Raw genomic sequence first — 52564 nt, 5'->3', positions numbered from 1 at the left:
CCGCGAGTCTTGTGTTTGGTGTGTTTGTGCGACTGCGCACAAGTGTAACCAAAGGTGGCCCCGAGGGAAGTCCGGCGAGCCGCACGCGCGTTGCTTGCGCGCGTCGTGTGCTGGGAATCCGCTCAGGCGAGCGCCGCATTGATGCGCGCTTGGGTGCTGCGGCGCGCGCGTTCAAATACCGCCATGTCGCCCATCAGAAACGCCACGTTGGCGTTGGAGCGAAACGATTCGATTTCGAAGACGAGCTGATCGACGTCGACATCGGCGCGCAATTCACCGGCCGCCTGTGCTGCGGTAATCGTCTCGCGAAAACGCGCGCGCACCGACTCGCGATGCCCGCGCACGCGATCCTGGATGGCGCCCGGGCGGGCGCGGTATTCGTAGCTGGCCGCGCAGACAAAGCAGCCGCCCGGCGATGCCCCGCTGGCCACATAGTCGAACCAGCCATCGGTTAGCGCACGCAGGCGGGCAAGCGGGCTTTCCAGCGCTAGCGCCGGTTCAACGACCATCTCGCGGTAGTGCACGACGCCCGCGTCCAGCGTGGCCAGTTGCAGCGTTTCCTTGTCGCCGAAGAGCACCTGAATGTTGCCTTTGCCCACGCCCGCATCCGTGGCCAAGCGACCAATGGTCAGGCCCTCAAGCCCGTCGGTGGAGGCAATGGCGGTGGCGTGCTCCAGTACCTGGGCGCGCGCACGTTCGCCACGCTGGCGGCGCCCGTCGGTTTCGTTCATGGCAATGCCCTATCGGTGAGTGGGGACAACGCAATCGGCGCTTGACGCGGGCCGATCGCCCTCTAGTATACGTACGACCGTATATTAATAAACCGAGATCGACCATGTCAACGGAATCCCTTTCTGCCGCTGGCGTTGCCTCGCCAGCCAAACGGCACTGGCCGGCGCTGGCGGCACTGCTAACCGGCAACTTCGTCACCATTCTCGACCTGTTCATCGTCAATGTGGCGATCCCGGACATTCGTGCCGGTCTGCACACCAGTTTTGCCGAAATCCAGCTCGTGATGGTCGGCTACAGCGCGGCGTATGCGGTGTTCCTGCTCAACGGCGCCCGCCTGGGCGACCTGTTTGGGCGCAAGCGCATGTTTCTGGCGGGCATGGCGTTGTTCACGCTGGCATCCGCGCTTTGCGGTCTGGCGACAACACCATGGATGCTGATCGCAATGCGTGTCGGCCAGGGCTTGGGGGCGGCCATCCTGATGCCGCAGGTGATGGCCTCGCTGCGCGTGCTGTTTGACGGCGATGCGCGGCGGCGCGCGTTCGGCACCATGGGCGCGGTGCAAGGCGTGGCGGCGTCGGTCTCGCAGATCATCGGCGGCTGGCTGATTGCGCATCCGCTGGCAGCCGACGTGTCGGGCTGGCGCGCGGTGTTTTTGGTGAATGTGCCGATCGGCATTGTTGCGCTTTTGGCGGCGCGGGCCTTCGTCGCGGAATCGCGTGCGCCGGTGGCTGCGCGGCTGGACGTGCATGGCGCCGTGGCCGGCGCGGTGGCGCTGGCGATGCTGCTGGTGCCGATCATGCAGGGCCGCGAGTCTGGTTGGCCTTGGTGGTCGTGGGCGGTGCCGCTGGCCTCGTTGCTGGTGTTCCGCCACTTTGTGCGGGTGGAGCAAGCGCTGTCGGCGGCGGGCCGCGTGCCCATCATCGAAATGGCGCTGTTCCGCAACCGCAGCTTTGTGCTGGGCGTGCTGGCCATCTTCCTGTTCTACACGGCCATCAGCTCGTACTTCCTGGCGCTGACGATCCTGCTGCAGTTCGGGCGCGGCTTGTCGGCGCTGGCAGCGGGGTTGGTGTTTACGCCGGCGGCCATCGCGTTCTTTACCGGCTCGCTCACAGCGCCCCGCCTGGCTGAACGCATCGGGCAGCGCGCCCTGCTGCTGGGCGTGGCGATCTTCGCCGTGGGCATGGTGGTGCTGGCGGCAATGGCGCAACTGTGCGCGGGCACCGCTTGGCTAATCCTGCCGCTGATGCTCAACGGCTTTGGACAAGGCATGGTGATTCCGCTGTCGCTCAACACCATCCTAAGCGGCGTGGAAACGGCCCAGGCCGGCATGGGCGCCGGTACCGTCACGACCATGCAAGCCGTTGGCAACGCGGTGGGCGTAACCGTGGTGGGCGTGCTGCTGTTCTCGCTGCTCGGCCAGGTGAATGGGGTGGATGGCGCAGTGGCGATGGACGCGGCCTCCCACGCCGCACACTACGGCCACGCGTTCGCGCTGGCAACGCTCTACAACGTGGGCGCGACGGTGCTGTCGTTCGTGCTGTTCTGGCGCGCTTGGCGCCAGCACGCCTGAGCCAGGCTTATTTGCGCACCCAGCCGCGCCGCACGCACGGTGCCAGCACCACACCATGCAACGCCAGCCCCAAGCGGTGCAGCGGCTCCGACAGCGTATGCGCCACGGGCCCGCTGCACAGCCAAGCGCTCAAGGCCGACACAGCCGCCGCACCCAGCATGTCGAACGGATAGTGCACGCCCAGGTAGATGCGTGCCCACGCCATCGGCACGCCCAATAGCGCCAGCAACACACCCGCGCGCCGCAGGCGTGCGTTCCACATCAGGCTGAACGCCACGGTCCACAGCGCGGTGAGGTGGTCGCTGGGGAACGACGAATCCGGCGCGTGCGGCAGCAGATTGGTCCCCAGGTCAATCGCAAACGGCCTCGGGTGATACCAGGCGAGGCCGAGACCAACATTGATCGACAACGCCAGCGCTGCAGCCACGCCGGTCTGCAATGCCTGCCTACGCGTGGTCGGCTCGCCCCATAGCCAGCCAGCCACGAGCGTCAATGGCACCAGCCAGATCGCGTATTCGGCAAAGGCCATCGCCAGCCAGACGGTCGTGGCTGAAGCGTCGGCCGGCGCGCTGATCCAAAGAAACAGCGTGTGATTGAGTGATTCCATACAGCGTCGGCCAACGGCCCGTGTGATTCAACAACGGCGAGATACCCGGCCCACACTACGGAAGATTCCCTTCAATTCCCTTGGAACGGGCCTGTGGACAAGCCTAGGCCACCCGACTTAGGCCAGCCGTAGCGATGCCCCCGATCCTTGCCTAGGCTTTTCCCGCCGCCAGACGCTGCCTATGATGTAGACACACCGGCACGCAAGCAGGTCGGATACACAATCTCGAACCCCGGGGGGTGGATGGAAAGTTTCCTGATCCAGCGAACCACACGCCGGCAAGCGATGATTGCCGGCGCGATTGCGCTGTTGATCCTGTTGACGCTGGCCGTGGCCGCACCACGTGCGGGCCTGCAATGGCCGGCGATCAACCCATTCATGCCCATGTGCGCCTTGACGGTGTTCACCACGGCCAGCATTGCCGCGTTTTTGCTGGGCGCTCAGTTCATCGTGACGCGGCAGCCGATGCTTGGCGCGCTGGGCGGTGCCTATGCTTTTACCGCCCTGGCGGTGGCGCTGCAGTTGCTGATGTTCCCCGGCGTGTTCTCGCCCACGGGGCTGTTTGGCGCCCGCCCCACCAGTGCAGCATGGATGTGGGTGTTCTGGCATGGCGGTTTTCCGCTGTTCGTGATCCTGGCGGTACTCATGCGCGATCGGCTCTCGCGCGATGCCGTTGCTGACGGGCGCGTCGGCCTGTGGGCCTGGCTGCTGATCGGCGGGCCGGTGCTGGTGGGCGTGCTGCTATGCGGCTTTGCAGTGCTGACCAACCTGCCGCCGCCGCTGCACGCCGGCAATGGCGACAACCCCGTGGCGGTCATCCTGTGGGCCATCAACGCCATTGCCGTGCTCGCCGTGGTGGCCAGCGGCCGCCTCCGTGCGGTGCTTGACGTGTGGCTGGCCATTGCCGCGCTGGCCTGCCTGACCGACACCACCCTCAACCTGCTGAGCACCGACCGCTTTACCGTGGGCTGGTACGTCGCGCGCCTGTTCAGCATGTTCGCGCCTGGGGTGCTGGTCTGCGTGCTGGTGTGGGAGGTGACCGCGCTGTACCGGCGGCTGTTCGAGGCGCATGTCTCGCTGCGGCAGGCGTCCATGCGTGATGCGCTGACCGGCTTGTACAACCGCACCTACTTCAACGGGCAGATCGATAACCAGATCAGCGCTGCGCAGGGCAACGGGCAGCCGTTTTCGCTGGTGATGGTCGATGTCGACCACTTCAAGCGCTACAACGATGCGTTCGGCCACCTCAAGGGCGACGCATGCCTGGCAGCCGTGGCCCATGCACTGGCCGGCGTGGTGCGCCGACCGGCAGATTTCATCGCTCGCTACGGCGGCGAGGAATTCGTCGTCGTTCTGCCCGAAACCGATGCGAACGAAGCGCAGGCCTTCGCAGAGCGCGCGCGCGAAGCCGTGCTGCGTCTGCGCATCGAAGCCGCTGCGCCGTCGCGCTACGTGACCGTCAGCGCCGGTTGCGCCACGTCAGTGCCAGGTAACAGCGTCCTCTCCATCGACACGCTGGTCGAGACTGCCGACGCCGCGCTCTACCGTGCCAAGGCGGCCGGTCGCAATCTGGTGATGACTGCGCAGCCTGCGTCTGCTGCGTTCACGTAGCGTGACGTAAGGCCTGTCAAACGATCAGGCACGTGAGCATTTGGCACGCCTGTCTTTGCTGTCTTCTTTATTTCTTCTGTATATAAAAATAGTAGTAGTAGATAACGGTGGATTGTTTCTGTGGATAGCTGCAGAAAACCCTTTCGCGTCAACTGCTTGCGAAATGCACAACCCATCGGACAGCGTGTGCCGTGGCGTGGATGACTCCTGCAGAGTGCGCCCCACCCTCTCGGCAGACACCAAAGTTATTCCCCCGCTGTGGACAACCTGACCCCGGACAGCCAACACAGTTGTCCCTGAAGTTCTTCACGTGTTTATCCACATATCCACATGTCCACAGCGACAATGGCGACCATGCGCCGGATTACCGCTTCGGTGCCCGTTCAAGACGCCCCGGGAACGCCTCCACCAGCCAGTCAATGAACACTCGCAGCCGATGGGTGACATGGCGCGTTTGCGGATAGACGACGTGAAACGGATAAGGCGCCGGTCGCCACGGCTTCAGGATTTCCACCAGCGCGCCGTCGTTGATCGGCGCTTGCGCCGCATAGCCGAAGGTCTGCACGATGCCCAGGCCAGCAAGGCAGGCGGCCAGATGCGCATTGCTCTCGTTCACGCCGATGCGATGCTCGACCTTGATCTCGGTCTTTTCGCCGTCGCGCTCGAAGCGGAATGGAACCGACCGCCCCGTCTGGCTGAACACGTAGCTCACCAGCCGGTGGCCATTCTTGAGTTCATCGGGGTAAGCCGGCGTGCCGTATTGCTTGAGGTATCCCGGGGTGGCGCAGGTGATCAGCGGCGCATTGCCCAGGTGGCGTGCGACCAGGGACGAGTTGTCCAAGGGGCCACCACGAATGACGCAGTCGACGTTGTCCGCAATCAGATCCACCGAGCGGTCTGACACGCCCAGGTCGATCCTGATCTCGGGATAGCGCGCCACGAATTCCGGCAGCAAAGGAATCAGCACGTCGCGCGCCGTCGAGCCGCCGACATCAATGCGCAAAGACCCGCGCGGCCGCCCGCGTGCGAGGCTGAACGAGGCATCGATGTCTTCCAGGTCGCGCAGGATGCGCGTGCTCTTGGCGTAGTAGTCCTCGCCTTCGGGCGTCACGGTCACGCGCCGTGTCGTCCGCTGCAGCAAGCGCACGCCCAAGTGGGCCTCAAGCTCCTGCACCTGCTTGCTGACGGTCGCGATGGGCATGTCGAGGGAATCAGCCGCCCGCGTAAAGCTGCCCGCTTCCACCACCCGCGCAAAAGAGCGCATTGCCAGGAGCTGATCCATTCGAATGTCCGCGCAAATTATCCACAACCGTGGATAGTAATTCTATTTGCAGACCTTTTTCGAAAAGTTTCCGAGCTCTACATTGCCTCCATGCCCAACGCGACGGGGCCACGCAGAGCAAGGCTGCCCGCCGCGAGGTCATTCATCCAAACCTGAAATCACGACATGGAGCACATCATGAGCAAGCAACTGGAAGGCAAGATCGCCCTGGTCACGGGTGGCAGCAGCGGCATCGGCCTTGGCGCCGCCAAGGAACTCGCAGCCCAAGGCGCGCGCGTGTTTATCACCGGCCGACGTCAGGCGGAACTCGACGCCGCCGTCGCGGAGATCGGCGCCGGCGCCACCGCATTGCGCGCCGATGCGTCGGTGCTGTCCGACCTCGACGCCGTCTATGCCCACATTGCCAAGGTGGCCGGCAAGCTGGACATCTTGTTCGCCAATGCCGGCGGCGGCGACATGATGTCGCTGGGTGCCATCACCGAAGAGCATTTCGACCGGATTTTTGGCACCAACGTGCGCGGCGTGTTGTTCACGGTGCAGAAGGCGCTACCGCTGCTGACCGACGGCGCATCGATCATCCTGACGTCGTCCACGGTCTCGGTTCAAGGCACGGCCAACTTCAGCGTCTACAGCGCCAGCAAGGCGGCGGTGCGCAACTTCGCCCGCTCGTGGGTGATGGATCTGAAGGATCGCGGTATTCGCGTGAATGTCGTGAGCCCGGGCCCGATTCGCACGCCCGGCCTTGGCGGCCTCGCATCGGATGAAACGCGCCAGGGCCTGTTCGACTTCCTCGCCGCTCAGGTGCCGCTGGGCCGCCTGGGAGAGCCGGCCGAAGTGGGCAAGGCCGTCGCGTTTCTTGCCTCGGACGCGGCAAGCTTTATCAATGGCATCGAGTTGTTTGTTGATGGCGGGATGGCTCAGGTTTGAGCGTCGGTAGCCGGAAACGGCTACCAACCTCCAGCGGCGCGGGCCTGACATGACGCACGCCTGAGGATCATCTTGGGCTCAGGCTGAGGGGCTTGCCGCTCGAAGCTGGAACCCTTCGACAAGGCCGGAGAACAGCGACGGATTCGGAGATACGAACCCCATGGGCAGTGCGACGCAGAATGCCCGCGTCGCCCGCATAGCGTGCAATAGCCGTCCATGACAATGACCTTTATCGAGAACCGGGTGCCAACAACCCAAGTATTGGCGGGGCGCCCGACTCTCGCTATCAGAGGACGCCAATTGTCTTGTCCGGGCGTGCCCTTGTTTCTGTAGGCCAATACGCAGGCGCTGTCAGTGCAGGCTGACAGCAGTCGATGCGCCCGATTGTCGTGCCGGTCGAGTTGCGGCCCTCTCGCAGGGACGGCTCAGGTTGAGGGGGCCAACCAGATTTTTTTGCGGTTCAGCAGCAGCGGAATGACGCCGATTGCGATGCCGCCCATCCCCACGACGTTGGTGACCCAGTCGAAGGTCGGGATGCTGTAGAGCGCGATGAAGAAAAGGAAGAGCCCGCTTGCTACCGGCCAGATGACATGGGTGATGGCAACCCACGGCCCTTGCGTCAGCACCTTGCGGTAGTACCAGCCGCAGGCAAGCCCAGTGAGCCCCAGGTAGAAGCAAATCTGGAAACCGATGGCAGTAATTGAATCCTGCAGGATGACGTTGATCGTCGGCAGATAAGACGACACGAACAGCAGCACGAGCCCAGTAATCCAGATGAAGAAGATGGCGATGTGGGGCGTGCGCCAAACCGGATGCAGACGCGCATAGCGCGCGTGGAGTGCGCCGTCGCGGCTTTTGGCAAACAGCGTGCGTGTGAACTGCAGCATCTGGGTTTCGACCGTTCCCACCGTGCTCAGCAATACCGCGACGATCGCAACGTAGCCCCAGGTCGGGCCAAACAACTTCTCCGCAATGGCGAAAATGATGTTCGTGTTGTAGTGCTGGATCTCGGCATCGGACAAGCCAAGCTGCGTAATGACGATGAAGATGAGGAAGAACGCCATCAAGAACACCATCGACCAGAACGCGGCCCGACCGGGGGTGTGGTTTGCGTCACGCGTCTCTTCGCTGAGGTTCATCGTCACGTCCCAGCCGTAAAAGAAGAAGATCGCCACCAACGCGCCGTTGGCGAACATCTTGGGCGTGAACGCGAAAGGCCAGAACCAGATCCACGAGAACGGATGCGCTGGCGTATGCGGGAACACGATGAAACTCGCGACGATGATCACGAGCAGGATGATGCCCTCGACAATCGTCATCAGCACCTGCACGTAACTGGTGAGCTTGATGCCCTTGACGACCACCGCGCTGACAACTGTGAGCCATGCCGCAGCGATCAACGTCACGTAGTGCACGTTGTTCATCATGGGCCGATCAAAGATGAGCAGCGTGGCATTTGCCGCCGGAATCATGGCAGACACCATAAACACGCAGCACAGCACCAGCAGCGCCCAGCCGGCAAGGAAGCCGAGCGCGCGCCCGAATACCATGCTCACCCACGAATATGAGGTACCGGCGCTCGCCAAGGCGCGGTTCATGTTGATGAACGCATACGCGATGCCAAACATGATGAGCCCACACACCAAAATGCTCGCCGGCGACTGCGTGCCAGCCGTCCCGATGATGGTGGAAGTCGTGATCTCGATGCTGTAGGCCGGCGCGGTGCCGGCAATGCCCATGATTACCGATTCGACGACGCCCAGGGAATCTGCATTGAGCTTGGCTGGCTGGTCCATGGGCGCGCGACTCCGGGTCGACAATGGGCGATAGACCGATTTTTACCCTGTGCGGAAGGTGCGGGCAATAGGGGGCGCTCTGCACCCTGCGAGGAGCTTGGGCGGGCGCTCTGGCATGCATCTGCTGTGAATGGTCAAAGCGCACCATCGCTTACACGACAGTCTCTCTAAGGGTTACGCCGACACTCAGTGTCCATAGTCCGTCGACACGGTAATGTCCTTCCATTTGCGCAGTTCCTCTTCCAGCGCAGTCAGATGGGTTCGAACAAGCGTTAGCGCATCACTGCCAAGCAGCAGATGGGCCGGCGGATAGTCGGCCGCAATCACAGCCAACATCGCACGCGCTGCCTTAACCGGGTCGCCGAGTTGCTTGCCGTTTTTTTCTTCCCGGGCGCGTCGCACGGGATCGAAGACATTGTCGTAGTCGGGGATAGAGCGCGACGTGCGCGTCATCGAGCGCCCCGCCCAGTCGGTACGGAATGATCCGGGTGCCACCGCAGTCACGGCAATGCCGAAGCTGCGCACCTCCTTGCCAAGAGTTTCCGAAATGCCCTCCAACGCGAACTTGCTGCCGCAGTAGTAGGCAATGCCCGGCATCGTGATATGTCCGCCCATCGATGTGATGTTCAGGATGTGGCCACGCCGGCGGCGACGCATGAACGGCAGCACCGCTTTCATCATGGCGACGGCACCGAACACGTTCACGTCGAACTGCCTACGCATCTCGGATAACGGCGACTCCTCCAGTACCCCCTCATGCCCGTAGCCGGCATTGTTGACGAGGACATCGACCGGGCCGACGTTGGCTTCGATTTCCGACACGGCACCGTCGATGACGTGGAAATCGGTCACGTCCAACACACGCGCAATTGCATTGAGTGAAAGCGACTCGAAATCGCGCTTGGCCTGCTCGCTTCGGACGGTGCCGACAACCTTGTGGCCCGCGGCCAATGCTTCCTGTGCCAGCGCACGGCCCAGGCCGCTGCTGACTCCCGTGATGAGAAAAATCTTGCTGCTGGTCATAGCTGCCCCTTGCCGAGCGTGATGAAGGGTGCATGCTAGTCTTGGCAGATAGTCGATTTAAGCCGAATTCGGCTGAATTTATTGCCTAAAAGTATGACCAACCGGGCTATCACTCCTCCGGATTCCACCGCGCTTGCGGCAACGCGAGCCCGAACCGTTTCGCTGCTGCGCGCACTTGCGCCGGACGAGGGTTACAACCTTACGGCCATCACAAGCGTGCGCATCCTGCGCTCCGACCGCGCACTATCGCGCACGCCCGTTCTGTATGACCCAGGCATCGTGATCGTTTGCCAAGGCCGCAAGCGCGGGTATTTTGGCGACCAGCTGTACCAGTACGACGAAGATCAGTACCTTGCCGTGTCGGTGCCTGTGCCCTTCAGCATGGAGACCGACGCGACGCCCGAACGGCCGCTGCTCGCGCTCTATCTGCACCTCGATTTTGCGATGGCCGCCGAACTGGCCGCGCAGCTGGATAGCGTTGGAGTGACCCACCGCACCGCCGCGCCCCAAAGCATGATGTCCAGCCCCATGGATGAGGGGATGCAGGCCTCTGTGCTGCGCTTCCTGGAGGCCATGCACCATCCCGTAGAAGCGGCCGTCTTGGGGCCGGGCCTGTTGCGCGAGGTGTATTTCCGGGTGCTTACCGGCGGGCAAGGTGGCGCGATGAGGGAAGCACTGGCGATGCGGGGGCAGTTCGGGCGAATCGGCCACGCGCTACGGCACATCCACGCCGCATACGCACAGTCGCTTGATGTAACGCAGCTTGCCGAAAAAGCAGGAATGAGCGTCCCAAGCTTCCACAGCCATTTCAAGGCGATTACGCAGCTCTCGCCAATGCAATACGTGAAGTCCACACGCCTGCATCAGGCGAGATTGCTGATGGTGCGTGAAGACCTGACGGCCGAAGCGGCGAGCCACGCCGTGGGCTACGCGAGCCCCTCGCAATTCAGCCGAGAGTTCAAGCGGCTTTTTGGTTTGACGCCGGCAGCGGAATCAAAGCGCATGCGTGAGAGCTTCGCGCTCCCGCCGCCCTTCGACGATGCCGCATATGTGTCGTCGCACTGAGCACCCATCGACCAATGGGTGGTCTTGCAAGACCAGCCAGACCGGCCTGCACCAGGCCCACTTCGATGGTCGGATACCTATCTAGGCTTTCCCATCGCGTTCTTCAGCTTGCTCGGCCGAACCTTTCGGGCCGCGTTGCCAGCGCATGACGTTTTCGGCGTCCTAGCTGGCATGCACATCGGGCCCTAGTCAATCATGAGATGGCGCATCAACAATGTCGGGTCTGCGATCTCAAGAATGAGGCGACGCAGCACGCGTTTGCGCATGTGTTCATCGTCCAGCACCCAAGGGGCGCTGACCTCGCTGAGATGCCGTGTGATCGCTTCTCGATGGTCGGTGCCTTCCGGCAGGCCCAGGCGCGCTGCGAGCAGGCCGGCAACGACATCATCGATTTCAACGTCGAGCAGCCTCGCGTCAATGGTGAGTTGTAGCTTCATCGTGACGATCGAACCTGAAAAAGCCGGCGCCGCAACAAGATCGTGCGGCACCGGAATGCAGTTGCACCGGCCGGCGAACCGGCCAGTCGATGGCAGCGCAACTGCGCGGATCAGTAGTCCAGTTCAGGCGCCGGCGCTTGTGCGGGCTTGTCTTCCTTCGGCGCGTCCGCGATGGTTGCATCCGTGGTCAGAATCAACCCTGCGACAGACGCGGCGTTCTGCAGCGCGGTGCGCGTGACCTTGGTCGGGTCAACCACGCCTGCTTCCACGAGGTCGCCGTACTCGCCCGTGGCCGCGTTGTAGCCGTAGTTGCCCTTGCCTTCGGACACCTTCGCGATCACGACGGAAGGCTCTTCACCGGCATTGGCGACGATGGCGCGCAGCGGTGCCTCCAAGGCATGCTGCACGATCCGAATGCCCGCATCCTGATCGCTGTTCGCGCCCTTGAGGTTCACCACCGCAGAACGGGCGCGCAGCAAGGCAACGCCACCACCCGGCACGATGCCCTCTTCCACGGCCGCGCGCGTGGCGTGCAGGGCATCGTCGACACGGTCCTTCTTCTCTTTCATCTCAACTTCGGTGGCAGCACCCACCTTGATGACGGCAACGCCTCCGGCGAGCTTCGCCACGCGCTCTTGCAGCTTCTCGCGGTCGTAATCGCTCGTGGCTTCGTCGATCTGCACGCGGATCGACTTGACGCGCGCGTCGATGCTGGCCTGGTCGCCGGCACCGTCGATGATGATGGTGTCGTCCTTACGGACTTCCACGCGCTTGGCCCGGCCGAGATCCTCCAACGTGGCCTTCTGGAGCTGCTTGCCCGTCTCCTCCGAGATGACCGTCGCCCCGGTAAGGACGGCAATGTCTTCGAGCATGGCCTTGCGGCGATCGCCAAAGCCGGGCGCCTTGACGGCGGCGACCTTCAGGATGCCGCGCATCGCGTTGACGACGAGGGTGGCGAGCGCTTCGCTCTCAACATCCTCCGCCACGATCAACAGCGGCTTGCCGGCCTTCGATGCCGCTTCCAGGATCGGCAGGAGGTCGCGGATATTCGAGATCTTCTTGTCGTGCAGCAGGATCAGCGCATCGTCCAGATATGCGGCCTGCTTCTCCGGGTCGTTGATGAAGTACGGGCTGACGTAGCCGCGGTCGAACTGCATCCCTTCGACAACGTCCAGCTCGTTGTCGAGCGACTTGCCATCCTCGACCGTAATGACGCCTTCCTTGCCGACCTTCTCCATGGCCTCGGCGATGATCTTGCCGATGGCCTCGTCCGAGTTGGCCGAAATGGAGCCCACCTGGGCGATTTCGCGGTTGGTCGAAATCGGCTTGGACAGATTGCGCAGCTCATCGAGCACTGCGGCCACCGCCTTGTCGATACCGCGCTTGAGGTCCATCGGGTTCATGCCGGCGGCCACGTGCTTCATGCCTTCCTGCACGATGGCCTGGGCCAGCACGGTGGCCGTGGTGGTGCCGTCACCGGCAATGTCCGCAGTCTTGGACGCGACCTGCTTGACCATCTGCGCGCCCATGTTTTCGAAGCGGTCCTTCAGCTCGATTTCCTTGGCGACAGACACGCCGTCCTTCGTGATGGTCGGGGCGCCAAAGCTGCGCTCGATGACTACGTTGCGGCCCTTGGGCCCGAGCGTCACCTTCACGGCATCGGCAAGAACATTCACGCCCTTGACGATACGGACGCGCGCGCTGTCGTGGAACTTGACGTCTTTTGCACTCATGTTTGTTGCTCCGGATAAGTCGTTGACTCAACACGTCGCGAACAACCGGCCTCTTTGCGTGTCCGGCGATATCCGGCGGTGTCCGCGAGCGGCTCGAGGCTTCAGGCGGCTTTGGCAACCGCCTCGGCGTGGGTTTCGATGACGCCCATGACGTCTTCTTCACGCATGACGAGGAGTTCCTCGCCATCAACCTTGACGGTCTGACCGGCGTACTTGCCGAACAGCACTTGGTCACCGACTTTCAATTGGAGTTCGCGCTGCGTGCCGTCCTGAAGCAGGCGGCCCGTGCCGACCGCGATGACTTCACCCTGCTCGGGTTTTTCTGCGGCGGAATCAGGAATCACAATGCCCGAGGCCGTCGTCCGCTGCTGTTCGATTCGCTTGACGATAACCCGGTCGTAGAGGGGACGAATCTTCATTTCCATCTCCTGAGCGATAGATCACCAAAAAAGGGAATCCGGCTTGCACACCCTGCAAGCATGGCGCCTGGGCGGGGCTGACAAAGCCGTGCCAAACACTTGGCGGATTGCAAAATAGAAGCGCTCTGCGGCGACTTCAAGAGGCTCGCGAACGGCGTGTTTGTAACAAGATGTATCAGGGCAAAAGAATGCGGTGGACGGCGCCCAACCGATAGACCGTACGGCCGCGTCCGTGCCGCTGGCGCGGTACTGGAAGGACGGGACAGGGTGACGGCCGTCCTCCATCGGGCCCGAGTGTGTCGTCCGACTCTTCGAGCGCCTGCCACACCCCGCCCTTGACCGGACGGAACAACCAGCGCACGTAGCCCTCGTCTGCGGCAATCTGCATCAGCTCGCCGCGATCGGGCGCACCGTCGATCAGGGTTTCGTTTGCTGATGCGCCGTCGTAATCACCGAATGCCTGACGGCAGGCCAGCGCTTCACCCGCCGATGCGCCGATCATGTTGCAACCGCGTCGCTCGACGCGCTCAAGGTCCCATGCGCCCAGCCGCCACGCTGCATCGAGCAGCACTTCATCAATGGTTTCGATGTGGCGCCAGGCGTGGCCCAGCTGAATGGCGGAGCTGGGTACCGAGCGAGGCGGAATATCGATTCCCGGTAACACCAGCGGACTGGCGCGGCGGAATCCGTGCCAATGCAGGATCGCCACAAGCGGCGTATTCGCCCGCCGGGCCGCCGTTACGGTGACGGCGACCAATGGCAGACGCACCGCGTCCATCTGTTCATGCACTGCGCTGAAAAGGTCCATGAAGCCTCCGAATGCTGTGTCCAATGGCCTCTTGAAATTTCTGCCTGCTTCCCTATTTTAGGTTTCGTCAATGCAGTCGCGGTTCTCGCGCTGCGTGTTTCGATTTGTTTGTCAGTGGCCCGCCACGGACCGATGAACTGGAGCGCGTAGTTCGGTTCAGTCTCCGTGCGGGCCCTTCAGGAGCCAGCCATGAGCGATCTGTTTTTTGGCACCGATCTGCTGGGCGAATTCGACCGCCTGCAACGGCAGATGGCCACTCTCTTTGCGGGGGCACCCGCCAGCCTGCGCGCAACGCGCATCGGCACCTTTCCTCCCGTCAACATTGGCAGTACCGATGACTCCGTAGAGATCGTCGCATTCGCCCCGGGGCTCGACCCCGCGCAGATCGATGTCTCGATCGACAAGGGGCTGCTGACGATCAGCGGCGAGCGCAAGCGCCCCGATTTCGAACTCACCGACGAGACGCGCGTGTATGCCGATGAACGCTTCACGGGTGCATTCCGCCGTGTGATTGAGCTGCCACAAGACGTCGATCCCGACAAAGTCAGCGCCCGGTACGTCAACGGCTGCCTGACCATCAGCGTGGGCAAGTCGGAGGCATCGAAGCCGCGTCAGATCACGGTGCAAGGCTGAGCCGCGCCTTGCGCAAGCACGAAGGAGCACATCATGAACGACACCACCCAATTGGCGACCCAAGTGCAGCCTGGTAAGGCGGCGGTTGCAAAGCAGACGGCTGAACAGGCGGCTGCGCGACAGACACACTTGGCGCCACCCGTCGACATCTTCGAAAACCGCCAGGGCATCACGCTGTACGCAGACCTGCCAGGCGTCCCGCGCGAGAAGCTTGATGTTCGCGTGCAGGACGGCACGCTTACTGTCGATGCCGAGTTGATGGTGTCCACACCGCCGGGACTGCGCCTGCAGCACGGCGAAGTTCGACACCCGCATTTCTCGCGCACCTTTGTGCTGAGCCCGGACTTTGATGCCTCGCGCATCGACGCCCAGTTGCGCGACGGAGTGCTCAAGCTGACGATTCCGCGTCGCGATGAAGCCAAGCCGCGGCGTATCGAAGTCCAGGCCGGCTGAGCCGCCGCCTGTTGTTTGCCTTGCAAGCGGGCGCGCGTTGCGCGCCTGCATTTGGCACCGTGCCCCCTGGTTACGGTTGTTTGTCACTAGGAGACAAAGATGCTGAGTGCACACGAATTTGCCACCTTGATGCTGGTCAGTCAGTCGCCAGAGCAGGTGGATATGAATCGCGCTGAATTGGATTCGTTGCTGGAGCGGCAGTTGGTGATGCTGGCGCGTTCTGCCGAGGGGCATCGTCGCCGCGCACGGCTTACCGATGCCGGACGCTCGGTGCTCCAAGCCCTCAACGCCGTTGATCGTCAGTAGCCCGGCAGGTTCGCGGGCAGCAGAACAGCTGGCCCGCTGGGGGCCTGCATTCTTCAGGCCGCCGAGGCCCCTGGCAGAGTCGGCCCGCGCTTGACACCACGGAAGAGAATGAGCGCCACGCCGAGCATGATTCCAATGTCTGCGACGTTGAACACACCCGTTCGCAACTGCCCGATGCCTATGTTCAGAAAATCAAAAACCCGGCCATCGTAGACACAACGATCGAACAGGTTGCTGAGCCCTCCACCCAGAATGCAAGCTGTCGCCATGACTTCGGTACGGCCGAGCCTGGGTGAACGCAGCAGCCACACGAACAGGCCGACCAGAATCGCCAGAACGCCATAGATGAAAACGATATTGCGAGTCGCATCGGACATTCCCGCCCCGAGGCTTAGGAATGCGCCGTGGTTATAGGTGGGTAGAACGAGAAGGCTTCCTGAAAGCAATGACACGACTTCGCCGGGCGTCAATATTTGCTTGAATATGGCCTTCGTGGCCTGGTCGATGATGATCCAGGCGAGCGCGCCAAGCAGCGCAATGGCAACTCTTTGCTTCGTCGTCATTCGAGAGGTCATCTGTAGGCGGGCCCCCATTCTAGTCAGAGTGGGGTGTCGCCAGCTCCGAACGACTTAGATTGGCTACGCGTATTTGTCGCCCACCGTAATGCGAATCGGATGGGTGTCGTAGACGATGATCATCCGCTCGATGAGCCCGTTGTCGTCAAATTCAAAAACATCGACGCACTCAAAGCGCACCGCCATCCCATCTTTGAGCTCCCAGTCATAGATGAAGTAACCGGTCGCACGTCGGGCGCCCATCGTGCTGACGCAGATGTCGATTGACGTGATTTTGCTTCCACCAGATGCCGCATCGACCTTCGCAAAGAACGGCGCGGGGTGCATCCACCCGAGAAACGGCGAGAAGATCTGCGCAGAGATGGCCGCATCGCTTAGATCGCCGGCCGATCTTGCTCATGTGGCATTGCTCCATCCCGGGCAGAGCCATGAGGATTGCAATGCTGGTTGGAAAGCGTTGGGGCACCGCACATTGACGCAGACCGTGGACTCGTTTTCGATACCCTCGCGTTGACGCTCACCGCTGCGGCGGCGAGGCATGGCGTTGCAATAGGTGATCCGCGGATGGCGAGAGACCGCCTACGGGCGGGGACGTTGGTCACGCCTTTTATCGACGTGGCGAAAAACGGCTTGTCGTACTTCGTCGTCCATCCATCCCAACGAGCCGCCCAGCCCAAGATTCGCGCCCTCGCTGACGTCTTGTCGCGGCTTGCGCGGGAAGACTGATTGTTGTCGAGGAAAGCAGTCCTGTACTGCGACGTGCCGTTGCTGCTGCATCGGCATGCCGCCTCACAAAAAAAGGGCCCCGGCCGGGACGGGTGGCCGAGGCGAGCTAGGACTGCATGGACGACTAGGGAGAGGGAGGAGCCTCCCCTTAAGTTTCCAGGGGCGGAGTCTATGGAAGGGGCCCTGCCGAGGCAATTCAACAATTCTCAGCGGCAACGCGCCCCTTGCCGGCCTGCTCAACGCACTTGCCGGCGTGCCTGCAACGCGTGCAGCGCTGCATCAAGCCAGCGAAGAACTGAAGGCGCGGTTGAAGTCATCGGCTGGGCGGGACGTCACCGCCCATGCCTCATTGCAAACGCCGAGGAACAGCGCATAGGCTCGCTCACAGCTCAAGATAGAAGCCCTTCGTTGCGCAATGCTTCCTCGGCCGCCTCGTGGTCCTGAGCAGCGCTGCCACCGGAGATGCCAATGCCGCCCACCAGACGCCCTTCGTAAAAGATCGGCACGCCGCCGCCCACCGGCATCAGGCGCGGATGGTGCGCCAGCGGAGCAACGGCGGGCTCGGCCATGTACTGGTTCCATTGATGCGTCGCCAGGCCGAACGAGGCTGCCGTCCATGCCTTGTTGATGGCGACGTCAGCGGTCAGGAAAGGCGCGGCGTCTGCACGCTCGAACGCGCGCAGGTGCCCTCCTGCATCGGTAATGGCGATGGTCGCGGCAAACCCGCGTGCGGCGCTGGCCCGACGCGCCTGCGCCAGCAAGGCTTGCGCGGCCTCCAGGCTGATCGTTGCCGTTGGGACGATGGGGGATGTCATGGTGAGGCTCCTTGTCAGACGTCAGAAAGGTTCAGGCGTTGGCGACAACGACTTTGCCGATCATGTTTCCGGCTTCGACCAGCGCATGCGCCTTGATCAAGCTCGCGGCGTTGATGCCATCGATGCGCTGCGTCAGGGTGTGCTTGATGTCGCCGCGATCGACCAGTTCGGCCACACGACGCAGCAACGCGTGCTGTCGGGCGATGGTGGCGGTGGTGAACATGGCGCGGGTGAACATCAGTTCCCAGTGAATCGAAATGGATTTCCCCTTGAACGGGCCGATGTCCAGATCCACCGGATCATCGATGAGGGCGAATTGCCCCTCGGGGCGCAGCACAGCGGCGATCTGCGGCACGTGAGCGGCGCTCTGATTCAGCCCGGCCACATGCGTGACGTGATCAAAACCAAGCGCTGCCAATTGCGGCGCCCACGGTTGACGGTGATCGATGACGTGGTGCGCGCCATGCGCCAGCACCCATTCACGGGTTTCCGGCCGCGACGCCGTGCCGATCACGGTCATCCCCGTCAGCGCGCGCGCCAGTTGGGTCAGGATGGAGCCGACCCCGCCCGCAGCTCCGGTCACCAGCAGCACGTTGTTCTCGGTCGGGTCGGCAGCCTGGACGCGCAGGCGATCAAACAGCAGTTCCCACGCGGTGATGGCTGTCAGCGGCAGCGATGCGGCTTGCGCAAAATCCAGCGATGCCGGCATGGGGCCGACGATGCGTTCGTCCACCGCATGCAGTTCGCTGTTGGTGCCAGACCGCGTGATGTCGCCGGCATACCAGACACGGTCACCCGGCTTGAAGCGCGTGGCCAGCGGGCCGGCCGCGCGGACGATGCCCGCTGCGTCCCAGCCAGCAATGCGCGCTTGGCCCTCCGGGATGTCTCCGCCCCGCCGGATCTTGGTATCGACCGGGTTGACGGACACCGCTTTGACTTCCACCAGCAGGTCGTGATCGCGCAGTTCAGGCGTCGGCAGTTCAATGTCTTGCAGCGCCTGCGGGTGGCTGATGGGGTGGTTCTGATAGAAACCGATGGCTTTCATGCACGTTCTCCAAAGAGTGGATGAGGGCCATGCTATCTTTCAGCGATATGCGGATAAACGGGCGGTATGCCCAAACACTTTCGGCATTTCAATGAAAATCATCCGCCTGGACGACGTGCAAATCTTCGTGCACACGGCCGACGCCGGCAGCTTCTCAGAGGCTGCCCGCCAACTGAACATCGCGCCTGCGCAAGCAAGCGCGTCTGTGCAGCGGCTGGAAAAGGCGCTGGACGCCCGTCTGTTCACGCGTTCCACGCGCAGCATGCAGTTGTCAGAGGCTGGAGAGCGCTACCTGCCGCACGCGCGCGTCATGCTGGGTGCGCGGGAGCAAGGCGAACAAGCGCTGGCCGGTGGCCGGGAAGCACTCTCCGGCCCGCTGCGGCTGTCTGCTCCGTCCGATTTCGGGAGAAACCTGCTCCTGCCGTGGCTCGACGATTTTCAGCACCAGCACCCTGGTTTATCGGTGCACTTGAAATTGAGCGACCGGGCGGCCGATCTCATCCGCCAGCCGCTGGACTTTGCCGTGCGCTATGGGGCGCTGCCGGATTCATCCTTGCTGGCCATCAAACTGCTCGACACCAACCGGCGTGCGTTGTGCGCAGCGCCCTCGTACATCGAACAACACGGCGCACCGGCCAAGGTGGATGACCTGCGACGACACAACTGCCTTCGGTATATCTGGAGCGAGCAAGTCCATGAACGCTGGCGCTTTACCCTGCCCGGCGGTGAGCGCACCGTGGCCGTCACAGGAAATCGCGTGAGCGACGATGCCGATGCCGTGCGCCGCTGGGCCGTCGCAGGCGAAGGCCTGATCTATAAATCGCGCTTGGACCTCATCAACGATTTAAAGGCCGGGCGATTGGTCGAGATATTCCCGCAGGAATACGGCGAGCCCGCGCCGCTGCATTTGATTTGCGCCCACCGTGCGCAGCTGACGCCCGCCATCAAGGCGCTGAGTGCCTTTTTGCGGGAACGCTGCATGGCCCTGGTCGCAAGCTACGCGCCGGAAGGTTTGCCATCTGAGTAACACCGTGGCTAACGGCTCAGGCTGCCGTGGCGAGCTTGGGTCAGTTGTTGATGGCCCGTTGTGGGGCTTCACTGCAAGGGGCTTTCGTCAGCGCGCAGCGTCAGGACCTGTACGCCGTTTCGTGTCACGGCCACCGTATGTTCGAACTGCGCCGACAATTTCCCGTCTCTTGTGACCACCGTCCAGCCATCCTCTTCGGTCCGGACGGAGCGGCGGCCTTGATTGATCATCGGTTCGATGGTGAACACCATGCCTTCGCGCAATACCAACCCGGTTTGCGGCGTGCCCCAATGCAGCACTTCTGGAGGTTCGTGCATCTCACGGCCAATGCCGTGTCCGCAATACTCTCGCACGACCGAGTAGCCGCTGCGCCTGGCGTGCCGCTCGATGGCATGGCCCACGTCACCCAGCGTGGCGCCCGGGCGCACGGCTTTGATCCCTCGCCACATGGCCTCATAGGTCACCTGCACGAGCCGCTTGGCCGATGGCGACACGTCTCCGATGAGATAGGTTTTGCTGGAATCTGCGATGAACCCGTTCTTTTCCAACGTGATATCGAAGTTCACGATATCCCCGTCCTGCAAGATGTCCGCGGGGGACGGAACGCCGTGGCAGACGACATGGTTGCGCGAAGCGTTCAACGCGTAGGCATAGCCGTACTGCCCCTTGCTCGCCGGGCGCGCGCTCAGTTCATCCACAATGAAACGGTCGACCATGTCGTTGACCTGCATGGTGGACATGCCAGCCAAGCTCACTTGGTCCAGGTAGCCGAACACACCCGCCAGCAGCCTGCCGGATTCCGCCAGCAACGCGATTTCTTCCGGTCGCTTGGTCATGTGGAAGCAACCCGGACTGCCGGGGCCTCAACGCCAGCGGCCCGGAATTCCCGCGCAACGATCTCATTGAAAGTCAGCGCCGGATTCATCTCGCACAACATGCCGATCTTGATCCAGAAAGCAGCCTGCGCATTGATGGATCGGCACGCCACTGCACTCGCTTTGCGTATTTGATCGTGCAGATCGTCGTCAATGTTCACGATGCCCACGTCACCCTCCAATATATGAAATATATATGGATCGTATAGTGCGTTGACCAGCTATGCAAGGGCCGTCCCTCAGGTGATCGCCCCTGCGACGGCGTCACGTAGCCGCTTTGGCGTTTCCGCCCGCCAGGGGGGGAATGCGCACCCCCATAGGTCTTCGCCAGCCGGCTCCGCGCATGCAACGAAATCTCGTCGGCCACGATCCGCTCGAGCTCCAACCAGGTCACGGGCAACCGTACAAACACACTGTTGTTGTTGTCCGACGAGACGCACAGCTTGATGTGGCTGACGTGGTTGTTCACCCCGCACCCAACATGAAGGATGCGCGTGGTCGTCGACGGGTGCCACACCACGTTGCCGAGGAAGTCACTGATTGTGTAGGCCACCAAGCCTCGCTTGTCGACTGATCGTGCCTGGCCTGAAGCCGTCAATCACGACAGCGTTTCGACAACGAACATCCGCGCTTGCTGGGCTTCCTGACGATCGGCCTTGATCGGCGCATATGTCTCGGAATTGTAGAAAGCTAGCGCTTGGGCCAGCGTCGGGAACTCGAACACACCGGCCATCGGCAATGGGTCTTCATCCCCCTCCAGAACCTGCGCAACAGGGCCGAAATGCAAGATTCGCCCGCCCGCCTCTTGCAGCGCAGCTTGAAATCGCGGAGCAAGCGCCGCCTGCTTGGCAAAGTCGATGATGCGTAGATTGACGTGTACGTATGCTGGCATTGTGCCTCCGAAATAATGCATATACATTATTAAGGGAAGGCAGGATTGTCAAACGGGGTAGACATGAAGGGTTTCGATCCAGAAGCTTTGAAAGACGTTGCAGCGGAGTGTCCGGGCTTCCAGGCACGCGCAACGGCGCGCGCACTCACGCGTTACTACAACGCCAGTTTCAAGCCGCTCGGGCTAACGGCGGAGCAGTTCAGCCTGTTGGTTGGTATCGGTGAAGCCGAGGGGACGACGCTGGTTGAGCTAGCGGATAAGGCCGGGGTCGACCCCACTACCCTCAGCCGATCTGTCCAGAATCTGGAAAGCCGAGATTTGGTCCACGCCACTGGCGGACGCGGCCGAGCTGGAAAGCAGTTGACCCTCACGACATCTGGGCGTCGACTCGTGGCGGATGCGCTCCCGGTGTGGAGTTCAGCCAAAGCCGAACTTGCCAGTCAGATGGGCGATAAATCGCTTCGTTCAGCAACGCAAGCAATGGCGAAATTGGCCAACGCTGCAGAGTCCTCGCGGGCGTAGTGCTTGCGGCCAGTTCACGGCGCAACATCGCGTCGACGCCGCGCTGGGTGCACCTCAGTTTCTAACCCGCCGACGTCGAGCACGCGCCGCAACTCCACAACAAACACAGCTAACCGCTTTGGCTTTCCCAAGTGCAGATTGCTTGGTCAGTCACCATTGGCATATCGGCCCTGGGCTCAGAGCTGGTGAGCGCTTGAACCTCGACGCGAGGTCGGTTACGTCTGAAGCGTGGTCGGAATCGCGGGGGTCAGTTGCAGCGATTCAGCAACGATTGTCTGCCGTGCGGTCTGCGTCGCGTGAAAATTGAAGATGAAGTCTGCGGCCTGATCGCGAATCTCATAAGCCAGGCAGATTGAGTACTGCATTCGAACCATTCGAGCTCCTGACGCCCGGCATGGCTGGGTCGCTTGCGTAGACGGTGGCCTTTGAGAGCGCCACCGGACAGACCTTCGAATTTGACCTCATCGAACGGTCTACTCGCCGACCATCGATTGGCCCGGCACAAGCCCATCGATGATGTCCTCTGCGCCCTGCGTGGCCGCGCGCTTCGCAGCGCCTACGTTGTCCCATGGCTCGCCTCTTAGACGAAAGACGCGGGAGCGCTCATCGTCCATCGTCTCGCCTTCAAGACAGATGACGACCGAGACGCTGTACGCGCGGTCGGGGCGTTTCTCGTGCCACTCGCGTGGTGGGTTGAACGGGTAAATCAGGGGGTAAATCGCGAACCCTTTGTAGAAGGATGTCGGGTAGGTATCCATGGTGGATCTCCCATAGGAAAAGCGAGCGGGCCGGGCTACGCCCTTGGTGCTCTGATGGCAAGGCGAGAATGCCCGGGGGCGGGTGAAGTGCGAGCCGTGCTGGAAAAACGACTCGGAGAGGCAGCTTGGGAGGCTGGATCGAGGTGGAACGTCCGCGACGCGTCGATCAGAGGCGAGGCAAATTTCTCTTGTGCCGGGGCCGACGACGCGCCCCGCTGATATCCGTCCCTCACTCTACTCCGATATCGGGATCGTGGGCCCGGGTATTTCTTGAGGCGCTGCGTGTCAGGCAGCGCACGGAGCTATCGGATAGCGCACCGCAGTTATGCGGGCGAACGCCTTTTATGCCTCTTCAAACAGGCGGATCGCCATCAGGCCATGTCCCATTGTTGCGCCAGCTCGGACCGCTGCTGCAATTGAAATCAATTCTGCAAGTTCTTCAGCCGTAGCCCCGGCCTTTTTGGCGGCCTTCGTATGGACATCAAGGCAGTAGGAACATTGCGTAGTAAGAGCAACGGTGAATCGCCCCGGCCCCAGTAGACACCTGTGAGCCTCAAACTAGAGGTTAGACAGGAGGTGCGATGAGTGCACAGAGATACACCGAAGAATTCAGGGTCGAGGCGGTCAATCAGGTCGTGGATAGAGGCCACAGCGTGGCCGAGGTCGCGCAGCGGTTAGGCGTGAGCCAGCACAGCCTGTACCAGTGGATCAAACAGCGACGCCAGCCCGTGGCAGAGCCGCAAGGGCAGGTATCGCAATCCGAGGAGGTGCGCCGGCTCAAGGCTGAACTCAAGCGGGTGACCGAGGAGCGCGACATCCTAAAAAAGGCCGCAGCGTACTTTGCCAAGCAATCCGGGTGAGGTACGCCTTCATCAAGGCGCACGCGGGTCAATACAGCGTGCGCCGTCTGTGCAAAGCGATGGCGGTGCATCCCAGCGGTTATTACGCCTGGCAGGCGCAGCCCTTGAGCCCGCGTGCGAGGGACGACCAGCGCCTGCTTGGCCTGCTCAAGCAGGCGTGGTTCGAGAGCGGCGGGGTCTATGGCTATCGCAAGCTCACCCTGGACATGCGCGACTTGGGTGAGCGCTGCGGCAAGCACCGCGTGGCGAGGCTGCTCAAGGCCGAGGGGCTGCGTTCGCAATCGGGCTACCGGCGGCGTCCGGCGAGGTGGGCCGGCAAGCCGGCGGTGGTCGCGCCCAACCACTTGCAACGGCGATTCACGGTCGACGGCCCGAATCAGTCCTGGGTGACCGATATCACCTATATCCGCACACACGAAGGCTGGCTGTATCTGAGCGTGGTCATCGATCTCTGGTCGCGCATGGTCGTGGGCTGGTCCATGGGGCAGCGCATCGATACCCAGTTGGCGTTGGATGCCTTGCTGATGGCGCTATGGCGGCGGCGCCCGCACCAGCAGGTTCTGATTCACTCCGATCAGGGGTGCCAGTTCACCGGCCACACCTGGCAAAGCTTCCTGCGCGAGCACAACCTGCTGTGCAGCATGAGCCGGCGCGGCAACTGCCACGACAACGCAGTGGCGGAGAGCTTCTTCCAGTTACTCAAACGCGAGCGGGTGCGCCGGCAGATCTATGCCACCCGGCAGGAGGCCAAGTCCGATGTCTTCAACTACATCGAGATGTTTTACAACCCAACACGGCGCCATTCGAGCGCCAACGGTCTATCACCGGTAGAGTTCGAACAACGCCATTCCCAACGGCTCGCGGGTGTCTAGGAAAGTCGGGGCGATTCACGGCGAGGGATATGAACTCCCTGATTTTTGGCGGAATCAAACCATCAGCGCGCTTTGCGGCATGATCGAAGGCCATAAAAGCGTTGCCTTCTTCCTTCGCAAGGGCAAGAAGCTTTGGAATGTTCTGGAAGTCCTTGGGCGACTGGTATTCACTCATCACTGATGTCTGCTGTTTTAAATTACCGTTCATTTTCAGAATCCATTGCAGAATTCCAATATCCGCTTGCGACAAGTTTCTCGCGGACCATGGAACGGGCACGATGCAGCCGGCTCTTGACTGCTTCAACGGTCAACCCTAGCTCGGCCGCCACTTCCGGCGCTGTGAGTCCATCAACATCCCGCAGAATGAGAACCACGCGATAGTTCTGAGGAAGCGTCTGGATTGCGGTGGTGAGATCCGTTTGCAAATCCCTTGGGATCATGGGTGCCTGAACAGCATCCAAATCTGCCTCGTATAAGGGAATGGACGCTTTTCTCCGGGTAAAGAATCGGTAGCATTCCCTTTCGACGATGCGGAATAGCCAGCTCGCAAACGCCGCCGCCGTTCGTAGCGCGCCAATTTTTCGATACACCCGCCATAAGGCGATCTGCACGGCGTCTTCAGCGTCCTCACTATTTGTGCACGTTCGTCTCGCAAACCGCTTTAGATCGGGCTGACACACTGCCAGCAGTCGAGAGATTGCAGCCTGGTTGCCAGCGCAAGCCGCCTCAATAAGCTCATCAGAGGCACGTATCATTTCAGTTCTTTATTGGCGTTCTTCCAACAAGCGCACAGGCCGGACAAAAGCCGACAATTGCTGTGCCTGCCAGAATCGCTGCAGTCGCGTAGCCGGCAATCATGCCCCAGGGCGTGGGCGCCAGCGTTGCTGTAGCGACGGCTGTGCAGAGCCCCACGGAAGCGCGAATCAATCGCTCGGTGGTGGGCAGATTCCGCTTGAGATAGAACATATGGACACATCCTTCTGTTGTGCTGGTGACGGCTTCATAGAGGCACCGTCAGCGCAAAAGGATTCTTTTTTTTTGGGGTATTTCGGGACTGGGGACCATGGACAGTCCCTGGGCATCTCTCGCGGACTCTCAGCGGCCGCGTTTTGCCCGCGAACAGCGGCCGCCGTGAGGGGCTCCGTCGCACAAAGCCACTACAATAGCGCCCCTCTCGCTGGTGGCGCCCGCTCCTGACACCCCGTGCAGGCGCATGCCTCCTGCTGCACTCCAGAAGCCACAATCCTATGATGTCAAACGCCTGCGGCGTCGATTTCGGCACGTCCAACTCCACCGTCGGCTGGCTGAGACCGGACGCACCCACCCTGCTGCCGCTCGAAGACGGCAAGGCTACGCTGCCTTCCGTCATCTTCTTTCACGCCGAAGACCCGACGGTCAGCTACGGCCGTGCCGCGCTGGCAGACTATCTTGCCGGCTACGAGGGCCGCCTGATGCGCTCGCTCAAGAGCCTGCTCGGCACCTCGATGATGGACGACAGCACCGAGGTCATGGGCCAGGCCATGCCCTTCCGCAAGCTGCTGGCGCATTTCATCGGCGAACTCAAGCGGCGCGCCGAGCATGCCGCCGGCCATGAATTCCGCCGCGCCGTGCTGGGCCGCCCGGTGTTCTTCATCGACGAAGATTCCAAGGCCGATCAGCTCGCCGAAGACACGCTGGCGGACATCGCGCGCGACGCCGGCTTCGACGAGATCGCCTTCCAGTACGAGCCCATCGCCGCCGCGTTCGACTACGAGGCCGGCATCAGCGGTGAAGAACTTGTGCTGGTGGCCGACATTGGCGGCGGTACGTCGGACTTCTCGCTCGTGCGCCTGTCGCCCGAACGCGCGAAACGCCTTGACCGCCGCGAGGACATCCTCGCCAACGGCGGCGTTCACATCGGCGGTACCGACTTCGACCGCGCCCTGAGCCTGGCCAGCGTGATGCCGCTACTTGGCCTGAACAGCACGCTGCGCAACGGCAAGGCAATGCCGTCTGGCCAGTATTTCGACCTGGCGAGCTGGCACACCATCAACCACGTGTACACGCGCAAGGCGTGGGCGGTAGTGATGGACAATTACCGGGATGCCGCCGACACCGAAAAACTCGACCGCCTCATCCGCCTGATCCGCGAGCGCGCCGGCCACTGGCTGGCCATCCAGGTGGAAGCCGCGAAGATCGCGCTGTCGGATGCCCCGGTGGCGGAGATCGACCTGCACCGCATCGCGCCCGAGCTGAAGCAGCCCGTCACGCGTGAGGATTTCGACCAGTCGATTGGGAAGCTGGTCGGCAAGACGGTCTCGACGGTGCAGGCGATGCTGAAGACGGCGGGCGTCGCAGCGGAAGCCGTCGATACCATTCTCTTTGCCGGCGGCTCCAGCGGGGTGCCGTTGCTGCGCGAGCAACTGGCGCAAGTGCTGCCGTCGGCGCGGCGCGTCGAGGGCGATCTGTTCGGCGGGATCGGTTCCGGCTTGGCGCGCGATGCGGCGCGCAAGTTTGGCTGACGGGTTGAAAGGCTGAGGGGCGGCGGGACGTTTCGAGCGTATCGAACCAGACAGCCCGGCGCGCGGCAGGATGTCTCTAAAGGAAAACCAGATGAAGCTCCTCACCATCTCCGGCAGTGCCCGCCGCGATTCCGTCAACACGGCGCTACTGTTCGGCTTGCAAGACGTTGCCCCTGAGGGCGTCGAGCTATCGGTATTCCATCGCCTCGACACCTTGCCGGTCTTTTCGCCTGACCTGGAAGGGCAACAGACACCAGCCGAAGTGCTGGAATTCCTGACACTCGTGTCCGGATGCGACGGCATCATTATTGCCAGCCCCGAATACGTTCGCGCTATTCCGGGAGGGCTCAAGAACGTCATCGACTGGATGGTGTCGCGATTCGAAGTCATCGGGAAGCCCATTGCGCTCGCACATGCATCGCATCGTGGCGACGACATGCTCACATCGCTCCGGCTGGTGCTGTCCACTGTCAGCGATCAATTTCTCGAAGACGTGTTTTTGCGCATCCCGTTGATTGGAAAAACGCCAGACGAAATCAAAACCGGACTGAAGCTGCCTGAGCGGCAGTCCGAAATGCGCGGCTTTCTGTCCGCGTTCGTGACTGCGATTCATGCTCGGCAGACATCTGCGCATGGATGTCATGCCGTCACGAATGCCTCTTGATGGCTGTCTTCAACGTTTCAATTCCATGACTGGTGTCTAGGCCTCTGGCGGCGACTCATGGCCGCAAGCGGGCAGCTCCAGCGGCCAACGCCCAACGCCACTCCGATCCCACTCAGGCATCCCCGCCCGTCACGGGAATACATCAATCGGTTGTTATTTGCTGGAGCCTCGCCGCTGTACGGCAGCTAATACATCCCACGTCTGCGGATCGACATCGCGGCCTGAGCGACATCGAAACGTACCCAACGCGTCCCGATCGCCACAGCGCGCGCCACGCCCTAAGCGTGGGTGCGCTGCGCATGTCGCGAGGTCTCAGAGGCCGAGATCGCTCAAGCCAGGATGATCGTCCGGACGACGCCCCAGCGGCCAGTGATACTTGCGCTCGGATTCCTTGATCGGCATGTCGTTAATGCACGCATAGCGGCGTTGCATCAGGCCGTCTTCGCCGAACTCCCAGTTCTCGTTGCCATAGGACCGGAACCAGTTGCCCGAGTCGTCGTGCCATTCGTAGGCGTAGCGGACGGCAATGCGATTTCCGCCGAATGCCCACAGTTCCTTGATCAGACGGTACTCGTGCTCCTTCTTCCATTTGCGATCGAGAAACGCCTGCGCTTCCGCCCGATTGTTCGCAAACTCTGCGCGATTGCGCCATTTCGTATCGAGCGAATAGGCGAGCGCGACCTTGGCGGCATCGCGCGAATTCCAGCCGTCTTCTGCAAGACGGACCTTTTCCTTGGCCGATTCCAGCGTGAACGGCGGAAGCGGCGGACGAACTGCTGGCTGTTGAGTCGACATGACGGCTCTCCTTTTTCAGATTAGCGATTGGGTTGCATTGCACTTCGTGCGTTGCGGATCGCCCGACCCGCGACGCGATGAACTCAGAACGGCTTGGTCGGCAGGTACTTGCCGTTGAGCGTGATGACGGCACTCTCGCCGCCTTCGGGGTCCGGCACCTTCTGGATATCGAGCTTGAAGTTGATTGCGCTGATGATGCCGTCGCCAAATTTTTCGTGCACGAGCGCCTTCAATGTCGAGCCGTACACCTGCACCATTTCGTAGAAGCGGTAGATGGTGGGATCGGTGGGCACGCCGCCCGGAATGCTGCCGCGCACGGGAATGGTTTGCAGCAAGCGCACGGCGTCGGCGTCGAGTCCAAGGCGCTCGCCGATCAGCTTCGCCGCGTTCTCCGGCAGCGCGTGCTGACCGAGCAGCGCGGCTGTCGTGTACGCGACGCTCAAGCCCGTGCCTTCGTTGATGGCTTCAAACGTGAGGTTCTTGCGCACCTTCGCGTCGATGATGGTTTCCGTCAACGCTTCGCGCGCGTTCGGCGTGACTTGCGATTGGGTCATGATGTTGCTCCTTGAATAAGTCAACGTGGTGAGATCTGCAGTCGGAATAACGCGCTGGAAATCAGTGCGCAGCCACGCACTCGGCGGGTGTTGCGGTGACATCGGGATGCGCCGCGAGCGGTACGAACCGGCGAGTCGCGGTGTCGAGCGCGTCGATCGAACCGGATTCAATGTCGTAGACCCAACCGTGCAGATTGAGGCGGCCCTGCGCGAGCCCCAGTGCAACGCAGGGATGGGTCTTGAGGTTGTTGAGTTGCACGATGATGTTCTCGCGCACCATCGAGTCGACGCGCGCGCGCTCGCTCGCATGTTCACGCGACTCGTTGACGAGCTTTGCCGAGTCCGCGTAGCGCAGCCAGTTCGCGACGGCGGGCATATGGTCCAGGCACTTGCACGTCGCTATGGCCGTCATCGCGCCGCAGTCCGAGTGGCCGCATATCACGACATCCGTCACGCCAAGCGCGGCCACTGCATATTCGACCGTAGCCGACACGCCGCCAGGCTCTGGACCGAACGAAGGCACGACGTTGCCGGCATTGCGAATCACGAATAGGTCGCCCGGTTCGCGCTGCGTGACCAGTTCAGGAACCATGCGGCTATCGGAGCAAGAAATGAACAGTGTGCGCGGCGTCTGGCTGGTGGCCAGCTTGCGGAACAACGCCTTGCGTGTGGGCACGACGTCCCGTTGAAACTTTAGAAAACCGTCGATGATCTCTCGCATGGTCTGCTCCATTCAATCTGGCGTTCGCAACGTCGGTCAGTGCGATGCGTTGAACAGAGAATGGACCCGCCCCGTCATAGTGTCCAAGACGAGTTTATGATTCTCACCATAGGCAATACCAATAGTTAGAGGACGAGGGAGTTCGCCATGCTGTTGCGTCATATCCGTTACTTCCTGGCCGTCGCGGAACACCGCAATTTCACGCGCGCCGCCGAGGCGCTGCACGTTTCGCAGCCCACGCTGTCGCAGCAGATACGGCAACTGGAAGACGCGCTGCGCACTCAGTTGCTAGACCGTTCAGGGCGGAACGTGCAACTCACAGACGCCGGTGCGGCGTGGATGCGCTATGCGAAGCTCGCGCTGCAGGATCTGGATGCGGGCGTGCGAGCAATACAGGACGTCGGTGAACTGAGCCGTGGCAATCTGCGCCTTGCCGTGACGCCGACCTTCACGGCGTATCTCGTCGGCCCTGCGATCGATCGTTTTTATAGCCTGCATCCCGGCATTGCGATCGACATTCAGGAAATCACGCAGGATCAGATCGAAGCGCAGCTCGCCGATGACAGGCTCGACGCCGGCATCGCGTTCGAGTCCTCCCACAGCGCGGAAATCGAAAGCGAGCCGTTGTTTCGCGAGACGCTGAGCCTCGTCGTCGGCGGCGGCCACGTGCGCGCAAAGCGCCGCAAGCCGCTGTCAGCGCAGGACTTCGCCAACGAACGGCTGGTGCTGCTGAACAAGGCGTTCGCGACGCGGCGTTACATCGACGAATACTGCTCGCGAAACCAGATTCGCCCTCAGGTCGCCATCGAGGTCAGTTCGATCAGTGCGATCGTTGAGATCGTTCGGCGTGGGCAGCTCGCAACCGTACTGCCCGACGGCGTCGCGCGCGAGCATACCGAGCTGCACCCCGTGCTGCTCGACCCGCCGCTGCCGGCCCGCACGGCCGTGCTGCTGCAACGCAAGGATGCGTATCGGACGGCGGCGAGCAAGGCCTTCGTCCAGGTGTTGAAGGAATTGGCGGAGAACTTCCAACGCTGATGGGGTGCGCGTTACGTGCCGGCCTCTTCGCTTGGCGCGTCGCGCGCTGTGATCTTCAGCTGACGCAGCACGCTCCCTCTCCCCTGCCCTAACCACTGTGGCATCCCCGCCCGTCACGGGAATGCGTCAATCTGTTGTTATTGGCTGTAGCCTCGCCGCTCTATGGCAGCTAATACATCCCACGTCTGCGGATCAACATCGCGACCCCCGAGCGACATCGATACGTACGCGTCAATCGCATCCACAAAGCCTTTGATGAACGCTGGCGGAAATGCGTGCGCGGACAGATGTTGAAGCTGCTCGCGCAGCATGCCCGGCCGGCATTGGCCGTGGCTGCGCATAGCGGCGCGTGTGCGCCGGAGATACGCCTGCGCTGCGATGGCGCCGTTCAGGTAGGTGCGGTTCTTGGTGAGCCTGCCTGTGTCGGAGGACGTGGGCGGTGGGCTGGGTGATGTGGGTGGAGATGGGTAGGACGCGGGGCGGTGCCCGCTTTCGACAGGTGGCATGTCGGCCTCTCTAAGTGGCAGTGGAGGCACGCCATTCGTCGCCAGACGAAGGGTGGCGGGCCTGACGGCGGGGCTGGCGAACCGGCCCTTAGAGAACGACCGGCAGACCCGAAGGTCTCCCCGCCCGGCCCGCCATAGACAACACAAGCGAGCAGAAGCGGACCATCGCTTGCGCGATAGCCTCTCTAAGAACTGATATGCAGGTCGCCAAACCCGGCTGCCGTTGGTGCGGCAGCGGAATGGATTATAGCGATGGGGGCCTCTTCCAAGTTCCGATTCGTGCATCAGGCGGTGAGCTTCAACGGCCGTCTGACGCCACGCTCCGTTCACGCTCTTCGTCTACGATCCCAGTTGCTGAGCAGAACAATCAGACCAACGTAGTCTTGGTAAAGACAGGGGGATTCATGCTGTATCGCGTGCCACCGCTTGCGTGCATCGTGCCATTTGTGTTGTTGGCTGGGTGCGCAAGCCAGCCACCCATTCCGCCAGAAAACGGTTCGCCGGCAACACGTCCACCGGCTGTCGGATGCACAGCCCCGTCGCTGGTTTATCCCGCCGAGGCACGCCGCATGCGCATAGAAGGCGCGGGTGTTGTGTCGGGCGTGATCGAATCGGATGGAAGCATCTCCGGCGTGCGTGTCAAACGATCTTCCGGCAACGCCCTGCTAGATGAAGCTGCCGTGCAAGCGGTCCAGTCAATTGCGTGCGCCCCCTTCAAAGACCCAAAGACGGGTCAACCAACGCGCACCCCCTTTTCTAGATCGTTCGCATTCGGCCTAGACCGTAACCCCCCGACGATGCCGTGAGGTGGTCGTCATCTCCGGTCGGGGGCAGACAAATCCAACACCCCCCGCCCAACTGCCGCTCGACCCCACACAGGCATTCCCGCCCGTCACGGGAATGCGTCAATCTCTTGTTATTGGCTGTAGCCCCGCCGCTCTATGGCGGCTAGCACGTCCCACGATTGCGGATCGACATCGCGTCCCCCGAGCGACATCGATACGTACGCGTCAATCGCATCCACAAAGCCTTTGATGAACGCTGGCGGAAATGCGTGCGCGGACAGATGTTGAAGCTGCTCGCGCAGCATGCCCGGGCGGCATTGGCCGTGGGTGCGCATGGCGGTGCGTGTGCGCTTGAGATACGCCTGCGCTGCGATTGCGCCGTTCAGGTAGGTGCGGTTTTTGGTGAGCCTGCCTGCGTCGGACGACGTGGGCCGTGGGCTGGGTGATGCGGGTGGAGATGGGTACGACGCTGGTCGCGTCTCGTCTGCAATAGGCATAGGCGCCTCCGTGAGTATTGATTGGAGGTCCGCCTTCTCGTCGCCAGACGAAGGTGGCGGGCCTGACGGCGGGGCTGGCGAACCGGTACTCACGGCAACCGGCAGACCTTGCGGTCTCCCCACCCGGCCCGCCATAGGAGGCATGCGCGAGTGTGCCCGAGCGTATCCGCCAAGCGGACGCTCGTTGTGAGTATGTCGAGTCGCCAAACCCGACTGCCGTTGGTGCGGCAGCGGAATGGATTATAGCGATGGGGGCAGCGGCGAAAGTTGGATTCTTGATTCGTCGGGAGCGACGGTCCGAAGGTCACGCTTCACCCTCAAACAGGGGCGCTTCACCCTCGAAGAGTGGAACGCGAGGCTCAAACACTGGCGTTTCACTGTTTGAGGGTCGAACGTCAGTGTCAAAGAGTCGAACTCGACGGTCAGAAGGTCGCCTTCGAGCCGAAAACACTCGAACTTCACTGTCTGAGGGTCACGTTCCACCGTCTGAAGCTCGAGCGTCAGTGTCAGAGAGTCGAATTCGACATTCCGAGGCTCGCGCTTCACGCTCCAACATTCGAGCGGCGTGAGCGGGCTTGCTCGCCCCATGTGCGGGCGCTTTCCGTCAAAAGTTGTGTACAGCATTGCGATACGCCGCAGCGGTAGCCAACCTCACCGCGTTGTGCCAATCGGCATGACGTTGATATCCGCTTTAGAAGGAACGCAATGTCTCAGAACTTGATCTCGTTTCAACCCAGCGCCACCGACCTGACCGCCATTGACGGCGCGCTAAAGACACTGGAAGAAAAGCTCGTTGGCCTGATTGGCCTGTCAGTCGAGCAGCGCAGCACGCTCATGAAGATGGGCGACAAGTCCGAAGCGTTCTGCCGCCAGGCAGTGGAACTGCTGAGCAACAACCCCGGCGTGCTTCCTGCCAATTTCAACCTGCAGGAAATGCGACGTGACTTGGTGGGCTTTGACACCCTGCGCCCTCGCCTCGCCCGCGTGGAGAAGTTGCTGGAACGGATGCAGGATTCGCAACTGGCAATGGGTAGTGATCTGATGACGGCCGCGCTGGAGGGTTACACGTACCTGAAGGTTGCGGGTAAGGGCGAAGGGTTGGAATCGGCGCGACGGACGTTGTCGGCGCGGTTTAGCCGGGGGCCGCGGAAGAAGGTGGAGGAGGCGGCTGGGGAGTGAGGTGAGGGGCTGCAGATGGTGGCTTAGATGTGGGAAAGCCTGCACAAGGCGGGCCAACTGAGTTCGAATCTGGGCCAACGCCAGCAATAGAAACCCGCAAGCCATAGGGCTTTGCGGGTTCTTTTGACATCGCCGCTTGTTTTGCCCCTTCCCCGTTTGTGGGTTAGTTTCCACTCCAAGACACAACATCGAGATGTCAATGCATGCCTTCTTCTGGCGGAAAGCCAGCCACAAGCAACCACTCTTCGTCCTCTCGAATGTACAGCTGACCTAGGCCCCAACCAAACCGGCCGCCTGATAGGACAAAGCAGTCTCCACACATGCAGCCCCAAGCGTCGCCACCGCCAGGTACTTTGGTGTCGGCCATGTATTTCTGCTCAGCGAGCGTGCAACCACACACATCGCAATTTTCGGGAGCACCGGCGAAATGCTGTCCAAGCTGCCTACCTCGATCTAGATCGGCTAGCTCGTCCAAAATGAGATCGACGGAGCTGAGATCAACGATTCCTCCCCTATCGTGCTGCGAGATCTTGAAGACTAGTTGCCGTACGGATGCCTCGTTTTCGGCGATGTAGTCATAGAATGGTCCGATTGGCATAACGGCATCACACGGACGCCATCTTTCCTCACGCAGAGCGAAGAACCTCCTATCTGCGTCCAATATGTCACAACGGAAAGACCGATAGGCCAGCCCCATATCTTCCACGATGTCGGCGTCACGTGACTCATGCCCGCCCCACGTCATCGTCATGAGTAACCCCGTCAGATCGCCGTCGTAGTACGTTTGAAGAATCCGTTGCGACGACAGTGGCGAGCCGTTTGGTTGCAGGACGCCGTAGTACATGCGAACCGGGTCCGGGTCTCTTACAACTATGTGATAGGTAGGAACGTACAAGAACCCATCCTCGCGCGTAGTCGAGTAGTAAAGCGTGAGGAGTCCAGTGGCGGGATTGAAGACGGATATATCCAATTCCGCTGAGGGGTACTCTCGCTCCACTTCGCCGAGGGCCCTGAGCACATGTGCCTTCCAGGCAGGATTCTCAGCCAGACAGTTCTCAAGATCCGTTTTTGCCGAGGCCATGTGCGCACGGCTGGCGACGCTCACGGTCCGCTTGAACCGTTGCCCGGTTGAACCGTCCTCTCCTCGCAACTCGGACAGAATCGCCTCATCTTGGAGTAGCGTGTTGCGCCGGAAGACTCCGTAACGATGAATCACTTCCACGGTGCAATTGAGGCTATCCATGAACTTGGAAAATTTCGCCGGATATCCAATTTCGAGATGATCGCAAAGGGGACGTGGATCGAGACAAGCGATTTCCTCATAGAGGTGATGCAGCCTTTCTTCCTCACTCATTCCGTCAGTGGTTTCCCTCGCTTCAGCGAGGACATCCGGCTCACGCTCCAGTATGAGCCAGCACTGTTCCTCAGTAAGTTGCTGCGCAAAGTAGGCAATGAATTCGTAGGTGGGTAGCACAGGAGAAGAGTTCAGCTCGTCTTCGTCGGCTTGGCCTAACCCTCGAATGACGGACCACATCATTGCCTGGTGGTCAGACGACGCTGGCTGTGCTGGACGAAGAACCACGATGACAAAGTCCTCAACTCTCTTAGCGGCACATGAAGCCTCGATGGAGGTGATGCCCGCAGCTAACGCCTCCTCACTCTCATACCAATTCACGTCGTGCCAAGGAGCAATAAAACGCCCCTGAGTTACGGGGAGCAAGGCTGCGTGGGACGCAGTAACCTGCCCCGACAACGGATCTACGGTCAAGTGGAGCCCCAAGACGTCGAGCTCGGTGTCCGCCACAAAGCGAGAAAACGGCACCACCAGTTCTCGCCATTCGGTAGACGCAACGATGACACGAATTTCTGCGTCACGAGCACCAAGATGCCGCTTCACCCCCTCAACGTACTTGTGAACCTCGTGGATAGCTTCACGAGCAGCCGCGTCGCTCCTCTTGAGCTCTATCAGTACGTGATGACCTCGCGAGTCCCGAGCATATAGGTCCACAAAGCTCCGAGTGCCAAGCGAATTTGGTATGTATTGCTCCTTATTGAGGAGCTGCAACCCTTCCTCAAGCAAAGCAACGTTTTCTGCTATGCGGTCCCGCAACTCCGCTTCTGTCAATTGCATCCCCGTCCTGGAAATTGGTCCACAAGCTTTGCTCTATCGGCGCCAAATCGCATTGCACGTTGACACCACCTGTTCGCGAAAGAAGTGGCTTGTTAGCAATGGAGCTCATTCATCCGCTTACGGATGTAGTTCAAGTTGTCCCGCCACGGCGACATCTGCTGCGTAGTCACAGACAGCCGCAAAATCCCATCTCGATCCGCCTTAAGCCGCGCGCACTCCGCATTAACACTGCTGACCTGCTGCTGAACAGCAACCTGCTCAGCCGCCAAGTCCCGATCCCGCTGCGCCATCCGCTGATCCCACTGCCGCGCAAGCTGCTCTTCCGCGCGCTTCGCTGCTGCCGCAGCCTCTTCCATCTCGCGTTGACGAGCATTGACCGGCGCATCGGTGGGCGCATTGCCCACGAGCGCGCGCATCGCCTGCCCGCACGGTGCTTCCGTGTAGACCGTCTGCCCGTTGATCACGCATTTGTTCACGCCTGCCGGAGGCGTGGTGGCCCGTGCGGTGGGTTGCTGCACCGGTGGCATGGGCTGACGCTGTGGCGGCGCCGTGGTGGGTGCCGGCTGCGTTGAAGCAGCCTGCTGGCTAGGCACGGCTGCGCCATTGCCAGTGAGCCGCAATTGCTTCGCGGCGATGTAGACGACCAGAAGAACGGCCACCCAAACCATCAAGGAAACGATCCAGTGCACGCCTTGCTTGGCGCCCTGGGGTGGCTTGCCATACCAGCGGGCGTATTCCTTCTGCCAGTCGGGATTGCGCAGCTGCGGCGCTCGACGGTCTCTGAACCAATCGCGATCTTGTACTCCCACGACCCTCACCCCTTTCTATGGCGGCTTGTTTGTTATTTGCTGGAACCGCGCCGGACATAATCCGCTGGCCGGATATATGTGGTGCCCCTGCTCCCGGCGACGATCTACGCTACAACGAATTTATCCGGCGCGAAATGCCACAAATTGGGGTATCGAACACACGCCTTGCCAAGGCTCAAAAATACATAACGCCTTGCAACTGGCAAACGCCACCACCGGCTATTCGCCTGCTTTGATATTTCTCTTTGATTTTTAAGGGGAAAGCGCCGAGTACCTATGCGACGAGAACCGCGAGCCTCCCCGCTGGCGTTAGTCTCGTCGTAAATCAAATGGGTTAGGCAGCTTGTGACTGTGCGTAGAACTCAGGCCTTCACCTGCCCAACCTTGGCTCTCAGCCCAGCATCGAAAAACGAAAGACACCGTGCTCTGCGGGAATGGTGGCCTGCGCGAGCGGAGCGGCCAATGGCATTCCGTCCGCGCTATTTGTAAAGAGGACGAATCCGTTCCGTGACGACAGCGACACCATGGCGAATGCGCGGTACCCGGGGTTGTTTCCCCAATGCCAGAGGTAGGCGTCGTGGTTGGTCGTCTCGATGCCCCATCCGTATCCCCATGTCAGGCCCAATGCAGGGTCAACGGCGATAGGCCTGGCGAGGGTCAGCTCCAGCAAGGCGGTGTCGGCCAGCAGTGCCGAGATGAGCTTCGCGTAGTCCTCCGCCGTGGTGTAGAGCGACGCAGCCGCGTTGGCCTCGCTGAACACCAACTGCGAGCGTGAACTGCCGTTCACCAGGCGCTCCCGAATGTTGTCGGTCAGATGCAGTGCGGAATGCCGCATGCCGATCGGCTGGAAAACAGACTTCGACACGAAGGTTTCATACGCCTCGCCAGTGACGGCACTGATGACTGCCTGCAAGAGCGCATAGCCCTCGCCCGAGTATTGCCACCGCGTGCCCGGCTCAAACGCAGGAACGAGCTTGCCGCTTGTCCAGTTTGGTAGACCCGAGCTGTGATTCAGCAGCGTCGCTACAGGAATCTGCGCCAATGTGCTCGCAGGGACGAGATCGACCAGGGCGGCCTTTTGGGGGTTAAAGGGGTGCTGACGGTGTTTGTAGCCATCGGGCAGATAGTGCGAAACCGGCGCCTGCAGATCGAGCCGCCCCTCGCGCACCAGATTCAGCGCAACAAACGCGGTCACGGGCTTGGTCAGAGAGGCCGCTTGATATACAGCTCCAGGCCGAATCGGGGGCTCTTGCGAGCAACTTGACACCACCGTGGCGGTGCTGGGCTTTCCAGCCGCGAGGATGGCGTAGCTTGCCGCGCAAACGCGGAGCCGACGAGCGAGAGCGGGAAAGGGTTCGCCGCCGAACTTGGAAAGGTCGGTTGCGCAAGACGCCAGGAACGGCGCCAGCGCTCCGGCTGCAATGAATGCTCGACGCGGAATTGCCATCTATCGCCTTCTCGTTGATCGTTGATCGTTGCCCGCCTATCTAACCCACGCCACGCCGGCAACAAAAAACCCGCGACGCTCAACGCTTCGCGGGTTTTTTTGGGGCATCGCTCATCAAACGCTGCCAGTAACTTGGTGGACCGAAGGAGGATCGAACTCCCGACCTCCGCATTGCGAACGCGGCGCTCTCCCAGCTGAGCTATCGGCCCGTGGAAAATGAGTCTACCCGAACTCCCCGGGCGCTTTCAATCGGGGGTTTAACCCGCGTTTTCCATGCCCGGATTGCCTTCCATGCCGACAATGCGCGGCGTGTTCAGCGGCCTTGCGGTCACTTCGCGCTGGTCGCGCAGCCAGTCGGCCAGCACGTCCCACACGGGGCGCCCGCCCGCCTTGCGGGCTTCGGGCGACACGGCGGCCCAGCCGGCCACTTTGTAGCGGCGGTCGGCGTCGATGGGCTTGCCGTCACCCGGCCCCAGGCGCATGTCGGTAATGCGCTGGCCCATGGGCATCTTCGGGTCGATGGTGTAGCGCAGGCCGCCGGTGCGCACCATGTCGCCGCCCTGCTGGTAGTACGGGTCTGGGTTGAACAGATTGTCGGCCACGTCTTCCAGCACGGTCTTGATGGTGGCACCCGTCATCTCGGTGAGCGTGGTGGCCGGGTAGGTGATGGCGGTCTGGGCCATCAGCGCTTCCATGGTCAGGGCCTCGCCGGGCAGCAGCGTGGTGCCCCAGCGGAAGCCGGGCGAGAAGGCAATCTCGGCGCCCTGCGCGTGCATCAGGCCATCAACGATGAGTTGGTCGAACGTGCCGTTGAAGTTGCCGCGCCGGTACAGCAGGCCCCGGTTGGTGGCCAGCGTTTCGCCCAGCTTGTCTTTGTATGGCGTGCGCACGCGGTCAATCAGCGCCGTCATGGCCCGGTCTGGCGGCAGCAGATCGGCAAACACGGGCAGCAACGTATAGCGGATGTCGCGCACGGTGCCGCCGCGCACATCCAGATCGAGCACGCCGACAAACTTGCCGTTGGCGCCGGCGTTGGTCACGAGCGTCACGCCGCCCGGGTTGCTGACCTTGACGGGCGCGGGCACGGCGTCGTGCGTATGCCCGCCCAGGATGGCGTCCAACCCGCGCACGCGGGAGGCGAGCTTCAGGTCGACATCCATGCCGTTGTGCGAGAGCAGCACGACCACCTTGGCGCCCTTGCCGCGCGCCTCGTCAATCATCTTCTGCAGCCGTTCTTCCTGGATGCCGAAGGTCCAGTCGGGCGTGAAATCGGCCGGGTGCGCGATCGGTGTGTACGGAAACGCCTGCCCGATGATGGCCACCGGCACGCCGTTCAGCTCGCGCAGCACATACGGGTCGAACACCGGATCACCAAAGTCGGCGGTCTGGATGTTCTGCGCGACAAAGGCGACCTTGTTCTTGAAGTCGTGATCGACCACGTGGCGCACGCGGTCGGCGCCGTAGGTCATCTCCCAGTGCGGGGTCATGACGTCCACGCCCAGCGCCAGGGCTGCGTCGACCATGTCTTGGCCGTTGGTCCACAGCGCGGTGGCGGAGCCCTGCCATGTGTCGCCGCCGTCCAGCAGCAGTGCATTGGGGCGCGTGGCGCGCAGGCGCTTGATGAGCGTGGCCAGATGCGCGAAGCCGCCCATGCGGCCGTAGCGGCGCGCGGCCTCGGTAAAGTCGAGCGACGTAAGCGCGTGTGCGGCGCGCGAGCCCGGCGCAACGCCGTAACGCTGGAGCAGCGCGTGCCCCACCAGATGCGGCGGCTGGCCGGCCCATTGCGCCACGCCCAGGTTGACGCTGGGTTCGCGGTATTCGATGGGCAGCAACTGCGCGTGGCAGTCGGTGAAGTGCAGCAGGTGGACGTTGCCGAAGCGCGGCACGTCATAGCTGAACGTATCTGCGTGTGCGTCGGTCAGGCGCAGGCCGGCGGCTGCGGCAATCGCCAGGGCTTGAACGAATTCGCGGCGGTTCATTGCTTGGGGCTGTGTGCGTAGCGGGCCAGGTCGGCCACGTCGTCTTCGAGCATCTCACCAACTTCCTTGCGCACCACACGCCCCTTGGCGTCGAGCACGAGCAGCTCGGGCAGACCCTTGCGTGGGCCGGTGGCGGCGCACAGCGCGTCGGTTTCCATCGTCACCGGAAAGGTGAAGGCGCGCTTGGCGACGTAGTCCTTCGCGAGCTGCGGGTTGGCATCGATGCTGATGGTGAGGATGCGCAGGTCAGTACCGCGCGTGGCGTCATACAGCTTTTGCAGGCGCGGGTTCTGCAGCGCGCAGAACGGGCACCACGATGCCCACGTGGCGATGATGACGGGGTGCCCGCGCCACGCATCGCCCGGCACGCGCGTGCCGTCGAGCAATTGCAGGTCGGGCAGCGCAACCATATCGCCCACTTCGACAGCCTGCGCATGATTGGCAAACTGCGTGGCGGCAAACACCATCGCCGCTGCCGCCCACATCAGGAACCGTCGAGTGGCTTGCATGGCGTTATTGGTTCACGGGCGATGCCGGGTCGAACAACAACGCCATCACGTCGCGGATCTGCTGTTCGGTCAGGATGCCCTTGTGCCCAAAGCGCGGCATGTTGGAGCACGCCGCATACGCGTTGGAGTTGTAGATCTTGCCCCACGTGTAGCGCAGGATCGCTTCCGAATCCCCACGCAGCTTGCCGTACTGGTACAGCGACGGGCCGATGGTGCCGTACGACACCTCGTCTTTCGACAGGCGGTGGCAGGCATAGCAGTTGGCGCCGTTCGCGCCGCCGGCCGGGTCGGAGAACTGCATGCCGCGGCCGCTCTGCGCAGTCTTCTCGCCTTCCTTCCAGTCGCCCAGCCAGGTGTTGTCAGCCGGGTAGTGGATGGTCTTGAATTGCGCGTCTTCCAGTTTCTTGGCAACCGCGGCGGGCACGGCGTTGCGGTCGGCAAATTGGCTGCAGACCTTCTGCACGTCGTCGCGCTCGGTCACGCCTTCCACGGTGGCGGGGCCCTTGGAGACAAAGCTCTCCTGGATGACCTTGGCGAGTGCCGCGTCGGCCTTGGCTTCGGGCTTGGGCGCGGTGACGGCCTTGGAGGTGGCGTCCGCTGTGTGCGCGGTGCCGGCAGCCAGCGCCAATGTGAGCGCCGTCAGAACGATGGGGGTCAGTCGGGTCATACGTGGCCTCATCGTTTGATGGACGGCGCGTCCATCTTGCCGCCGTTGGCGTTGCGGGCGAGGAACATCTCCAGCGCGGTAATCACCTCGCTGCCGTAGAGCGGTTCCGGAAAGCGCTGCTGGCGCAGGCAGTCGTACAGGCGGTGCTGCATCGTGCGTACCTCGCCCTGCGACACGCGATACCCCGGCCATGTGGAATACGCAAAGCGCGCACCGTCGGCGGTCAGCAAGTCAGGCAGCTCCTGCAGGCGGATGCGCAAACCCGGCTGGGCATGGCACGTGGCGCAGGCAAAGTCATACGCGCCGCCACGGTAGAAGAACATGCGGCGGCCGAGTTCATACACGCGCTTTTCTTCGGGGTGGGCGAGCGGAATGTCGATGGCCGCGCCGCGCGATTCCGAAGCCACGTACGCCATCAGGCGTTCAATGTCCGACGCCTTGCCGGGCGACGAGAACGGGCGGGCCGATGCCTCTTCCTTGGTCAGCCCCTGCAGCGTCATGCGGCAATGCATGAGGCGCTGTTCGGCGTCCATCACACGGCCGGTGTCTTTGAAGAAGCGCGGCAGCTTGGCGTAGGCGCCCTTCACCACGCCGGGGCCCAGGCCCAGGTCGCACGCTTCAAGCGAGGCCTGCTTGGAGCCGGCGGGCTTCTTCCAGAGTTCTTCGCCGGCGGCTTCCCAGAGTTCGGCCGGGTTGCCGTCGGCCAGCATCTCGCGGTACTGCGCGATGCCGGCGGCGGTGCTGTCCTTGGCGTCCTGCGCGGATGCCATTACGGCGCCGCCGGCTGCCAACGCCGCAGCCAGCACCATCGTCCATGTCTTGTGTTTCACGGTCCCCTCCGTGGGTCGCCTACGGTTTGATATAGGCGAAACCTTCTTCCTGCTGCAAGCGGGTGATTTCCACCACACCGGCCGGCACCACCTTGGCTTCGAGCAGCAGCTTGTCTTCCGGCACCTTGAACGCCATCAGCGAGTTGTGGCACACGCGAAACTCCACGCCCATGCTGGCCAGCGCCGCCACCGGTGCATCAAACGGGCGACCCTGCGCATCCTTGGCGCCTTCAACCAGAAACTCGATGCCGTGGCCGAGTGCCACCACCACGATCTTCGTGCCGGGCGCGCCGTTCAGATGGTTGCGCAGGTTGCCGATGGCGCGCATGGCTTGGTCGATGCCTTCGCTCAGTTGGTAGACCACCTTGTAGCGGGCACCGGCGCCGCCAGCGCGCGGGGCATTCTGGGCTGCGGCCTTGCCGGCCACACCCAAAGCCGCCAGCGCGGCGGTCACACGAAAGAAGCTGCGTCGCATTTGGGCCTCCGGGCCTTTACTGGATAGACGTCTCGTCGGTGCGCTTGTCGCCGTGGTTGTCGACCCACGTGACCGTCACCTTGTCGCCCTTGGCGCCGCCCTTGAACTTGAAATTGAGGAACGGATCCTTCGACACGGCCGGGCCAAACTGGGCGTCGAGCACCGTCTTGCCGCTGTGCTGCACCGTCACGTTGGTGATGTGCCAGGCCGGTACGACCTTGCCGGACGCGTCTTTGCGCTGGCCGGTTTCCATGTCGTGCTTCATCAGGATCTTCACGTCGGTGGTGCCGCCGTTTTCCATTGCGCGAATGCGCATCGGGTCTGCCATGGTGTGTTTCTCCTGATGTTTAACCGCCGCAGCCACCAAGGGTGACCTTCACTTCCTTAGCTGCCAGCACCCATTTGCCGTTGGCGCGCACGGCGGCGTAGACCGTTGACGTCTCGCCCATCTTCACGCGCGTGCTCACAAACGGGTCGGTCCCGGCCGGAATGGCGAACGTTGCAGCCAGCGTGTTCGGGTTCTTTTCAACCAGGATGGCGATGAGGTCGGTGCCGGGCAGCGTGCTCGTCACGACCAGCGGCACCACGGCGCCGTTTTCGGCGATGTCCGGTGCGGTGAGCTGGATGCCCGCGCCGCCCTTGTCGACCGCGCCGCCGCCCAGTTGCTTGAGCACGTCGTTCACGCCCTTCACGGCAAAGGCGGCCTTGTTCCATTCGGCCGCCTGGGCCGGCGTGGCGATGCCGGCGGACACCAGCAGCGCCATCATGGCGCCGGCGCGCAGCACGTCGCGGCGGCTCAGGTTGATTGCGTCGTTCATCGTCCGTTCCTCACTTGGCCGGGGCGCCCGCGAGCACCCAGTCGATCACGGTTTTCAGATCGGCATCGGCGATCTTCGGATTGGCCGGCATCGGGATCTGGCCCCAGTTGCCCATGCCGCCCTCGCGCACCTTCTTGATGAGCTTGGCTTGCGCGCCGGCATCGCCCTTGTACGTGGCGGCAACGTCCTGGTAGGCCGGGCCGACGAGCTTGCGGTCGACGGCGTGGCAGCCCATGCAGGCGTTCTGGTTGGCGATGGACAAGGCGCGGGCAGCATCAACGGCGGCCAGCGCGGGCGTGGCGGACAGCGCCAGGCCGGCCAGCACCGCCGCAGCGGCGAGCGTGGGGGCGAACTTCATGTGGTCTCCAGAAGACGAGGCTGCCCGCATGCGTGTGCGGGCGAAATGGCGGGAATCGGACCCGGTATTGTGCCCGAAACGGGCCAAATCCTATGTCGCCCGCAAATGTCGTCCGCAAAGCAAAACGCCCGGTACCTTTCGGCCCGGGCGCTTGTTTTGGGAATGCGGCGATCAGGCCATCGCCCGCCGCGCGGCCAGCCGACCACCAAATACGTTGAGCAGCAGCCCGGCCATGACCACGGCGCCGCCCAGCCATTGGGCAGGCACCAGGCGCTCGCCAAGCAGCACGGCCGCCGACACCAGTCCCACCACCGGGACCAGCAGCGTGAGCGGCGCGACCTGGCTGGCCGCATAGCGCGCCAGCAGGCGGCTCCACAGGCTGTAGCCGAAGATGGTGGCACCAAAAGACAGGTAGACGATCGCGCCGATGCTCGACGCACTGATGTTCGCCAGGCTGTGCGCGATCTGCTCCGGCCCCTCCAGCCAGTACGACAGCAGGAAGAACGGAACCGGCGGGATGACGGCGCCCCACACCACCAGGCTCACCACGTTCACCGGCCCGATCCGCTTGGTGACAATGTTGCCGCTGGCCCACGAAAACGCCGCGCACAGTGTCAGCAGGAAACCGGCGGTGGTCATGCCCGTGACCGAGCCGCCACCCGCCATGCCGATGATCGCCAGACCGCCCGCGGCCACCGCCATGCCCCCCAGATGGAACCAGCGGATCGGCTCGCGCAGCACGATGGCGGCAATCGTCAGCGTAAAGAAGGCCTGCGACTGCAGCACCAGCGAGGCCAGCCCCGCCGGCATGCCCACGTACATGGCCGAGAACAGGAACGCGAACTGCCCGAAGCTGATGGTGGCGCCATAAGCCACCAGCCACTTGAGCGCAATCTTGGGGCGCGGCACGAACAGCACGGCCGGGAACGCGACCAGCGCAAAGCGCAGCGCACCCAGCAGCATGGGCGGCACGCCATGCAGGCCCACCTTGATGACGACGAAGTTGACGCCCCACACCAGCACAACGGTCAGGGCCAGCAGCAGATCCTTGGGAGACATGATGATCGGAAGGTTCAGACGGCCGCCCGTGCGGCCACATGACGCACTGTAGGCGCGGGCCGCTTAGGCGACTTGCACAATCTTGCGCATTGTTTGTGCCGGGCGCCTCGGCCTTGCCCTCCTTAGCCCAGCATGTCCGACCAGATGGCGCGGCTCCAGCCCTGGGCCAGCTTGCCCTCCGCTGCGGAAGGTGCATCGGAAAGCCCACCGGCGCCGGGCACCGTCACCATGGTGTGCTCGGCCACGTCGTAGCGGTGCACGGTTGCCACGTGCATCGCTTCGTCGGGCGTGGCAAAGCTGTAACAGGTGTTGGTGTACAGCGGTGACGCATCGGGCGCGTGGCCGGCCAGCATCGCCACCACGGCGGCGGCGGCCACCTTGCCGTGCTGATTGGCCATGTGACCCGACTTGGGCATCAGCGGCGCAGTCTGGATGGCATCGCCAATCACATGCACGCCCGGCGCCACCTTCGATTCGAACGAGAGGAAGTCCACCTCGCACCAGCGCCCATTGGCCGTCGCCAACCCGGCTTGCACGGCAATCGCTCCGGCGCGCTGCGGCGGGATCAGGTTGACGACATCGGCCTGCACGTCGTCTTGCACATCGAACTTGAGCACGCGGCCCGTGGCATCGATGTCGACGGCGTTGTATTGCGGGCGATATTCAATGTGCTGCGGATAACGTTCAGCCCAGACGCGCTTGAACAGCGCGCCCTTGGAGGTGACGTCATCGTTGGCATCGAGGATGAGTACGCGCGAATCCGGCTTGGCGCGCTGCAACCAATGGGCGATCAGGCACGCGCGCTCGTACGGCGCGGGCGGGCAGCGGTACGGCGCCAGCGGAATGCTGATCGCCACCGTACCGCCGTTGGGCATGGCTTCGAGCCGGTGGCGCAACGCCTGCGTCTGCATGCCGGCCTTCCATGCGTGCGGCGCCTGTGCGGCAGTGGCCGCATTGGCGAGACCGGGAATCGCCCCCGGCACGAAGTCGATACCGGGCGAGAGGATCAGCCGGTCGAAATCGAGCGTGCCGCCGCCGGTCAGCCGCACCTGCTTTGCGCCAAGGTCGATGGCCGATGCGCGATCGCGCACCCACCGCACGCCGTGGCGCTCAACCAGTGCGTCATACGGCACGGTGATGGACGCCATGTCACGGTCGCCCGACAGCACGAGATTCGACAGCGGGCACGAGACGAACGCGGCGTTCGGCTCAACCAGCGTCACGTCGACACGGCCACCGGAAAACACTCGCACGTATTTGGCTGCCGTCGCGCCGCCGTAGCCGCCGCCCACCACCACCACGCGCGCATTGCGCACGCCCGACAGCGATGCGCATGCGGCCAGCGGCCCCGCCAGCGCGGTTGCCCCGAGCGCGCGCAGGAGTGCGCGTCGGTCCTTGCGCATCAAGTCGCTCATGGCGCCTCCTGTGGTTGGCGTGACAGCCAGCCGGCAATGGCGGCGATCTGCGCATCGTCATAACCGCGGGCGATCTGGCCCATCACCGTAGACGGGCGCGTGCCGCTGCGGAATGCCTGCATCGCGTCGATCAACTCGGCCTGCGAGCGTCCGGCCAGCGGCGGCAGCGTCTGCGCGGCCAGCTTGGCGCCGGGTGCGGTATCGGCGTGATGGCAGCTGGCGCACGTGGCAGCCCAGGTGCGGGCCTGCAGATTGGTGGGGGGATGATCGGCCGCATGGGCCACATCGGGCGCGGGGGCCGTAAGCAGCGCCGCAAGCGACGCTGCGGCGGCAAGGCGGTGGACGACGGGCATCGGGAGGCTGCGAAGTCGCGGAAGCGTCATACGCTAACACGCACGGCCAGCCGTGTGCCCTGTGATGCGTGCAGCCAACAAAAAACGCAGCGCGGTGGCTGCGTTCCTTGCGAATCGATGTTGCGGACGTGGCTTACGGCAATTGCTTGCCCGGCGGCAGCGCTGGTGAGTTGGTCGGCGACACCGTCACGCCCGGCGAGGCCGATGTGACGGGTGCCGGTGCCTGCGTGGCCGTCGGCGTACCCTGCACCGGCGCCGGCGTGCCTTGCGATGCATCGGGCGCCGTCGACGCGTTGGTCGACGTGGCGTTGGCGTCCAGGCGCTTGCGCTCGTCTTCGCTCACGTAGTCGAACACCTTCACGACCTTGTTCACGCCGCCCACCGTGCGCACGGCTTCGGTGGCCTTGTTGCCTTCGGCCTCGGTCACCACGCCCATCAGGAAGACGGTCTGCGCTTCGGTCGTCACCTTGATGGAGTTCCAGGGCACGCCTTCCGTGCCGGCCAGCACGCTCTTCACCTTGGTGGTGATGTACGTATCGTTGGTGCGCGAGCCGAACGTGCTCGACACCGGCGTCACCACGATCTCGTTGACGACCTCACGTGCGTTCTGCAGCTTCTGTGCGTATTGGCCGATCTCCTGCTTGGTCTGCTCGGTGCCGGCCTCGCCGGTCAGCAGGACCTTGCGGTTGTAGACCGTCACGTTCACGTGGGCGCGGCCGTCGTAGCGCGAGATCAGCGTGTTTTCGGCTTCCATCTGCAGGCCGCGGTCGATGGTCTGGGTGGCGGTCGGACGGCGGTCGGTGGCGAGCGCCACGCCGCCGGCCACGGCACCGGCAAACAGCGGGAAGCAGGCGGTCAACTGCGTTGCGGTAATACCGGCCAGGGCGGCCAGCACGGCGGTGCGCTTGACCGTGTGACGGAAGCGGGCAAACGTAGGCGACGAGAGTTTCATGCTGTCCTTGAATGAAGTCCGGAAGAAAGAAGAGCGAGGTTCATGCGAGGTTTAGGCGTCGGCACCGAAGGCATCGCGCATCCATTCGATACGCGCACCATCGATGGCGATAACGTCAAAACGGCAGGCGGGCACCTCTTCAGCCTGCCGTGCGAGAAAATCTTCGGCCGCGGCAATCAGGCGACGCTGCTTGGCGGGCGTGACACTCGCGGCCGCCCCGCCGAAGCGCTGCGTGGAGCGCGCCACGCGGGCACGCACCTCGACGAATACCAGGGCGCCAGCCGCATCGCGCATCACCAGATCGATCTCACCGCCCTTGCAGCGATAATTGCGGCTGACCACCGCCAACCCGCGCGCTTGCAAGTAGCGCAGCGCACGGTCTTCACCGGCTTCACCGGTGGCGGCTGTGATGGTCTGCGGCGCATGCATGTGCGGTTTGAACCAAGTGACTGAGAGAAGTTCTCGTGAGTGATCCTGACTGGACCCTGCTGGCGCATGACCAGCACTATCCCGCCGGCGCATTATATGTGGTGGCCACCCCCATCGGGAACGCTGCCGACGTGTCGCTGCGGGCGCGTTACGTGCTGGGCCTCGTCGACGCGGTGGCCTGCGAAGACACGCGCAACACCGGGCAACTGCTCAATCGGCTGGGCCTGTCTCGACCGATGCTCGCGGCGCACCAGCACAACGAGCGAGAAGCCGCTGCACGCATCGTCGCGCGCTTGGCGCAGGGCGAGCGCATCGCCTATGTGTCCGATGCAGGCACGCCCGGCGTGTCGGACCCGGGCTCGCGCATTGTCGAGGCGGTGCGCGCGGCGGGCCAGCGCGTGATTCCGCTGCCTGGCGCCAGCGCCGTGGTGACGGCGCTTTCCGCCGCGGGCGAATTGCTCGACACGTCGGAAGGGCAGTTCACCTTTGTCGGCTTCCTGCCACCCAAGGCCGGCCAACGCGAGGCGGAGATCCGCCAATGGGCGGCGCACGGACCGGCATGGGTTCTGTACGAGGCGCCGCATCGCATTGAGGCCACACTCGCCGCGTTGGCCGAGCACCTGCCCGCGCGACGCATCCTGATCGGCCGCGAGTTGACCAAGCTCTTTGAGCAGATCGTCGTGCTGCCCGCTGCGCAGGCACCTGCATGGCTTGCCGCCGACGCCTCGCACGGCAAGGGCGAATTCGTGTTGGTGGTGGAAGGCGCAGGCGCGCAGGACGCGGCACCGACCGCGATGGCGGCGGATCAGGTCTTGCGTCTGCTGTTGACCGAGCTGCCCGCCAAGCGCGCAGCCAAGCTGGCCGGCGCGATTACAGGCGCGTCGGTCGACACGCTGTATCAGAGCGCGCTGGCGCTGAAAAACGAAGGGAAAGACTGAGGCAGGAAGGCGGCCGGATCAGCGGCGCTTGGCGCGACGCTTGATCGCCTTCTTCTTGACCGGTGCGGGCTCGTCACCGCCCACATCGGCATCGCCGTCGTTGCTGGCGACATCGGTTTGCGTCAGCTCAGGGCGCAGCGCTTCGACTTCAGCGCGCGACAGGCGGCGGATTTCCACCTGCGTCGAACCGCGCTTGACGAAGTCGAGTCGCTTGGCAGCGGCATACGACATGTCGAGGATGCGCTTGCCGTAGTACGGGCCGCGATCCGTCACCTTGGCCACGACCACGCGGTCGTTGGCGAGGTTGCGCACCAGCACCCAGCTCTGCAGCGGCAGCGACGGGTGCGCCACCGTGAAGGCGTTCATGTTGAAGCGCTCGCCGCTGGCGGTGCGGCGGCCGTGGAAGCCGCGGCCGTACCACGAGGCCAGGCCGCGCTGTTCAAACGTACCGAGGTCGGCGCGCAGGCCGGGGCTCGTATCGGTGTTCTCGTCGAGCTTGAGGCTGCTCGAATCCGGCGCGCCGCGGAACGACAGCGTGCCCCATGCATCGGGGTTGTCGCGCGGGTCGGCCACCTTCAGCGCGGGCGCGGCGGGCTTGCTCGCCTGCAGACCGGATTGCCCACCCGCGGGCGGCTCGCCAGGAACAGCGGCACAGCCCGCCAGCACCAGCAGCGCGGTGCCATGCGTCAACCAGACACGCAGCGTGCGGCCGGCCGAACGGCTGGAATTGAGGTGGGTCAACTTAAGCATGGCCGCGAGTCTAACATGCATGCTTCGACCGATTATTTACATTTCCTATTAAAACGATCACATCATGCTGTCATCTCGCACCAATTTTGTAAAATTTTCTTTCCGATGTAACAGCACACCCCGCGAGCCCAGTGCTGGCGCGGGCTCGGGCCGATACAATCGGGTTATCCCTGCCATTTGCAAATGCGCACACAAGATCACATGAAAGTCGTTGTCGTCCCCGTTACGCCGTTTGAACAGAACTGCACGCTGCTGATTGGCGACGATGGTGCTGCCGCCGTCACCGATCCGGGCGGCGATATCGACCGCATCCTGGCCGCCGCCCAGCAGCACGGCGCGCGCATCGAAAAAATCCTGCTCACGCATGGCCACGTCGACCACTGCGCCGCCGCCGATGCCCTGCGCACGCAGCTTGGCGTGCCCATCGAAGGGCCGCAGAAGGATGAGGCGTTCTGGATCGATCAACTGCCCATGCAGAGCCAGCGCTTTGGCTTCCCGCCCGCCAAGGCCTTCGTGCCCGACCGTTGGCTGGAAGACGGCGACACCGTAGAAGCCGCCGGCCGCACGCTGCAGGTGTTCCACTGCCCCGGCCACACGCCCGGCCACGTGGTGTTCTTCAGCCCGGAAGACCGCGTTGCCATCGTCGGCGATGTGCTGTTCGCGGGGTCGATCGGCCGCACGGACTTCCCGCGCGGCAACCATGCGGACCTGATCAACGCAATCCGCACCAAGCTTTGGCCGCTCGGCGACGACGTTACGTTTGTGCCGGGCCATGGGCCTGTTTCGACCTTTGGCGATGAGCGTGCCAGCAACCCGTACGTCGCTGATCGCCTGTTTGCCAACGAAGGCTCAACATGAGCGGGACCGCCAACACCAGCCCCAAGGACGGCGCCAACGAAAGCGACGACCCCTTCGCCGACACCGCACTTGCTGCGCCGGCCGACAAGCCCCGTCGCAAGCGCGGCAACCAGCCGCCCGACACGCGGCCCGAAATCTACGTCAGCACCGACATCGAGGCCGACGGCCCCATCCCTGGCCCGCATTCGATGCTGAGCTTCGCCAGCGCGGCGTACCTGGCCGACAAGACGCTCGTCGGCACGTTTGAAGCGAACCTGCAAACACTGCCCGGTGCCGAAGGCCATCCGATCCAGATGCAATGGTGGAAGACGCAGCCCGAGGCGTGGGCCGCATGCCGCGCCAACCTCGAAGCGCCCGAGGTGGCCCTGCCGCGCTACGTGGAATGGGTCGAGAGCCTGCCCGGCAAGCCGGTGTTCGTGGCGTTTCCGGCGGGCTTCGATTTCACGTTCATGTTCTGGTACATGATGCGTTTTGCCGGGCGCTCGCCGTTTGGCTGGGCGGCGCTCGACATCAAGACGCTGGCCTTTGCGCTCACGGGCATGCCGTATCGGCGCAACGTCAAAGCGGCCTTTCCCGATCACTGGCACGACCCGCTACCGCACACGCATATCGCGCTGGATGACGCGAAAGAGCAAGGCGCCCTCTTCTGCAACATGCTTACCGAGTTGCGCAAACGCGAAGCCGAGCGCGCTTCGGCACAAGTGTCCCAGCAATCTGCTCAGGATTGAGCGCCGGGCACGTCACGCATTTCACGAAGACCCGCATGCGGTTTGCCTCTTGCCCGCGTGATGCGCGCACCATGCCGCAACGCAACTTGCAGCGCCGCAAACCCCCGTCTACGCTGGGCTTGTGCGAGCGACCAGACGACTGCGCCACCAGGCGCCGACAAGCAAAGCCACTCGCATACGCCATTTGCTTGCCGTATCGTTTTCGGGCCGCACGTGCCCCCGACGCCGGTGCGTGCCGGCGTCGGCTATCAGCCAACAACGGGGAGGTACCGCGATGCGATTTTCCCGTGACGCGTTTGACACGCAACATTTGCGAGCGATGACGGAGCGCTTGCATTGGCATCGCAAATCCTCTGCGAAGGCGGTTCCGTTGAGCATGCGTGCGCAGCATCTGCATCACACGCACAGCAACGCACACCACGACGCAGACGTCATGAAAGTCGCCGTGGTCTCGACCGCGGCGGCGCTGGCAGTGGTGCTTGCCGCCCTGCTGGCAGTTGGTTTCGGGTCAGAAATGGCCCGATGGATGGGCCTGGAATAAACCGGTGCCCTTGCGCGTCTTGACGGACGCAGCCCCGGCCCTCGCGCAAGGCGAGATACGGCCACCCCTGAACGGCCTGTCCGATGGAAATCGGCAGGCCGTTCAACTTTGTGGGGCACGGTGAATTACTTCAAGAACGCATCGAGCGCCTCGGGCGTGCGACCGATGGTGGCGCGGCCATTGCGAACGAGCACCGGACGCTGCAACAGCTTGGGATGTGCTGCGATCGCCTTGAGCAGCGCGTCGTCGGATGCATCGGCCAGATTGAGCTGCGCGTATTCGTCTTCGTTTTGGCGGACAAGGCTGCGCAGCGGGGTGTCGAGTTGCGCTGCGAGCTTTTTGAGGTCAGCCAGCGTGGGCGGCGTCGTCAGATATTCGATGACGTCGAGTTGTTCGCCTTTTTCTGCGGCGAAGGATTGCGCTTGTTCGAGGGCGGTGCGGGATTTGGAGCAGCGGGGGTTGTGGTAGATCTGCATGGGCTCTGGTGTTGGCTTTATGGAACGTGCCCCAATCTTAAGGGCTGGCGCTTGGTGGTTGGTTTCGTGGTTGGTGTTGGGGGGATTCGTGATTTTTGTTTTTGTGGTGCATCCCTTGTTTCATCCCCTGCCGGGACCGAAAGGGGGATGGACCACCAAGACAAAAACAAAACAACATCACCCACCCAACAACTCCCCCACAGCACACCCCACCACCACAGTCGCGCCCCGCAAATCATTCAACCGCAGGTTTTCATCGGTGTTGTGCCCACGCGCTTCCATCAATGTACGCGGGCCCGCGCCATACAGCACCGTCGGCACGCCATGCGCCGTGTAATGCCGGGCATCGGTATACAGCGGCACGCCGTGCACCGGCACATCGCCACCGAACACCGCCAACGCATTCCGTCGCAGCGCGCCAATCAGCGCGTCC

General features: G+C 62.8%; 63 protein-coding genes, 1 tRNA gene and 2 pseudogenes (1 of these 66 running past the window's edge). 20 read left to right on the top strand and 46 right to left on the bottom strand.

What is annotated here, in order from left to right:
• Positions 1 to 122 precede the first annotated feature (122 nt).
• Entirely contained in the window at positions 123 to 731 is a 609-nt protein-coding gene (locus ACEN9T_RS09220; protein ID WP_092976554.1) for a TetR/AcrR family transcriptional regulator, read from the bottom strand.
• A 104-nt stretch (positions 732 to 835) separates the two neighbouring features.
• Between ACEN9T_RS09220 and ACEN9T_RS09215 the strand changes: the two genes are divergently transcribed.
• The gene (locus ACEN9T_RS09215; protein ID WP_413707585.1) at positions 836 to 2302 is read left to right on the top strand and encodes an MFS transporter; all 1467 of its coding nucleotides are present in this window, start codon (positions 836 to 838) and stop codon (positions 2300 to 2302) included.
• Positions 2303 to 2309: 7 nt separating this feature from the next.
• On the opposite strand, the gene ACEN9T_RS09210 is transcribed toward ACEN9T_RS09215, so the two are convergent.
• Positions 2310 to 2909, bottom strand: a complete 600-nt coding sequence (locus ACEN9T_RS09210; protein WP_413707584.1) for an undecaprenyl-diphosphatase — start codon at positions 2907 to 2909, stop codon at positions 2310 to 2312.
• 243 nt (positions 2910 to 3152) lie between these two features.
• Here ACEN9T_RS09210 and ACEN9T_RS09205 point away from each other — a divergent pair, with 243 nt between their 5' ends.
• Entirely contained in the window at positions 3153 to 4520 is a 1368-nt protein-coding gene (locus ACEN9T_RS09205; protein ID WP_413707583.1) for a GGDEF domain-containing protein, read from the top strand.
• A gap of 364 nt (positions 4521 to 4884) precedes the next feature.
• Here ACEN9T_RS09205 and ACEN9T_RS09200 read toward each other — a convergent pair whose 3' ends face one another.
• Positions 4885 to 5802 carry a LysR family transcriptional regulator gene (locus ACEN9T_RS09200; protein ID WP_413707582.1) on the bottom strand — a complete coding sequence of 306 codons (918 nt, stop codon included), beginning with the start codon at positions 5800 to 5802 and terminating at the stop codon, positions 4885 to 4887.
• A 177-nt stretch (positions 5803 to 5979) separates the two neighbouring features.
• Here ACEN9T_RS09200 and ACEN9T_RS09195 point away from each other — a divergent pair, with 177 nt between their 5' ends.
• Positions 5980 to 6729: an SDR family oxidoreductase gene (locus ACEN9T_RS09195; protein WP_413707581.1), complete on the top strand. Its 750-nt coding sequence runs from the start codon at positions 5980 to 5982 to the stop codon at positions 6727 to 6729.
• 425 nt (positions 6730 to 7154) lie between these two features.
• On the opposite strand, the gene ACEN9T_RS09190 is transcribed toward ACEN9T_RS09195, so the two are convergent.
• Positions 7155 to 8525, bottom strand: a complete 1371-nt coding sequence (locus tag ACEN9T_RS09190) for an APC family permease (RefSeq protein WP_413707580.1) — start codon at positions 8523 to 8525, stop codon at positions 7155 to 7157.
• A 186-nt stretch (positions 8526 to 8711) separates the two neighbouring features.
• Positions 8712 to 9548 carry an oxidoreductase gene (locus tag ACEN9T_RS09185; protein WP_413707579.1) on the bottom strand — a complete coding sequence of 279 codons (837 nt, stop codon included), beginning with the start codon at positions 9546 to 9548 and terminating at the stop codon, positions 8712 to 8714.
• 93 nt (positions 9549 to 9641) lie between these two features.
• Here ACEN9T_RS09185 and ACEN9T_RS09180 point away from each other — a divergent pair, with 93 nt between their 5' ends.
• Positions 9642 to 10613 (top strand): AraC family transcriptional regulator, encoded by a 972-nt coding sequence (locus ACEN9T_RS09180; protein ID WP_092976574.1) that lies wholly within the window; start codon positions 9642 to 9644, stop codon positions 10611 to 10613.
• Positions 10614 to 10798: 185 nt separating this feature from the next.
• Here the strand turns inward: ACEN9T_RS09180 and ACEN9T_RS09175 are convergent, their stop codons facing one another.
• The 4 genes from ACEN9T_RS09175 to ACEN9T_RS09160 all read right to left on the bottom strand — a co-directional run bounded on the left by ACEN9T_RS09175 (position 10799) and on the right by ACEN9T_RS09160 (position 14010).
• Positions 10799 to 11050 carry a hypothetical protein gene (locus tag ACEN9T_RS09175; RefSeq protein ID WP_092976672.1) on the bottom strand — a complete coding sequence of 84 codons (252 nt, stop codon included), beginning with the start codon at positions 11048 to 11050 and terminating at the stop codon, positions 10799 to 10801.
• A 110-nt stretch (positions 11051 to 11160) separates the two neighbouring features.
• A complete protein-coding gene (groL, locus tag ACEN9T_RS09170) occupies positions 11161 to 12783 on the bottom strand; it encodes a chaperonin GroEL (protein ID WP_092976577.1) in 1623 nt (540 codons plus the stop codon).
• A gap of 101 nt (positions 12784 to 12884) precedes the next feature.
• Positions 12885 to 13202 (bottom strand): co-chaperone GroES, encoded by a 318-nt coding sequence (gene groES, locus ACEN9T_RS09165; protein WP_004628765.1) that lies wholly within the window; start codon positions 13200 to 13202, stop codon positions 12885 to 12887.
• A 175-nt stretch (positions 13203 to 13377) separates the two neighbouring features.
• Positions 13378 to 14010: a diguanylate cyclase gene (locus ACEN9T_RS09160; RefSeq protein WP_092976580.1), complete on the bottom strand. Its 633-nt coding sequence runs from the start codon at positions 14008 to 14010 to the stop codon at positions 13378 to 13380.
• Positions 14011 to 14199: 189 nt separating this feature from the next.
• Here ACEN9T_RS09160 and ACEN9T_RS09155 point away from each other — a divergent pair, with 189 nt between their 5' ends.
• From ACEN9T_RS09155 to ACEN9T_RS09145, 3 genes are all read left to right on the top strand, one after another.
• Positions 14200 to 14643 (top strand): Hsp20/alpha crystallin family protein, encoded by a 444-nt coding sequence (locus ACEN9T_RS09155; RefSeq protein ID WP_092976583.1) that lies wholly within the window; start codon positions 14200 to 14202, stop codon positions 14641 to 14643.
• A gap of 33 nt (positions 14644 to 14676) precedes the next feature.
• Positions 14677 to 15096 carry an Hsp20/alpha crystallin family protein gene (locus tag ACEN9T_RS09150; protein ID WP_092976586.1) on the top strand — a complete coding sequence of 140 codons (420 nt, stop codon included), beginning with the start codon at positions 14677 to 14679 and terminating at the stop codon, positions 15094 to 15096.
• A 99-nt stretch (positions 15097 to 15195) separates the two neighbouring features.
• Positions 15196 to 15402: a hypothetical protein gene (locus tag ACEN9T_RS09145; RefSeq protein WP_092976589.1), complete on the top strand. Its 207-nt coding sequence runs from the start codon at positions 15196 to 15198 to the stop codon at positions 15400 to 15402.
• Between the two features lie 53 nt (positions 15403 to 15455).
• On the opposite strand, the gene lspA is transcribed toward ACEN9T_RS09145, so the two are convergent.
• The gene (lspA, locus tag ACEN9T_RS09140; protein WP_092976675.1) at positions 15456 to 15965 is read right to left on the bottom strand and encodes a signal peptidase II; all 510 of its coding nucleotides are present in this window, start codon (positions 15963 to 15965) and stop codon (positions 15456 to 15458) included.
• A 75-nt stretch (positions 15966 to 16040) separates the two neighbouring features.
• A pseudogene (locus tag ACEN9T_RS09135) lies at positions 16041 to 16334 on the bottom strand (nuclear transport factor 2 family protein); the annotation flags it as partial.
• Position 16335: 1 nt separating this feature from the next.
• Here ACEN9T_RS09135 and ACEN9T_RS09130 point away from each other — a divergent pair.
• Positions 16336 to 16703: pseudogene (locus ACEN9T_RS09130) on the top strand (LysR substrate-binding domain-containing protein); the annotation flags it as partial.
• A 389-nt stretch (positions 16704 to 17092) separates the two neighbouring features.
• Here the strand turns inward: ACEN9T_RS09130 and ACEN9T_RS09125 are convergent.
• Together ACEN9T_RS09125 and ACEN9T_RS09120 are read right to left on the bottom strand one after the other, a co-directional pair.
• On the bottom strand, positions 17093 to 17518 hold the full coding sequence (locus ACEN9T_RS09125; RefSeq protein ID WP_092976592.1) for a GlcG/HbpS family heme-binding protein: 426 nt from the start codon (positions 17516 to 17518) through the stop codon (positions 17093 to 17095).
• A gap of 31 nt (positions 17519 to 17549) precedes the next feature.
• Positions 17550 to 18563 (bottom strand): zinc-binding alcohol dehydrogenase family protein, encoded by a 1014-nt coding sequence (locus ACEN9T_RS09120; RefSeq protein ID WP_092976595.1) that lies wholly within the window; start codon positions 18561 to 18563, stop codon positions 17550 to 17552.
• Positions 18564 to 18660: 97 nt separating this feature from the next.
• On the opposite strand from ACEN9T_RS09120, the gene ACEN9T_RS09115 reads away from it, so the two are divergent.
• On the top strand, positions 18661 to 19590 hold the full coding sequence (locus tag ACEN9T_RS09115; RefSeq protein ID WP_413708435.1) for a LysR family transcriptional regulator: 930 nt from the start codon (positions 18661 to 18663) through the stop codon (positions 19588 to 19590).
• 68 nt (positions 19591 to 19658) lie between these two features.
• Here the strand turns inward: ACEN9T_RS09115 and map are convergent, their stop codons facing one another.
• From map to ACEN9T_RS09100, 3 genes are all read right to left on the bottom strand, one after another.
• On the bottom strand, positions 19659 to 20426 hold the full coding sequence (gene map, locus ACEN9T_RS09110; protein WP_092976598.1) for a type I methionyl aminopeptidase: 768 nt from the start codon (positions 20424 to 20426) through the stop codon (positions 19659 to 19661).
• Positions 20423 to 20635 carry a ParD-like family protein gene (locus ACEN9T_RS09105; protein ID WP_413707578.1) on the bottom strand — a complete coding sequence of 71 codons (213 nt, stop codon included), beginning with the start codon at positions 20633 to 20635 and terminating at the stop codon, positions 20423 to 20425. The genes map and ACEN9T_RS09105 overlap by 4 nt, the downstream gene beginning before the upstream one ends.
• Before the next feature lie 428 nt (positions 20636 to 21063).
• Complete coding sequence (locus ACEN9T_RS09100) at positions 21064 to 21357, bottom strand: DUF1330 domain-containing protein (protein ID WP_092976604.1); 294 nt, start codon at positions 21355 to 21357, stop codon at positions 21064 to 21066.
• Positions 21358 to 21420: 63 nt separating this feature from the next.
• On the opposite strand from ACEN9T_RS09100, the gene ACEN9T_RS09095 reads away from it, so the two are divergent.
• Complete coding sequence (locus ACEN9T_RS09095) at positions 21421 to 21879, top strand: MarR family winged helix-turn-helix transcriptional regulator (protein ID WP_413707577.1); 459 nt, start codon at positions 21421 to 21423, stop codon at positions 21877 to 21879.
• Between the two features lie 215 nt (positions 21880 to 22094).
• Here the strand turns inward: ACEN9T_RS09095 and ACEN9T_RS09090 are convergent, their stop codons facing one another.
• The 3 genes from ACEN9T_RS09090 to ACEN9T_RS09080 all read right to left on the bottom strand — a co-directional run bounded on the left by ACEN9T_RS09090 (position 22095) and on the right by ACEN9T_RS09080 (position 23174).
• Complete coding sequence (locus ACEN9T_RS09090; protein WP_413707576.1) at positions 22095 to 22253, bottom strand: hypothetical protein; 159 nt, start codon at positions 22251 to 22253, stop codon at positions 22095 to 22097.
• A 99-nt stretch (positions 22254 to 22352) separates the two neighbouring features.
• Positions 22353 to 22637, bottom strand: coding sequence for a hypothetical protein (locus ACEN9T_RS09085; RefSeq protein WP_092976610.1), 285 nt, complete (start codon positions 22635 to 22637; stop codon positions 22353 to 22355).
• 342 nt (positions 22638 to 22979) lie between these two features.
• Positions 22980 to 23174 carry a carboxymuconolactone decarboxylase family protein gene (locus ACEN9T_RS09080; RefSeq protein WP_413708434.1) on the bottom strand — a complete coding sequence of 65 codons (195 nt, stop codon included), beginning with the start codon at positions 23172 to 23174 and terminating at the stop codon, positions 22980 to 22982.
• A gap of 44 nt (positions 23175 to 23218) precedes the next feature.
• Here ACEN9T_RS09080 and ACEN9T_RS09075 point away from each other — a divergent pair.
• A protein-coding gene (locus ACEN9T_RS09075) for an IS3 family transposase (protein WP_413706277.1) occupies positions 23219 to 24369 on the top strand; the annotation gives its coding sequence in 2 pieces (ribosomal slippage) (positions 23219 to 23465 and positions 23465 to 24369; 1152 coding nt in all).
• 197 nt (positions 24370 to 24566) lie between these two features.
• On the opposite strand, the gene ACEN9T_RS09070 is transcribed toward ACEN9T_RS09075, so the two are convergent.
• The gene (locus ACEN9T_RS09070; protein ID WP_413707575.1) at positions 24567 to 25124 is read right to left on the bottom strand and encodes an RNA polymerase sigma factor; all 558 of its coding nucleotides are present in this window, start codon (positions 25122 to 25124) and stop codon (positions 24567 to 24569) included.
• 1 nt (position 25125) lies between these two features.
• Positions 25126 to 25335 (bottom strand): DUF2892 domain-containing protein, encoded by a 210-nt coding sequence (locus tag ACEN9T_RS09065; RefSeq protein ID WP_413707574.1) that lies wholly within the window; start codon positions 25333 to 25335, stop codon positions 25126 to 25128.
• 281 nt (positions 25336 to 25616) lie between these two features.
• Here ACEN9T_RS09065 and ACEN9T_RS09060 point away from each other — a divergent pair, with 281 nt between their 5' ends.
• Entirely contained in the window at positions 25617 to 26870 is a 1254-nt protein-coding gene (locus ACEN9T_RS09060) for an Hsp70 family protein (RefSeq protein WP_413707573.1), read from the top strand.
• A gap of 91 nt (positions 26871 to 26961) precedes the next feature.
• Positions 26962 to 27534: an NADPH-dependent FMN reductase gene (locus tag ACEN9T_RS09055; RefSeq protein ID WP_413707572.1), complete on the top strand. Its 573-nt coding sequence runs from the start codon at positions 26962 to 26964 to the stop codon at positions 27532 to 27534.
• Positions 27535 to 27846: 312 nt separating this feature from the next.
• Here the strand turns inward: ACEN9T_RS09055 and ACEN9T_RS09050 are convergent, their stop codons facing one another.
• The 3 genes from ACEN9T_RS09050 to ACEN9T_RS09040 form a co-directional block, all read right to left on the bottom strand.
• Complete coding sequence (locus tag ACEN9T_RS09050; RefSeq protein ID WP_232041328.1) at positions 27847 to 28329, bottom strand: DUF1348 family protein; 483 nt, start codon at positions 28327 to 28329, stop codon at positions 27847 to 27849.
• Positions 28330 to 28412: 83 nt separating this feature from the next.
• Positions 28413 to 28883, bottom strand: coding sequence for a cyanase (cynS, locus tag ACEN9T_RS09045; protein ID WP_413707571.1), 471 nt, complete (start codon positions 28881 to 28883; stop codon positions 28413 to 28415).
• A 61-nt stretch (positions 28884 to 28944) separates the two neighbouring features.
• Positions 28945 to 29604, bottom strand: a complete 660-nt coding sequence (locus tag ACEN9T_RS09040) for a carbonic anhydrase (RefSeq protein WP_413707570.1) — start codon at positions 29602 to 29604, stop codon at positions 28945 to 28947.
• Between the two features lie 147 nt (positions 29605 to 29751).
• On the opposite strand from ACEN9T_RS09040, the gene cynR reads away from it, so the two are divergent.
• The gene (gene cynR / locus ACEN9T_RS09035; protein WP_413707569.1) at positions 29752 to 30642 is read left to right on the top strand and encodes a transcriptional regulator CynR; all 891 of its coding nucleotides are present in this window, start codon (positions 29752 to 29754) and stop codon (positions 30640 to 30642) included.
• Between the two features lie 137 nt (positions 30643 to 30779).
• Here cynR and ACEN9T_RS09030 read toward each other — a convergent pair whose 3' ends face one another.
• Entirely contained in the window at positions 30780 to 31148 is a 369-nt protein-coding gene (locus ACEN9T_RS09030) for a hypothetical protein (RefSeq protein ID WP_413707568.1), read from the bottom strand.
• A 197-nt stretch (positions 31149 to 31345) separates the two neighbouring features.
• Between ACEN9T_RS09030 and ACEN9T_RS09025 the strand changes: the two genes are divergently transcribed.
• On the top strand, positions 31346 to 31954 hold the full coding sequence (locus ACEN9T_RS09025; protein WP_413707567.1) for an energy transducer TonB: 609 nt from the start codon (positions 31346 to 31348) through the stop codon (positions 31952 to 31954).
• 110 nt (positions 31955 to 32064) lie between these two features.
• Here ACEN9T_RS09025 and ACEN9T_RS09020 read toward each other — a convergent pair whose 3' ends face one another.
• Complete coding sequence (locus ACEN9T_RS09020; protein ID WP_092976652.1) at positions 32065 to 32430, bottom strand: hypothetical protein; 366 nt, start codon at positions 32428 to 32430, stop codon at positions 32065 to 32067.
• Positions 32431 to 33135: 705 nt separating this feature from the next.
• Between ACEN9T_RS09020 and ACEN9T_RS09015 the strand changes: the two genes are divergently transcribed.
• Positions 33136 to 33609 (top strand): hypothetical protein, encoded by a 474-nt coding sequence (locus ACEN9T_RS09015; protein ID WP_316885670.1) that lies wholly within the window; start codon positions 33136 to 33138, stop codon positions 33607 to 33609.
• 196 nt (positions 33610 to 33805) lie between these two features.
• Here ACEN9T_RS09015 and ACEN9T_RS09010 read toward each other — a convergent pair whose 3' ends face one another.
• From ACEN9T_RS09010 to ACEN9T_RS08930, 17 genes are all read right to left on the bottom strand, one after another.
• Positions 33806 to 35740, bottom strand: coding sequence for an endonuclease NucS domain-containing protein (locus ACEN9T_RS09010; protein ID WP_413707566.1), 1935 nt, complete (start codon positions 35738 to 35740; stop codon positions 33806 to 33808).
• A 92-nt stretch (positions 35741 to 35832) separates the two neighbouring features.
• Complete coding sequence (locus ACEN9T_RS09005; RefSeq protein ID WP_413707565.1) at positions 35833 to 36549, bottom strand: hypothetical protein; 717 nt, start codon at positions 36547 to 36549, stop codon at positions 35833 to 35835.
• Positions 36550 to 36940: 391 nt separating this feature from the next.
• On the bottom strand, positions 36941 to 37996 hold the full coding sequence (locus ACEN9T_RS09000; protein ID WP_413707564.1) for a serine hydrolase domain-containing protein: 1056 nt from the start codon (positions 37994 to 37996) through the stop codon (positions 36941 to 36943).
• A 133-nt stretch (positions 37997 to 38129) separates the two neighbouring features.
• Positions 38130 to 38205: transfer RNA gene (locus ACEN9T_RS08995), tRNA-Ala, on the bottom strand.
• 48 nt (positions 38206 to 38253) lie between these two features.
• Positions 38254 to 39975, bottom strand: a complete 1722-nt coding sequence (soxB, locus tag ACEN9T_RS08990; protein WP_413707563.1) for a thiosulfohydrolase SoxB — start codon at positions 39973 to 39975, stop codon at positions 38254 to 38256.
• Positions 39972 to 40484: a TlpA family protein disulfide reductase gene (locus tag ACEN9T_RS08985; protein ID WP_413707562.1), complete on the bottom strand. Its 513-nt coding sequence runs from the start codon at positions 40482 to 40484 to the stop codon at positions 39972 to 39974. The genes soxB and ACEN9T_RS08985 overlap by 4 nt, the downstream gene beginning before the upstream one ends.
• A gap of 4 nt (positions 40485 to 40488) precedes the next feature.
• Complete coding sequence (gene soxX / locus ACEN9T_RS08980) at positions 40489 to 41163, bottom strand: sulfur oxidation c-type cytochrome SoxX (RefSeq protein ID WP_413707561.1); 675 nt, start codon at positions 41161 to 41163, stop codon at positions 40489 to 40491.
• A complete protein-coding gene (soxA, locus tag ACEN9T_RS08975; RefSeq protein WP_413708433.1) occupies positions 41160 to 41960 on the bottom strand; it encodes a sulfur oxidation c-type cytochrome SoxA in 801 nt (266 codons plus the stop codon). The genes soxX and soxA overlap by 4 nt, the downstream gene beginning before the upstream one ends.
• Positions 41961 to 42000: 40 nt before the next feature.
• Entirely contained in the window at positions 42001 to 42456 is a 456-nt protein-coding gene (locus ACEN9T_RS08970) for a DsrE family protein (protein ID WP_092976763.1), read from the bottom strand.
• 16 nt (positions 42457 to 42472) lie between these two features.
• Positions 42473 to 42784 carry a thiosulfate oxidation carrier complex protein SoxZ gene (gene soxZ / locus ACEN9T_RS08965; RefSeq protein ID WP_004628733.1) on the bottom strand — a complete coding sequence of 104 codons (312 nt, stop codon included), beginning with the start codon at positions 42782 to 42784 and terminating at the stop codon, positions 42473 to 42475.
• Positions 42785 to 42803: 19 nt separating this feature from the next.
• Positions 42804 to 43274 carry a thiosulfate oxidation carrier protein SoxY gene (soxY, locus tag ACEN9T_RS08960; protein WP_092976761.1) on the bottom strand — a complete coding sequence of 157 codons (471 nt, stop codon included), beginning with the start codon at positions 43272 to 43274 and terminating at the stop codon, positions 42804 to 42806.
• A 10-nt stretch (positions 43275 to 43284) separates the two neighbouring features.
• Positions 43285 to 43632 (bottom strand): c-type cytochrome, encoded by a 348-nt coding sequence (locus tag ACEN9T_RS08955; protein ID WP_413707560.1) that lies wholly within the window; start codon positions 43630 to 43632, stop codon positions 43285 to 43287.
• Positions 43633 to 43803: 171 nt separating this feature from the next.
• A complete protein-coding gene (locus ACEN9T_RS08950) occupies positions 43804 to 44691 on the bottom strand; it encodes an EamA family transporter (protein ID WP_092976756.1) in 888 nt (295 codons plus the stop codon).
• 122 nt (positions 44692 to 44813) lie between these two features.
• Positions 44814 to 46106, bottom strand: a complete 1293-nt coding sequence (locus tag ACEN9T_RS08945; protein WP_413707559.1) for an NAD(P)/FAD-dependent oxidoreductase — start codon at positions 46104 to 46106, stop codon at positions 44814 to 44816.
• Positions 46103 to 46459, bottom strand: a complete 357-nt coding sequence (locus ACEN9T_RS08940) for a c-type cytochrome (protein WP_413707558.1) — start codon at positions 46457 to 46459, stop codon at positions 46103 to 46105. The genes ACEN9T_RS08945 and ACEN9T_RS08940 overlap by 4 nt, the downstream gene beginning before the upstream one ends.
• A 133-nt stretch (positions 46460 to 46592) precedes the next feature.
• A complete protein-coding gene (locus ACEN9T_RS08935) occupies positions 46593 to 47411 on the bottom strand; it encodes a BON domain-containing protein (RefSeq protein WP_252692341.1) in 819 nt (272 codons plus the stop codon).
• A 51-nt stretch (positions 47412 to 47462) separates the two neighbouring features.
• On the bottom strand, positions 47463 to 47840 hold the full coding sequence (locus tag ACEN9T_RS08930; RefSeq protein WP_045204725.1) for a YraN family protein: 378 nt from the start codon (positions 47838 to 47840) through the stop codon (positions 47463 to 47465).
• 35 nt (positions 47841 to 47875) lie between these two features.
• Between ACEN9T_RS08930 and rsmI the strand changes: the two genes are divergently transcribed.
• Entirely contained in the window at positions 47876 to 48778 is a 903-nt protein-coding gene (gene rsmI / locus ACEN9T_RS08925) for a 16S rRNA (cytidine(1402)-2'-O)-methyltransferase (RefSeq protein ID WP_092976744.1), read from the top strand.
• Positions 48779 to 48796: 18 nt separating this feature from the next.
• On the opposite strand, the gene ACEN9T_RS08920 is transcribed toward rsmI, so the two are convergent.
• Positions 48797 to 49528: a septal ring lytic transglycosylase RlpA family protein gene (locus ACEN9T_RS08920; protein WP_413707557.1), complete on the bottom strand. Its 732-nt coding sequence runs from the start codon at positions 49526 to 49528 to the stop codon at positions 48797 to 48799.
• 201 nt (positions 49529 to 49729) lie between these two features.
• On the opposite strand from ACEN9T_RS08920, the gene ACEN9T_RS08915 reads away from it, so the two are divergent.
• The 3 genes from ACEN9T_RS08915 to ACEN9T_RS08905 all read left to right on the top strand — a co-directional run bounded on the left by ACEN9T_RS08915 (position 49730) and on the right by ACEN9T_RS08905 (position 51655).
• On the top strand, positions 49730 to 50386 hold the full coding sequence (locus ACEN9T_RS08915) for an MBL fold metallo-hydrolase (RefSeq protein WP_092976787.1): 657 nt from the start codon (positions 49730 to 49732) through the stop codon (positions 50384 to 50386).
• The gene (locus tag ACEN9T_RS08910) at positions 50383 to 51114 is read left to right on the top strand and encodes an exonuclease (protein WP_413707556.1); all 732 of its coding nucleotides are present in this window, start codon (positions 50383 to 50385) and stop codon (positions 51112 to 51114) included. The genes ACEN9T_RS08915 and ACEN9T_RS08910 overlap by 4 nt, the downstream gene beginning before the upstream one ends.
• 274 nt (positions 51115 to 51388) lie before the next feature.
• A complete protein-coding gene (locus tag ACEN9T_RS08905; RefSeq protein WP_413707555.1) occupies positions 51389 to 51655 on the top strand; it encodes a hypothetical protein in 267 nt (88 codons plus the stop codon).
• Positions 51656 to 51780: 125 nt separating this feature from the next.
• Here the strand turns inward: ACEN9T_RS08905 and arsC are convergent, their stop codons facing one another.
• Together arsC and ACEN9T_RS08895 are read right to left on the bottom strand one after the other, a co-directional pair.
• Positions 51781 to 52131 carry an arsenate reductase (glutaredoxin) gene (gene arsC / locus ACEN9T_RS08900; protein ID WP_092976732.1) on the bottom strand — a complete coding sequence of 117 codons (351 nt, stop codon included), beginning with the start codon at positions 52129 to 52131 and terminating at the stop codon, positions 51781 to 51783.
• A gap of 177 nt (positions 52132 to 52308) precedes the next feature.
• A protein-coding gene (locus ACEN9T_RS08895; RefSeq protein ID WP_413707554.1) for a M20/M25/M40 family metallo-hydrolase crosses the window boundary here: on the bottom strand, positions 52309 to 52564 show its 3' portion. The gene runs 1019 nt beyond the window's last position; only the last 256 of its 1275 coding nucleotides appear in the window; its start codon lies beyond the right edge, outside the window — the gene reads right to left on this strand; it ends in the stop codon at positions 52309 to 52311.

The sequence above is a fragment of the Ralstonia sp. Ralssp110 genome, assembly GCF_047325135.1.
Taxonomy (GTDB): domain Bacteria; phylum Pseudomonadota; class Gammaproteobacteria; order Burkholderiales; family Burkholderiaceae; genus Ralstonia; species Ralstonia mojiangensis.
Note: the sequence above shows the minus strand (reverse complement) of the source record. Positions and strands in the feature narration are given on the sequence as shown.

Bases quoted from the DNA above. Each gene is read 5' to 3' on its own strand.
- ACEN9T_RS09220 (WP_092976554.1), bottom strand. From the start codon at position 731: ATGAACGAAACCGACGGGCGCCGCCAGCGTGGCGAACGTGCGCGCGCC.
- ACEN9T_RS09215 (WP_413707585.1), top strand. From the start codon at position 836: ATGTCAACGGAATCCCTTTCTGCCGCTGGCGTTGCCTCGCCAGCCAAA.
- ACEN9T_RS09210 (WP_413707584.1), bottom strand. From the start codon at position 2,909: ATGGAATCACTCAATCACACGCTGTTTCTTTGGATCAGCGCGCCGGCC.
- ACEN9T_RS09205 (WP_413707583.1), top strand. From the start codon at position 3,153: ATGGAAAGTTTCCTGATCCAGCGAACCACACGCCGGCAAGCGATGATT.
- ACEN9T_RS09200 (WP_413707582.1), bottom strand. From the start codon at position 5,802: ATGGATCAGCTCCTGGCAATGCGCTCTTTTGCGCGGGTGGTGGAAGCG.
- ACEN9T_RS09195 (WP_413707581.1), top strand. From the start codon at position 5,980: ATGAGCAAGCAACTGGAAGGCAAGATCGCCCTGGTCACGGGTGGCAGC.
- ACEN9T_RS09190 (WP_413707580.1), bottom strand. From the start codon at position 8,525: ATGGACCAGCCAGCCAAGCTCAATGCAGATTCCCTGGGCGTCGTCGAA.
- ACEN9T_RS09185 (WP_413707579.1), bottom strand. From the start codon at position 9,548: ATGACCAGCAGCAAGATTTTTCTCATCACGGGAGTCAGCAGCGGCCTG.
- ACEN9T_RS09180 (WP_092976574.1), top strand. From the start codon at position 9,642: ATGACCAACCGGGCTATCACTCCTCCGGATTCCACCGCGCTTGCGGCA.
- ACEN9T_RS09175 (WP_092976672.1), bottom strand. From the start codon at position 11,050: ATGAAGCTACAACTCACCATTGACGCGAGGCTGCTCGACGTTGAAATC.
- groL (WP_092976577.1), bottom strand. From the start codon at position 12,783: ATGAGTGCAAAAGACGTCAAGTTCCACGACAGCGCGCGCGTCCGTATC.
- groES (WP_004628765.1), bottom strand. From the start codon at position 13,202: ATGAAGATTCGTCCCCTCTACGACCGGGTTATCGTCAAGCGAATCGAA.
- ACEN9T_RS09160 (WP_092976580.1), bottom strand. From the start codon at position 14,010: ATGGACCTTTTCAGCGCAGTGCATGAACAGATGGACGCGGTGCGTCTG.
- ACEN9T_RS09155 (WP_092976583.1), top strand. From the start codon at position 14,200: ATGAGCGATCTGTTTTTTGGCACCGATCTGCTGGGCGAATTCGACCGC.
- ACEN9T_RS09150 (WP_092976586.1), top strand. From the start codon at position 14,677: ATGAACGACACCACCCAATTGGCGACCCAAGTGCAGCCTGGTAAGGCG.
- ACEN9T_RS09145 (WP_092976589.1), top strand. From the start codon at position 15,196: ATGCTGAGTGCACACGAATTTGCCACCTTGATGCTGGTCAGTCAGTCG.
- lspA (WP_092976675.1), bottom strand. From the start codon at position 15,965: ATGACGACGAAGCAAAGAGTTGCCATTGCGCTGCTTGGCGCGCTCGCC.
- ACEN9T_RS09125 (WP_092976592.1), bottom strand. From the start codon at position 17,518: ATGACATCCCCCATCGTCCCAACGGCAACGATCAGCCTGGAGGCCGCG.
- ACEN9T_RS09120 (WP_092976595.1), bottom strand. From the start codon at position 18,563: ATGAAAGCCATCGGTTTCTATCAGAACCACCCCATCAGCCACCCGCAG.
- map (WP_092976598.1), bottom strand. From the start codon at position 20,426: ATGACCAAGCGACCGGAAGAAATCGCGTTGCTGGCGGAATCCGGCAGG.
- ACEN9T_RS09100 (WP_092976604.1), bottom strand. From the start codon at position 21,357: ATGCCAGCATACGTACACGTCAATCTACGCATCATCGACTTTGCCAAG.
- ACEN9T_RS09095 (WP_413707577.1), top strand. From the start codon at position 21,421: ATGAAGGGTTTCGATCCAGAAGCTTTGAAAGACGTTGCAGCGGAGTGT.
- ACEN9T_RS09090 (WP_413707576.1), bottom strand. From the start codon at position 22,253: ATGGTTCGAATGCAGTACTCAATCTGCCTGGCTTATGAGATTCGCGAT.
- ACEN9T_RS09085 (WP_092976610.1), bottom strand. From the start codon at position 22,637: ATGGATACCTACCCGACATCCTTCTACAAAGGGTTCGCGATTTACCCC.
- ACEN9T_RS09070 (WP_413707575.1), bottom strand. From the start codon at position 25,124: ATGATACGTGCCTCTGATGAGCTTATTGAGGCGGCTTGCGCTGGCAAC.
- ACEN9T_RS09065 (WP_413707574.1), bottom strand. From the start codon at position 25,335: ATGTTCTATCTCAAGCGGAATCTGCCCACCACCGAGCGATTGATTCGC.
- ACEN9T_RS09060 (WP_413707573.1), top strand. From the start codon at position 25,617: ATGATGTCAAACGCCTGCGGCGTCGATTTCGGCACGTCCAACTCCACC.
- ACEN9T_RS09055 (WP_413707572.1), top strand. From the start codon at position 26,962: ATGAAGCTCCTCACCATCTCCGGCAGTGCCCGCCGCGATTCCGTCAAC.
- ACEN9T_RS09050 (WP_232041328.1), bottom strand. From the start codon at position 28,329: ATGTCGACTCAACAGCCAGCAGTTCGTCCGCCGCTTCCGCCGTTCACG.
- cynS (WP_413707571.1), bottom strand. From the start codon at position 28,883: ATGACCCAATCGCAAGTCACGCCGAACGCGCGCGAAGCGTTGACGGAA.
- ACEN9T_RS09040 (WP_413707570.1), bottom strand. From the start codon at position 29,604: ATGCGAGAGATCATCGACGGTTTTCTAAAGTTTCAACGGGACGTCGTG.
- cynR (WP_413707569.1), top strand. From the start codon at position 29,752: ATGCTGTTGCGTCATATCCGTTACTTCCTGGCCGTCGCGGAACACCGC.
- ACEN9T_RS09030 (WP_413707568.1), bottom strand. From the start codon at position 31,148: ATGCCACCTGTCGAAAGCGGGCACCGCCCCGCGTCCTACCCATCTCCA.
- ACEN9T_RS09025 (WP_413707567.1), top strand. From the start codon at position 31,346: ATGCAGGTCGCCAAACCCGGCTGCCGTTGGTGCGGCAGCGGAATGGAT.
- ACEN9T_RS09020 (WP_092976652.1), bottom strand. From the start codon at position 32,430: ATGCCTATTGCAGACGAGACGCGACCAGCGTCGTACCCATCTCCACCC.
- ACEN9T_RS09015 (WP_316885670.1), top strand. From the start codon at position 33,136: ATGTCTCAGAACTTGATCTCGTTTCAACCCAGCGCCACCGACCTGACC.
- ACEN9T_RS09010 (WP_413707566.1), bottom strand. From the start codon at position 35,740: ATGCAATTGACAGAAGCGGAGTTGCGGGACCGCATAGCAGAAAACGTT.
- ACEN9T_RS09000 (WP_413707564.1), bottom strand. From the start codon at position 37,996: ATGGCAATTCCGCGTCGAGCATTCATTGCAGCCGGAGCGCTGGCGCCG.
- soxB (WP_413707563.1), bottom strand. From the start codon at position 39,975: ATGAACCGCCGCGAATTCGTTCAAGCCCTGGCGATTGCCGCAGCCGCC.
- ACEN9T_RS08985 (WP_413707562.1), bottom strand. From the start codon at position 40,484: ATGCAAGCCACTCGACGGTTCCTGATGTGGGCGGCAGCGGCGATGGTG.
- soxX (WP_413707561.1), bottom strand. From the start codon at position 41,163: ATGAGGCCACGTATGACCCGACTGACCCCCATCGTTCTGACGGCGCTC.
- soxA (WP_413708433.1), bottom strand. From the start codon at position 41,960: ATGGTGCTGGCTGCGGCGTTGGCAGCCGGCGGCGCCGTAATGGCATCC.
- ACEN9T_RS08970 (WP_092976763.1), bottom strand. From the start codon at position 42,456: ATGCGACGCAGCTTCTTTCGTGTGACCGCCGCGCTGGCGGCTTTGGGT.
- soxZ (WP_004628733.1), bottom strand. From the start codon at position 42,784: ATGGCAGACCCGATGCGCATTCGCGCAATGGAAAACGGCGGCACCACC.
- soxY (WP_092976761.1), bottom strand. From the start codon at position 43,274: ATGAACGACGCAATCAACCTGAGCCGCCGCGACGTGCTGCGCGCCGGC.
- ACEN9T_RS08955 (WP_413707560.1), bottom strand. From the start codon at position 43,632: ATGAAGTTCGCCCCCACGCTCGCCGCTGCGGCGGTGCTGGCCGGCCTG.
- ACEN9T_RS08950 (WP_092976756.1), bottom strand. From the start codon at position 44,691: ATGTCTCCCAAGGATCTGCTGCTGGCCCTGACCGTTGTGCTGGTGTGG.
- ACEN9T_RS08945 (WP_413707559.1), bottom strand. From the start codon at position 46,106: ATGAGCGACTTGATGCGCAAGGACCGACGCGCACTCCTGCGCGCGCTC.
- ACEN9T_RS08940 (WP_413707558.1), bottom strand. From the start codon at position 46,459: ATGCCCGTCGTCCACCGCCTTGCCGCCGCAGCGTCGCTTGCGGCGCTG.
- ACEN9T_RS08935 (WP_252692341.1), bottom strand. From the start codon at position 47,411: ATGAAACTCTCGTCGCCTACGTTTGCCCGCTTCCGTCACACGGTCAAG.
- ACEN9T_RS08930 (WP_045204725.1), bottom strand. From the start codon at position 47,840: ATGCATGCGCCGCAGACCATCACAGCCGCCACCGGTGAAGCCGGTGAA.
- ACEN9T_RS08920 (WP_413707557.1), bottom strand. From the start codon at position 49,528: ATGCTTAAGTTGACCCACCTCAATTCCAGCCGTTCGGCCGGCCGCACG.
- ACEN9T_RS08915 (WP_092976787.1), top strand. From the start codon at position 49,730: ATGAAAGTCGTTGTCGTCCCCGTTACGCCGTTTGAACAGAACTGCACG.
- ACEN9T_RS08910 (WP_413707556.1), top strand. From the start codon at position 50,383: ATGAGCGGGACCGCCAACACCAGCCCCAAGGACGGCGCCAACGAAAGC.
- ACEN9T_RS08905 (WP_413707555.1), top strand. From the start codon at position 51,389: ATGCGATTTTCCCGTGACGCGTTTGACACGCAACATTTGCGAGCGATG.
- arsC (WP_092976732.1), bottom strand. From the start codon at position 52,131: ATGCAGATCTACCACAACCCCCGCTGCTCCAAATCCCGCACCGCCCTC.